The following is a 56,435-nucleotide window of genomic DNA, read 5'->3' on the forward strand; positions in this document are numbered from 1 at the left end:
AGCAGGTCCGCGACATATTCGATGGCGGGCCGCGTCAGCCAGCCTTCCTGTTCCTGCGCGCGCCACAGCAGCGGGATGACCGCCGATTGCTGGCGCCCCTCGGGGAACTTGGTCATCTGCGCTTGCGCCCACGCCAGGTTCTTCGGCGTGAACTCGAACGAGTCGGGCTGGGTCAGGGACAGGCGGCGCAGCATCAGATCTCACTCAACTTATCGAAACTCACAACGTTAGCCGTGCTACCGCCATCGGGAACCATTCGCGCGGCATGAGCGATTTTCATGAAATGGCGGAAGTCCCTCTCGGATTTGACGGGGATCACAAGATGATACCCGTTTTCAAATTCCTTTACGGTGTATTCCGTGCCATTCTGATGGCGAAAGCGAAGGCTCACCGGTCCACCTCGCCGAACACGATGTCCATCGTCGCGATGATCGCCGACACGTCGGCCAGCATGTGCCCCTTGGCCATCCAGTCCATCGACTGCATGTGCAGGAAGCCCGGCGCGCGCAGCTTGGCGCGATAGGGTTTGTTGGTGCCGTCGCTGACCATATAGACGCCGAATTCGCCCTTGGGGGCCTCGACGGCGGCATAAACCTCGCCCTTGGGCACCTTGAAGCCTTCGGTATACAGCTTGAAGTGGTGGATCAGGCTTTCCATGTCGCGCTTCATCTCGGCGCGGGGCGGGGGCGTCAGCTTGCCGCGGGCCAGCACGTCGCCCGCGGGTTCGGCCTTCAGCATGGCGATGGCCTGGCGGATGATGCGGGTGGACTGGCGCATCTCCTCCATCCGGCACAGATAGCGGTCAAAGCAGTCGCCGTTCGTGCCGACGGGGACGTCGAACTCGAACTCGTCATAGCATTCATAGGGCTGGCTGCGGCGCAGATCCCAGGCAAGGCCAGACCCGCGCGCCATCACGCCCGAATAGCCCCAGTCCAGCACGTCCTGTTCCCGGGCGACGCCGATATCGACCGTGCGCTGCTTGAAGACGCGGTTTTCGGTGATCAGCGTGTCCAGGTCGCGGACGACGCGGGGGAAGTTCACCGCCCAGTCGTCGATGTCGTCCAACAGCGCGGGCGGCAGATCCTGATGCACCCCGCCGGGCCGGAAATAGGCCGCGTGCAGCCGCGCCCCGCTGGCCCGTTCGTAAAAGATCATCAGCTTTTCGCGTTCCTCGAACCCCCACAGCGGCGGGGTCAGCGCGCCGACGTCCATCGCGCCGGTCGTGACGTTCAGCAGGTGGTTCAGGACGCGGCCGATTTCCGAATACAGCACCCGGATCAGGCTGGCACGGCGCGGGACGACCGTGCCGGTCAGCCGCTCGATGGCCAGGCACCACGCATGTTCCTGGTTCATCGGCGCGACGTAATCCAGCCGGTCCAGATAGGGCAGGTTCTGCAGATAGGTGCGCGATTCCATCAGCTTTTCGGTGCCGCGGTGCAGCAGGCCGATGTGGGGGTCGACCCGCTCGACGATCTCGCCGTCCAGTTCCAGCACCATCCGCAGCACGCCATGCGCCGCCGGGTGCTGAGGCCCGAAGTTGATGTTGAAGTTGCGGATCTTCTGCTCGCCCGTCAGCACCTCGTGGGTGCCGTCGTCATAGGCGTTGCTGCGGATGTCGCCGTCCATCGGACCCTATCCCTGCTGTGCGACGCGGGCGGCGCGGGCGGCCGGCCGGTCGGCGAATGTCGCGCGCCCCATCGCGGCGCGGCGGTGAAGGCCCGGGCCGGACGCGCCGGTGTTCCGGTGTCCTGTGGCGGCGGCGTCCTGCGTCATTTCTTGCCGTCCGCCGTGACGCCGGTGGTCGCCGGGGCCTTTTCGTCGCCCGGCAGGATGTATTTCGCACCCTCCCACGGGGACAGGAAATCGAACTGGCGGTATTCCTGGACCAGGTTCACCGGCTCGTAGACGACGCGCTTTTCGCTGTCGTCCCAGCGCACCTCGACATAGCCGGTGGTGGGAAAATCCTTGCGCAGCGGAAAGCCGCGGAAGCCATAGTCGGTCAGGATGCGGCGCAGGTCCGGGTGGCCCGAGAACAGGATGCCGAACATGTCGAACACCTCGCGTTCGAACCAGTTGGCCGAGGGCATGATCGCGGTCAGCGACGGCACCAGGTCATCCTCGCGCACGGCGGCGCGCAGGCGGATGCGCTGGTTGGTGTACATCGACAGGAACTGCCACACCATGTCGAACCGCGCCGGGCGCTGCGGGTAATCGACGGCGGTGATGTCCACCAGCATGTTGAACCGGCAGGTCGGCTCGTCGCGCAGGAACTCGACCACGGCGGCGATCGCCGAGGCGTGGATGGTCACGTTCAGCTCGCCGAACGCCACCTCGGTCGCGATGACGTCGTTGGGGCGGCGCAGGGCGATCATCTCGCCCAGTTCGGCCAGCGCCGGCAGGTCCACATGGGTCAGGGTTGCCATGACGTCACCTTGCCAGCGTGCCGGTGCGGCGGATGCGCCGCTGCAGTTGCAGGATGCCATACAGCAGCGCCTCGGCCGTGGGCGGGCAGCCGGGGACATAGATGTCCACGGGCACGACCCGGTCGCAGCCGCGCACGACGGAATAGCTGTAATGGTAATAGCCGCCGCCGTTGGCGCACGACCCCATGCTGATGACATAGCGCGGCTCGGGCATCTGGTCATAGACCTTGCGCAGCGCGGGGGCCATCTTGTTGGTCAGCGTGCCCGCGACGATCATCAGGTCCGACTGGCGCGGGCTGGCGCGCGGCGCGGTCCCGAACCGTTCCAGGTCATAGCGCGGCATCGACGCCTGCATCATCTCGACCGCGCAGCAGGCCAGGCCAAAGGTCATCCAGTGCAGCGAGCCGTTGCGCGCCCAGTTGATGACATCCTCGGTCGTGGTCAGCAGGAAGCCCTTGTCCTGCAGCTCGCGGTTAAGCAGCTGCGTGATCCCGTCGCCCTCGGCGCCCGCGGTGTTCGGGCCGGTCTGCACGCCTTCAGGAAAGATCAGGCCCGACTGCACGCCGGTCGGGTGGCCGCCCTCATGGGCAGGCCCCGCGCCGCCGACCCGGGTCGTCGTCTCGGTCTCGGTCACGCCCATTCCAGCGCCCCTTTCCGCCATTCATAGGCAAAGCCCGCCGTCAGCACGGCCAGGAACACCATCATCGACCAGAACGCCACGTCGCTCAGCGCCTGGAAGCTGACCGCCCAGGGGAACAGGAACGCCACCTCGAGGTCGAAGATGATGAACAGGATCGACACCAGATAGAACCGCACGTCGAACTTCATGCGGGCGTCGTCGAACGCGTTGAACCCGCATTCATAGGCGCTGACCTTTTCGGGGTCGGGGTTGCGGACGGCGATCACGGCGGCGGCCAGCACAAGGATGATCGCCAGCGCCGACGCCATCCCCATGAAGACCAGGATCGGCAGGTATTCGGACAGCAGATAGTCCACGAGGCAGGCTCCCTGACGTCGTCCCGGTCGCGCGGGGACGAGTGGCTTGGCTGGTTTCGTTTAGCCCCGGCGCGGGCGGGGGTCAATGCGACGAGGCGGCGCGCCGGGGTCTTCGCGGGCACGGGCGCGCGGGCCCTCCCCCGGTGATCCGGTGTGGGTGCCGGATCGCCCAGGCCGCGGCTTGCAGCGGTCACGTTTCGGATCATCTGTCGGCGGATCATGGAACCGGCCCGCCCAAGGGCGCAGCCGCCACGCGACAACCTCTTTCACGGGTCGCTGCCGTCATTCGTGAGATACGCGGGTGACTTCGGCCCAAGCGCGTTGGTGCAGCGGCTGGCCGACGCCTGCCGGACCGGGGCCGGATCGCGCCGGCGCATGGACCCGCCGGGGCCGCCGGGCGTCAGGCGGCGGACACCCGTGCCGCCTGCCGCGCCCGGCGCGGCTTGGCAGCCACCTCGGGGGTCGCCTCGGCCGGCGGGTGCCGGCGCGCCACCGTGGCCAGCATCGGGCCAAGATAGCGGCCGGTGTGGCTTTCGGCGACCTGCGCCACATCGTCGGGCGTGCCCTCGGCCACGATGCGGCCGCCGCCGTCGCCGCCCTCGGGGCCGATGTCGATGATCCAGTCGGCGGTCTTGATGACGTCCAGGTTATGCTCGATCACCACGACCGTGTTCCCCTGATCCACCAGCCGCTGCAGCACCTCCAGCAGCTTGCGGGTGTCGTCGAAATGCAGGCCCGTGGTCGGTTCGTCCAGGATATACAGCGTCTTGCCGGTGGAAGCGCGGGAAAGCTCCTTGGCCAGCTTCACCCGCTGCGCCTCGCCGCCGGAAAGCGTCGTCGCCTGCTGGCCGACCTTGACGTAGCCGAGGCCCACCTGCACCAGCGCATCCATCTTGGACCGGATCGAGGGCACCGCCTTGAAGAACTCCTGCGCGTCCTCGATGGTCATGTCCAGCACGTCGGCGATGGACTTGCCCTTGAACTCGACCTCCAGCGTTTCGCGGTTATAGCGTTTGCCCTTGCAGGTCTCGCAGGTGACATAGACATCGGGCAGGAAGTGCATCTCGATCTTGATGACGCCGTCGCCCTGACAGGCCTCGCAGCGGCCGCCCTTGACGTTGAAGCTGAAGCGGCCGGGGCCATATCCGCGCGCCTTTGATTCCGGCAGGCGGGCGAACCAGTCGCGGATGTGGGTATAAGCGCCGGTATAGGTCGCGGGGTTCGACCGGGGCGTGCGCCCGATGGGCCGCTGGTCGATGTCGATGACCTTGTCCAGATGCTCCAGCCCCTTGACCGCGCGGGCGGGTGCCGGGGTCTGGCGCGCGCCGTTCAGCCGCATCGAGGCCGTCTTGAACAGCGTCTCGATGGTCAGCGTGGACTTGCCGCCGCCGGACACGCCCGTCACGCAGACGAAGCGGCCCAGCGGGAAATCGACGGTCACATCTTTCAGGTTGTTGCCGGTCGCGCCCTCGACCCGGACGACCTTGCCGTTGCCCTTGCGGCGTTCGTCGGGCACCGGGATTTCCCGCGCGCCGGACAGATACTGCCCGGTCAGGCTGTCGGGGTTGGCCTCGATCTCGGCGGGCGTTCCCTTGGCCACGACCTCGCCGCCGTGGACACCCGCCCCCGGCCCCATGTCGAAGACATAGTCGGCGTGGCGGATCGCGTCCTCGTCATGTTCCACCACGATGACGCTGTTGCCCTGGTCGCGCAGCCCTTTCAGCGCGTCCAGCAGCCGGTCGTTGTCGCGCTGGTGCAGGCCGATGCTGGGTTCGTCCAGCACATACAGAACGCCGGTCAGCCCGCTGCCGATCTGGCTGGCCAGCCGGATGCGCTGGCTTTCGCCGCCCGACAGCGTGCCCGCCGCGCGCGACAGCGTCAGATAATCCAGCCCCACGTTGACGAGGAACCCCAGCCGCTCGCGGATTTCCTTGAGGATCGGCACGGCGATCTCGCCCTTTTGCCGCGACAGCTGCGGCGGCACCTGGGCCACGGCGTCCAGCGCCTCGCGGATCGACAGCTCGGTCAGCTGCCCGATGTGGCGGCCGGCGACCTTGACGGCCAGCGCCTCGGGCTTCAGGCGATAGCCCGCGCAGACGTGGCAGGGGCGGCTGTTCTGATACCGCTCCATGTCCTCGCGCGACCAGGCGCTGTCGGTTTCCTTATAGCGGCGGTCGAGGTTCGGGATCACCCCCTCGAACGTGCGGCTGACCTCATAGACGCGGCCCGCGTCGTCAAAGCGGAACCGGATTTCCTCGGCGCCCGACCCGTGCATGAACATGCGGCGGATGTCCTCGGGCAGGTCGCGCCACGGGGTCTTGCGGTCAAAGCCGTAGTGCTTGGCCAGCGCGTTGATGGTCTGGGTCAGATAGGCCGACTTGGACTTGGCCCAGGGTGCGATGGCCCCTTGCGCAACGGACAGGCCGGTGTCCGGCACCACCAGCCGCTCGTCAAAGAACAGCTCGGCCCCCAGCCCGTCGCAGGCCGGGCAGGCCCCCAAGGGCGCGTTGAACGAAAACAGCCGCGGTTCGATTTCCGGGATGGTGAAGCCGCTCACCGGGCAGGCGAAATGCTCGCTGAAGGTGATGCGTTCGGCCTCCCCCTCGGCCGGCGCGGTTTCCAGGATGGCGATGCCGTCGGCCAGATCCAGCGCGGTGCGGAAGCTGTCGGCCAGCCGCGTCTCCAGCCCCTCGCGCACGACGATGCGGTCCACCACCACGTCGATGTCGTGGCGGAACTTCTTGTCCAGCGCGGGCGGCGTGTCCAGTTCGTGGAACGCCCCGTCGATCTTGACGCGCTGAAAGCCCTTCTTCCGCAGGTCCAGCAGTTCCTTTTCATAGGCGCCCTTGCGGTCGCGGACGATGGGGGCCAGCAGATAGGCGCGCGTCCCCTCGGGCAGCGCCATCACGCGGTCCACCATGTCCTGCACCTGCTGCGCCTCGATCGGCAGCCCGGTCGCGGGCGAATAGGGCGTGCCCGAACGCGCGAACAGCAGCCGCAGATAGTCATAGATCTCCGTCACCGTCCCCACTGTGGAGCGGGGGTTCTTGGACGTCGTCTTCTGCTCGATGGAAATCGCGGGCGACAGGCCGCTGATGTGGTCCACGTCCGGCTTGCCCATCATGTCCAGGAACTGCCGGGCATAGGCCGACAGGCTTTCGACATAGCGCCGCTGCCCCTCGGCATAGATCGTGTCGAAGGCCAGCGAGGATTTCCCCGATCCCGACAGGCCGGTGATGACCACAAGACTGTCGCGCGGGATGTCCATGTCCACGGATTTCAGGTTGTGTTCGCGCGCGCCGCGGACTTCGATGAACTTGTGTTCCATGAACCGGCCTTTCGGGGACAAGCGCATCAGATAGGCAGGCTTGCGGCGAACGCAAGCGGACGGGCGGAACGTAACACGAACGCCAGCCGCCGCCAAGCGCATCGGACGGGCGGGCCGCACGCCGCCGTTGACCCGTTGCTGCGCCGCGCTATCGTCGTCTGACCCTGCAGGAGGCTTGCGATGCGCCGGATGCTTTTGACCACCGCCCTGTTGACCCTGCCCGCCGCGGGCGCGCAGGCCGAATACGTGCTGAACGTGCTGCACATCAACGACTTCCACAGCCGGATCGAGCCGATCAACAAATACGATTCGACCTGCGACGCGGAAACGCTGGCCGCGAACGAATGTTTCGGCGGGGTGGCCCGCATGGCCGCCGCCATCAAGGCCAAGCGCGACGAGATCGCGGCCGCGGGCGGCAACGTGATCGTGCTGGACGCGGGCGACCAGTATCAGGGCAGCCTGTTCTATACGACCTACAAGGGCAAGGAAGTGGCCGAGTTCATGTCGGCCATCGGCTTTGACGCGATGGCAGTGGGCAACCACGAGTTCGACGACGGCCCCGAGGGGCTGGTCACGCTGCTGGACGGGGTTAAGTTTCCGGTGATCTCGGGCAACCTCGACCTGTCGCGGTCGAACGTGCTCAAGGGCAAGGTCGGGGACAGCGTCACGCTGCAGGTCGGCGGCGAAAGGATCGGGATCGTCAGCGCGCTGGCGATGGACACGCCGGAGACCGCCTCGCCCGGGCCGAACGTGATCTTTCAGGACGACATCGACAGCCTGACCGCCGACGCGCAGGCGCTGACCGACGCGGGCGTGACCAAGATCATCGCCCTGACCCATTCCGGCTATCTGCGCGACCAGGACTTTGCGGCGCAGGTGCCGGGTCTGGACGCGGTGATCGGCGGGCACAGCCACACCCTGCTGGGCGACATGGAGGAAGCGGCCGGCCCCTATCCGACGATGGTCAAGGGCGCGGCGGGGACGGATGTGCCGGTCGCAACCGCCTATGCCTATTCCAAGTATCTGGGCCATCTGACGCTGACCTTCGACGACGCGGGGGTGCTGACCGGGGCCGCCGGCGCGCCCATCCTGCTGGACGCCAGCATCACCCCCGACCCCGCGATCGAGGCGCGGGTGGCCGAGATGCGCGCGCCCATACAGGCGCTGATGGAAAAGCTGGTGGCCGACACCGCAGCCCCCATCGACGGCGACCGGACCAGCTGCCGCGCCCGGGAATGCGAGATGGGCAACGTCGTGGCCGACGCCATGCTGGCGCGCACCGCCGGACAGGGCGTGACCATCGCCATCCAGAACGGCGGGGGCCTGCGCGCCTCCATCGACGCGGGGCCGGTCACGATGGGCGAGATCATCAGCGTCCTGCCGTTCCAGAACACGCTGTCCACCTTTCAGGCGACGGGCGCCACGCTGGTCGCCGCGCTGGAAAACGGCGCCAGCCAGTATGAAGAGGGCGCGGGCCGCTTCGCGCAGGTGGCCGGGCTGAAATACACGCTGGACCCCAAGGCCGCGCCCGGCAGCCGGATCAGCGAGGTGCAGGTGCGCGCGGGCGACGGCTGGGCGCCCATCGACCCCGCCGCGACCTATGGCGTCGTCACCAACAACTATGTCCGCACCGGCGGCGACGGCTTCGCGATGTTCCAGACCGAGGCGCAGAACGCCTATGACTTCGGCCCCGACCTTGCCGATGTGCTGGCGGAATACCTGATCGCGCAGGGGCCGGGGTTCGCGCCCGCGCTGGACGGGCGCATCACCGTGAAATGACGGAAGGGAGCGAAAGCATGGCCAATCAGGATTACACCGGCAGCTGCCAGTGCGGCGCGGTGGCCTTTACCGTGCAGGCCGATCTGGACCGGACGGTCACCTGCAACTGTTCGCGCTGCCGCAGGCTGGGGTCGGTGCTGACCTTCGTGCCGCGCGACGCGCTGCGGTTCACGGCGGACGGTCCGACGACGGAATACCGGTTCAACCGGCAGGCGATCGCGCATCATTTCTGCCCGACCTGCGGCATCCAGACCCACGCCTTCGGCGAGATGCCCGACAGCGGCCCGATGGCCGCCGTCAACGTCAACTGCCTGGATGGGGTGGACGCCCGCGCCCTGCCCTCGCAGGCAGTCGACGGGGCGTCCCACTGACGGATCAGTGCACCAGCGGCCGGCCGTTGACGGCATGGCGGACGGCCAGCTTGCGCGCCATCCGGCCCGACGCCAGCGGGCGCGCGGGTTCGGCCGCGTGGCCGCCGTCGCGCAGTTCGGGGAACAGCGCCAGGATCTCGTCCCGCGCCGCCGTGCCGACTGCCTTCAGCGCCTCGGGGCCGGTATAAAGCGATTCCGCCTCGGCCCCGTTCGAGAACACGACCTCGTGCCGGTCGAACATGAAGCGGACATAGTCCACCCGGTCCATGTCCCGCGCGATGTCGATGCCGTCCAGCTGCAGCAGCTGCTTGGCGGCGACGAGGATTTCATCGGTGCCGAACATCCGCTGCGCGATCCGGGACCGCACCAGGATGCGGTGCTGCGGCGAGACCACCAGATCGGACGCCGGCAACCCGTCGCCCAGCGCACCCGCGCGGATGCGGATCGGGCGCAGCTTGGGGTTCCGCGCCAGCCCGGCCGCACTGACGCTGCGCGCGCCGACCCAGCGGACCGGCTGGGCGCCGCGGTCGCGGGTCATCACCAGATCGCCCGCGACCAGCGTTTCCACCGCCACCTCGCCCGCCGGGGTCAGGATCAGCGTTCCGGCGGCGAAGCAGTAGACGTCGTCGGCGTCCAGCGGCAGCGGAACGTCGGGTTGATATTCGATATCGTCGACGACCGTGTTCAGGGTGTCGTTGACCGCGTCAAGGACCGGGTCGAGGACCGGACCCAGCACTTGCGCCTCTCCAAGTTGGGAAAGCGGCAAGTTGATGGGCTCGGCCAGCGGAACCCCAAGGACCGCGCCGGTCACGGTCACGCCGACGTTGTTGCCGCTCAACGGCACATCGCTGACAAAATATGTGTTCCCGTCGTCGCCATCGATGAAATAGCCGTCGACCGGGTTCAGCTGGACGTAGACGCCCGCCAAGGGCGGAAGGCCGACAGGCGTCGCCGTTGTCGCAAACGTCCCCGCCCCGACATAGGTGCCGGCGAAACCGACGGTCGTCCCGTCCGTGGTCACGGGCCGGATCGCGTCGCCGCGGTTCAGCGTCGTTGCCCCCGTGTCGTCCACGTCATAGAGGTCGAAGGACTGCGACGGTTGCAGATTGTTCAGGATCTGCGTCCCGCCAAGGTCGATGACCCCGGCATCCGCGTCCACGGACAGGAAACCGGGGGACAACAGGGTAACGTAAGGCATGACATGCTCCGGGCAAAATGATGACGCGGCCAGCGATGGCTGGCCGCGCAGGGATCGGAATGGTCAGGGAAACGAAGGCTCGTGGGCCGCCAGACAGGGCGAGGCACGCGAGATCGCATCAACATTCATTCGAACGTCCTGACAGAATGCCTGCGCGCAGGCGGTTCGAGGGTTCGCTGGAAGTGTTCCAAACCAGGCGGATTATCGCCGCCCGGACGGATTTGTCTAATTAACCTTGGTTAATCACAGGCGAGTTGCACAGGCGGAACACAACCGGCGGCAGACCACCGCGCCGTGCCCCGGACGTTCAGCCGCCGGTATGGCTCATGTGGCGCGACATCTGACCCGCGACCCCGCGCGTGTAATCGAAGTCGTGGCCCTTGGGCTTGCGCGAGATCGCCGCGCGGATGGCGTCGTGCAGCATGGCGTCGCCCAACCCCGCGCGCAGCGGCGCGCGCAGGTCGGCGCGGTCCTCCTGCCCCAGGCACATGAACAGCTCGCCCGTGCAGGTCAGCCGCACGCGGTTGCAGCTTTCGCAGAAATTATGCGTCAGGGGCGTGATAAAGCCGATCTTCTGCCCCGTTTCCTCGATGCGGACATAGCGGGCGGGGCCGCCGGTGCGTTCGGCCAGCGACGTCAGCGTCAGCCGTTGCGCCAGCCGCGCGCGCAGGTCCGACAGCGCCCAATACTGGCCCAGCCGCTGCTCCTCGCCCATGTCGCCCATCGGCATGACCTCGATGAAGGTCAGGTCGTGCCCCTCGGCCGCGCACCAGTCCAGCAGGGCGAACAGCTCGTCCTCGTTGAAGCCCTTCAGCGCGACGGTGTTGATCTTGACGCGCAGCCCGGCGTCCTTTGCGGCGCGCAGGCCGTCCAGCACCTGCGGCAGGCGGCCCCAGCGGGTGATGGCGGCGAACTTGTCGGGGTCCAGCGTGTCCAGCGAGACGTTGATCCGGCGCACGCCCAGATCGGCCAGCGGCGCGGCAAAGCGGGCCAGCTGGCTGCCGTTGGTGGTCAGCGTCAGCTCGTCCAGGCCGTTGCCCAGCCGTTCCGACATCGCCTGAAAGAACGACAGGATGTTGCGGCGCACCAGCGGCTCGCCCCCGGTGATGCGCAGCTTGCGCACGCCAAGGTCCACGAAGGCGCCGCACAGGCGCTCCAGCTCCTCAAGCGTCAGCAGGTCGGCCTTGGGCAGGAACTGCATGTGTTCCGCCATGCAATAGGTGCAGCGGAAATCGCAGCGGTCCGTCACCGACACCCGCAGATAGGTGATCGCGCGTGCAAAGGGGTCGATCAGGGGCGTCTGCATCCGTTGAACATAGGGGCGCAGCAGGACCGGCACAAGCGCGGCGGGTTCTTGCCGCGCGGCCGCGAACGGGCGTGGACAGGGGCGCGCGCGGGGGACTAGCGTCGGCGCGTGCGGACACGGCCGGTCCGCGATGGCAAAGCCAGGAACCCCCACGATGACCCACACAGCACGCCTTGCCCTGATCCTGCCGCTGCTGGCGCTGACCGCCTGCGGCGAGAACGCGATGTCCCCGATGGGCGCCCCGCGCACCCCCGGCGCGACCGTCACCGCGACCACCCCCGCGGCCGCCGCCGCGGCCGAGGCTGCGACCGGCGTCGCGCAGGGCACGGCCACGGCGGCGCCGGGCCGGCTGGGAACCACCATCGCCTCGCTGGGGGACGCGACGCAGCCGGGGATGTGGATCAGGACGCCGCTGGTGCGGACCGCGGGCAAGGGCCGCCTCACCAACCCCGCCACGGGCAAAAGCGTCAACGTGGACCTGATCCCCTTGTCCGGCCCGGCCTCGGCGGGCAGCCAGGTCTCGCTGCCCGCGCTGCAGGGGCTGGGCGCGGATTTGACCGACCTGCCCGAGGTCGAGGTCTATTCCATCTGAGTTCCAGTGGCGGCGGCGGTCAGGCAGGGGTCAAGCCTTTGACCGGGACAACCTGCCGCCGTCATTCCCGCCGGTCGTAGCCCCCGCCGGTGTCGGCGTCGTGTTCCTGCCGCGCGGGGGACCGCCGCCCCATCCCGGCCCGCATCCGCGCGGGCAGGCGCAGGGCGCGGAACGCCGCGTTCACGCCCGCCTCGGCCAGCCACCCGACGGCCGCGCCCGCGACGACATCCGCCAGATGGTGCTTGGCGCGCGGCACCTGGATCAGCCCGATGACCAGCGCACCCGCCGCCAGCGGCAGTGCGGCCCCGGGCGCCACCCGCGCCACGGCGCGCGCGCCGGCCACCGCGTCGGCGGTGTGGCCGGAGGGAAACGAGTTATAGTCATGCTCGTCCGGGCCATCGACGCCGGTCCGGTATTCGCCCTCGTCCAGCAGCTTGGCGGGCCGGGTCCGCACCACCCGCGACTTGATGGCGGCCTTGATCCGCGTGGCCACCCAGACCGAGGCCAGCGCCCGCGCGCCCCCCTCGGCCAGCGGCGCGTGGCGCAGCGCCAGCCCCGTCGCCAGCGCCAGCGCCGACAGCGCATAGGCGGGCGGCTGGTCCGAAATCTCGCTGGCCGCGCCCATTGCCTGCACGCCGGGATGGTCGCGCAGCTGCCCGGCCCGGGCGGACAAGGCGACGTCGGCGTCTTCGATCTGATCGACGATGTTGATGCTCATGCCGGGGCAACGCGCGCGGCGTCAGGCGGTTTCGCCCAGGGCCGCACTGTCATCCGGCACCCCGCGCCGATACGCGCAAAGGACCGCCGCCTATTCCACCGTCACCGATTTCGCCAGGTTGCGCGGCTGGTCCACGTCGGTGCCCTTGGCGACCGCCGTGTAATAGGCGAGGTATTGCACCGGCACGGCATACAGGATCGGCTCGAACAGGCCGCCGCCCGACGGCATCGTGATCGTCGCGCGGGTGCCGTCGGACGCCGCCGCCAGCCCCTCGCTGTCGGAAATCAGCAGCACCTGCCCGTGGCGGGCCATGACTTCCTGCATGTTGCTGACGGTCTTGTCGAACAGCGCGTCGCGGGGCGCCAGCACGACCACCGGCACGTTGCGGTCGATCAGCGCGATGGGGCCGTGCTTCAGCTCGCCCGAGGCATAGCCCTCGGCGTGGATATAGCTCAGCTCCTTCAGCTTCAGCGCGCCTTCCAGCGCCACCGGATACAGCGGCCCGCGGCCCAGGAACAGCACGTCCTGCGCCTCGGCCAGCCAGCCCGCCAGCTCGCGGCAGTCGTCGGCCACCGCCAGCGCCTGGTTCAGCAGGCCGGGGATCGCGTTCAGGTCGGCCAGATGCGCCGCCAGCGCACCCGCGTCCAGCCGTCCGCGGTCGGCGGCGGCCTTGATCGCCAGAACCGCCAGCACCGCAAGCTGGCAGGTGAACGCCTTGGACGACGCCACGCAGACCTCGATCCCCGCCAGCGTCGGCAGGGCGATGTCCGCCTCGCGCGCGATGGCCGAGGTGCCGACGTTGACCACCCCGATGGTGCGGGCGACCTTGCCCTGCGCATAGTGCAGCGCGGCCAGCGTGTCGGCCGTCTCGCCCGACTGGCTGACAAAGATCGCCCAGCTTTGCGGCGACAGCGGCGGCTCGCGGTAACGGAACTCGGACGCGACATCCAGGTCGCAGGGCAGGCCCGCAAGGCTTTCGAACCAATAGCGCGCGACATGCGCGGCCAGATAGGCGGTGCCGCAGCCGACCAGCGTCAGCCGGTCCACGTCCGCGAAATCCAGCCCCTCGGGCAGCACGATCCGGTCGCCCTTGATATAGTGGTTCAGCGCGTCGCCCATCACGGCGGGCTGCTGGGCGATCTCTTTCGCCATGAAGTGGCGATAGCCGCCCTTGTCGATGGCGGTCGCGCCCACGTCGATGCGGGCCGTGTCGCGGTTGGCCAGCCGTCCGGCGGCGTCGTGGATCGTCGCGCCCGCGCGGGTCAGCACGACATGGTCTCCGTCTTCCAGATAGGTGATGCGGTCGGTGAACGGCGCCAGCGCGATGGCGTCGGATCCCAGGAACATCTCGCCGTCGCCGTGGCCCACAGCCAAGGGGCTGCCCTTGCGCGCGCCGATCATCAGGTCGCCCTGCTCCTCGAACAGGAAGGCCAGCGCAAAGGCCCCGTGCAGCCGCGACAGCGTGGCGCGCACGGCGTCCAGCGGCGCCATGCCCTGCGCCATGTGGTGCCCGGTCAGCAGGGCCACGGTCTCGGTGTCGGTCTCGGTCTGCGCGACGATGCCCTGCGCAGCCAGCTCGGCGCGCAATTCGCGAAAGTTCTCGATGATGCCGTTGTGGACGACGGCCACGCCCTCGTGGCGGTGGGGGTGGGCGTTCGCCTCGGTCGCGGCGCCGTGGGTGGCCCAGCGGGTGTGTCCGATCCCGGCCTGGCCTTCCAGCGGGTCGTGGACCAGAACGTCGGACAGGTTCATCAGCTTGCCCACGGCGCGGCGGCGGGCCAGCCGCCCGTCCCCGTCCACGGTGGCGATGCCCGCGCTGTCATAGCCGCGGTATTCCAGCCGCTTCAGCGCCTCGACCAGCTGCGGGCCGACCTGGTTGCGGCCAAGGATTCCGATGATCCCGCACATCTCAGCTTTTCCCCCTGGCGGCGCGCAGCGCCTGCATCATGCGGGCGGCAAGGCCCGGTTTCGTGACCTGCCGCGCCCGGCCCAGCGCCAGCGCCTCGTCGGGCACGTCGGCGGTGATGACCGACCCCGACCCGGTCATGGCCCGCGCGCCCACCCGCACCGGCGCGACCAGCATGGTGTCCGACCCGATGAAGGCGTCCGCGCCGATGGTCGTGCGGTGCTTGCCCACGCCGTCATAGTTGCAGGTGACGGTCCCCGCGCCGATGTTGGTGCGCTCACCCACCGTGGCGTCGCCCAGATAGGTCAGGTGGCCGACCTTGGCGCCCTCGGCCAGCACGCTGTTCTTGATCTCGACAAAGTTGCCGACATGCACGTCGCCGCCCAGTTCGGCGCCCGGCCGCAGGCGCGCGAACGGGCCGACCGTCGCGCCCCCGCTGACGTGGCAGCCCTCAAGATGGCAAAAGGGCAGGATCTCGGCCCCGCTTTCGACCGTGACGCCGGGACCGAAGACGACGTTCTGCCCGATCACCGCGTCGCGGCCGATCACCGTGTCCTGCGCGAACCAGACGGTCGCGGGGTCGGCCAGCGTGACGCCAGCGTCGGTCGCGGCGGCGCGGGCGCGGGACTGGAACGCGGCCTCGGCCGCGGCAAGCTCGGCGCGGGTGTTGATGCCCAGCGTTTCGGATTCGTCGCAGGTGACGACGGCGGCGCTGCGGCCGTCGGCGCGGGCAAGGCGCACCACGTCGGTCAGGTAATATTCCCCCGCCGCGTTGTCGTTACCCAGCCGCGCGACCAGATCGCGCAGCAGGCCCGCGTCGGCGGCCATGACGCCGGAATTGCACAGCGCGATGCGGCGCGTGGCCTCGTCGGCGTCCTTGTATTCGACGATGCCGTCCAGGCTCTCGCCCTTGACCACCAGCCGGCCATAGCGGCCGGGGTCGGCGGCCTCGAAGCCCAGCACGACGACATCCGCGGGATGCGCGGCCAGCGCCGCAAGCGTATCCGCCCCGATGAACGGCGTGTCGCCGTAAAGCACGACCACGCGCCCGTCGAACCCGTCCAGCAGCGGCAGCGCCTGCGCGACCGCGTGGCCGGTGCCCAGCTGCTCGGGCTGCAGCGCGACCCGGGCGTCGGGGTCCAGCCGCACCACCGCGCGCGCGACAGCCTCGGCCCCGTGGCCCGCGACGACGACGACCTGCGCGGGGTCCAGCGTCCGGCCGGCGGCCAGTGCGTGGCCGACCAGCGGCACGCCCGCCAGCCGGTGCAGAACCTTGGGCAGGTCGGACTGCATCCGGCTGCCCTGCCCGGCCGCCAGAACGATCAACGCGACCGAGGATTCCGTCATCACCGCCCCTTCGTGGTGTTCCCTAATCTTTCGCGGCGTTCTATCGACGCGCGGGACGGGGCGAAAGGCCCCGGCCGGTCACAGTGTTTGACGAAAGGTTACGGCGATGACGGGAACGGTGGTCCTGGATCTGGATGGCACGCTGGCCGACACCGCCGCCGACCTGATCGCGGCGGCGAACGCCTGCTTTGAATCGCGCGGGCTGGGGTGCCTGCTGGACCCGCGGGCCGATGCGGCCATCGCCTTTCACGGCGGGCGCGCGATGCTGCGGGCGGGATACGGCCGCATTCCCGCCGACGCCCTGCTGCCGCCCGACGCCGAAGAGGTCGATTTTCCCCGGCTGCTGTCGTTCTATGACGACGCGATCGCGACCCACACCCGGCTTTACGACGACGCCGAAAACGCGCTGGAGGCGATGGCCGCCGCCGGGTTGCGGCTGGCGATCTGCACCAACAAGCCCGCCGCGCTGGCCGAAAAGCTGCTGGCCGCGCTGGGCGTGCGCGACCATTTCGCGGCGATGGTGGGCGCCGACAGCCTGCCGCAGCGCAAGCCCGATCCCGCGCCCTATCGCGCCGCGGTGGAACGCGCCGGCGGCAGCGTGGCGCGGTCGTTCCTGGTGGGCGACACCGAGACCGACGTGAAAACCGCGCGCGCCGCCGGGGTGCGCGTGGCGCTGGTCGGGTTCGGCCCCGAGGGGGGGCGCATCGCGCGCCTGCAGCCCGACGCGATCCTGGACGGTTTTTCCGCCCTGCCCGCCTTGGCGCGGGACTGGCTGGCCTAGGCCACCAGCCGCGCGGCCTGCGCCAGATCCTCGGTCAGCTGCGCCCGCGCCTCGGCAGCGGCGCCCTTGTCGGGCAGGCGCAGGATATAGGACGGGTGCCAGCTGAGCATCACCGGCCCGGTAGCGGTCTCCTCGACCCGGCCGCGGCGGCGGCCGAGGCCGGTCTTGTCGCCGGTCAGCGCATAGGCGGCGGTGCCCCCCAGCGCCATGACCAGCCGCGGCTGGATAAAGCGGCGTTCCAGATCCAGCCACCAGCGGCAGGCGTCGGTTTCGGCCCGGTCGGGGGTCTGGTGCAGCCGCCGCTTGCCGCGCGGCGTGAACTTGAAATGCTTGACGGCGTTGGTCAGCCAGACCCGGTCGCGGGCCATCCCGGCGGCCGCCATCGCCTCGTCCAGCACGCCCCCCGCTGGACCGACGAAGGGGCGGCCCGCCAGATCCTCGTGATCACCGGGCTGCTCGCCCACGATCATCAGCGCGGCGTCGGCCGGCCCCTCGCCCCAGACGGTCTGCGTGGCGTGGCAGTAAAGGTCGCAGCGCGTGCAATGCGCCGCCGCGCGGCAGGCGTCGTCCAGGCTGTCGATGCGGTCGGGGGCCTTCGGCATGGCGGCACGATACCTTTCGCTGATCGCGGCGGCGCGCGCGGGTGCGGCGGTCGCCTGCGCCGAACGCATGACGGCGACCCGGCGTTCGGCATCGGCCAGCATGGCGGGGATTTCCCGCGCCTCGGGCAGGTTCTTCCAGTATTTGCGCGGCATTTCCGACCGCATCGCGGCCAGCTTGATCCGCGCGGGGTTGAAGATGTTGGTGAAATAGGTGGCCCACAGCGCCTCGGACGCGTCGGGGGGCAGGTCGGGGCGGGGCGCGCCGGGGCCGTGCGTCAGCACGCCGTCCCGGAAATCGGCGCGCTCGTCCGGGGTCAGGATCGTCCAGTCCATGTCGGCGAACCGGCGGGCAAAGAACGGCGCGTTGCGGGCAAGGATCAGGTGGTCGGGTTCGAACCACGCGGCAAAGCGGCGGCGCGGGCCGTCGCCGGGCAGTTCCCGAAAGCGGACGAACGCGCGCATCTTGTGGCTGTCGCGCCGCACGGATTTCGCCAGCGCCTCAAGCCGCGCGACCAGCGGATCGGCGGGGTTCGCCAGCAGCCCGCGTTCGCCCGACAGCCGCCACAATGCCGTGTAAAGCAGCGCAAAGCGTTCCGGGTCGCGGTGGCACAGCACCGCGTCGGCCAGATCGACAAAGGCGCGCGGCACCGTCACGGGCCCTGCGGGGGGCAGCGGGTCGGGGGCGAACAGCCCCTCGCCCGTCTGCCACGTCACGTCCTGCGGGCGCACGCGCGCGGCGGCCAGCCGGCGGGCGGCGTCGCGCCATGCCTCGCGCCAGCCGGTCGCGGGCAGCGCCACGACCTGCATCAGATCAGCTGCAGCTGTTCGGGCGGCGGCGCGAACCGCGCCCGCAGATCGGCGCTGTCGGTCAGCGCGCCGGGCGTCCATCCGGGCAGGCGGACGAAGGCGCGGGCCTTTTTCATGCTCGCCCCCATCCGCGCCAGATCGTCATAGCGCAGCGCGCCGTGGCGGCGCGCCGACAGGATGCGCGCGACGGTCTTCGTCCCAAATCCCGGCACGCGCAGCAGCGCCTCGCGCGGGGCGCGGTTCACGTCCAGCGGGAAATCGGCGCGGTTGGCCAGCGCCCAGGCCAGCTTGGGGTCGATGGCAAGGTCCAGGTCGCCGCCGGGCGTCACGCCCGCGATCTCGTCCACCGAAAACCCATAGAACCGCATCAGCCAGTCGGCCTGATACAGCCGGTGTTCACGCATCAGGGGCGGCTTGACCAGCGGCAGCGCAGCCGAGGCGTCGGGAATGGGCGAGAACGCCGAGTAATAGACCCGCTTCAGCCCGTATCCGGTATAAAGCCGCGACGCCGTGGACAGGATGGCCGCGTCGTTGGCCCGGTCGGCGCCCACGATCATCTGCGTGGACTGGCCGGCGGGCGCAAAGCTGGCCGGGCGCTTGCCGGTGTGGCTGCGATCGCGGCTGGCCTCGCGCGTCAGGTGGACGCGGCCCATCGCCTGGCGGATCGTCTCGGGGCGCTTTTCGGGGGCGAGTTCGCGGATGCTGGTATCCTGCGGCAGCTCGATGTTGATCGACAGGCGGTCGGCGTAAAGCCCCGCCTCGTCCAGCAGCTCGGGCGAGGCGTCGGGGATGGTCTTGAGGTGAATATAGCCCTTGAACCCGTGGTCCACCCGCAGCGTGCGAGCGATCCGCACCATGTCGGCCATCGTGGCGTCGGGCGACCGGATGATGCCCGACGACAAAAACAGCCCCTCGATATAGTTGCGGCGATAGAACTCCAGCGTCAGGGTGACGACCTCGTCCACCGTGAACCGCGCGCGTTCGACGTTGGAACTGACCCGGTTGACGCAATAGGCGCAGTCGAAGATGCAGAAGTTCGTCATCAGGATCTTCAGCAGGCTGACGCAGCGCCCGTCCGGCGTATAGGCGTGGCATATCCCCGCGCCCTCGGTGGACCCCAGCCCGCCCTTGCGCGCGTCGCGCCGTTCGGTCCCGCTGGACGCGCACGAGGCGTCGTATTTGGCGGCGTCCGACAGGATCGCAAGCTTGCGGGACAGGGTCATCTGGCTCATCCCCGCAATATAGTGTTCCCGCATTGTTCGGCAACCCTGCCGGCACCGTGATCGGGCCGCGCTTGACCCTGCCCGCCGCCGGGCAGACAAGCCATCCATGCGCCTGTCCGATTTCGACTTTCCCCTGCCCCAGCGGCTGATCGCGACCCGGCCCGCGCGCCCGCGCAGCGCCGCCCGGCTGCTGGTCGCGCAGGGTGACGCGATCACCGACGCCACTGTCGCGGACCTGCCGGCGTTCCTGCGGCCGGGCGACATGCTGGTGCTGAACGACACCCGCGTCATCCCGGCGCGGTTGACCGGCACCCGCACCCGCACGACCGCGCAGGGCGACGCCGTCGCGGGGATCGAGGTCACGCTGCTGGAACCCGCCCCCGACGGCTGGCGCGCGCTGGCCAAGCCCCTGCGCAAGCTGCGCGTAGCCGAGGTGATCCGCTTTGGCGACCATCTGTCGGCGACCGTGACCGCCATCGCGGACGGCGAGCTGACGCTGGCATTCGACGCGCAGGGCGCCGATTTCGACGCCGCGCTGGCGCAGGTGGGGGCGATGCCGCTGCCCCCCTATATCGCGGCGCTGCGGGCGCCCGACGAACAGGACCGCGACGATTACCAGGCCGTCTGGGCGCGCCATGCGGGCGCGGTCGCGGCGCCCACCGCCAGCCTGCATTTCGACGCGCCCCTGCTGGACCGCCTGCGCGACCGGGGCGTGCTCAGCGCGCATGTGACGCTGCATGTGGGCGCGGGGACGTTCCTGCCGGTCAAGACCGACGACGTCAGCCATCACCGGATGCACGCCGAACGCGGCATCGTCACGGCGCAGGCCGCCGCCGCGATCAACGCCGCGCGCGCAGCCGGCGGGCGCATCATTCCGGTCGGCACCACCGCGCTGCGGCTGATCGAGTCGGCGGCGGATGAGGCCGGCCGGGTCCGGCCGTTCGACGGGGCGACCGACATCTTCATCCGTCCGGGCCACCGGTTTCGCGCCACGGACGCGCTGATGACCAACTTTCACCTGCCGAAATCGACGCTGCTGATGCTGGTGTCGGCGCTGATGGGGTCCGACCGCATCCGCCGCATCTATGACCACGCCGTTCACGAAAACTACAGGTTCTTCAGCTATGGCGATGCGTCGCTGCTGATACCCGAGGGGGCGCCATGCTGACCGTCGTCCGCCAGACCTGGCCGCTGCTGCTGGGGGTCATGCTGCTGATGGTCGGCAACGGCATGCAGGGCACGCTGCTGGGGGTGCGCGGCGGGATCGAGGGGATATCCACCGGGGCGATGGCCTGGGTCATGGCGGGGTATTTCGGCGGCTTTCTGCTGGGCAGCATGGCGGTGCCGGGCATGATCCAGCGCGTGGGCCACGTGCGGGTGTTCGCGGCGCTGGGGTCGCTGATCTCGGCGGTGGTGATCCTGTATGCCGCGCTGCCCTATTGGCAGGCGTGGGCGGTGCTGCGGCTGGTGATCGGGTTTTCCTTCGCGGGGGTCTATATCACTGCGGAAAGCTGGATGAACGCATCGGCCGACAACGAAACCCGCGGCCGGGCCATGTCAGCCTATATGATCGTGCAGATGCTGGGGCTGGTCAGCGGGCAGGCGCTGCTGAACCTTGGCGACCCGGCGGGGTTCCTGCTGTTCATCGTGCCGTCGGTGCTGGTGTCGGTCGCGTTCACGCCGATCCTTTTGTCGCCGCAACCCGCGCCGCAGTTCGAATCGCTGCGGCCCATGTCGGTGGCGCGGCTGTTTCGGGTGTCGCCGCTGGGCTGCGTGGGCATCTTCCTGATCGGCGGCGTCTTCGCGGGCGTCTATGGCATGGCCCCCGTCTGGGGGTCGGCGGCGGGGCTGTCGGTGCGCGAGGTGTCGGCTTTTGTCGCCGCGATCTTCATCGGGGGGATGGCGATCCAATATCCGGTCGGCTGGCTCAGCGACCGGATGGACCGCCGTGTCGTGATCACGGCGCTGGCGGTGTTCGGCACGCTGGTCGTGATCGCGGTCATCGTGCTGGACCCCGGCATCTGGGGGCTGCTGGTGGCCGCGGCGCTGGTCGGGGGGGTGGCCAACCCGGTCTATGCGCTGCTGATCGCCTATACCAACGACTTCCTGCCCCCGTCCGAGATGGCGGGCGCGTCGGCGGGGTTGCTGTTCGTCAACGGTTTCGGTTCGGTGGCGGGGCCTTTCGTGACCGCCTGGCTGATGGGGGTCATGGGCAACAGCGGCTTCTGGGCCTATAACGGCGTCCTGCTGGCGGCGCTGGCGGCCTATGCGGGCTGGCGCATGACCCAGCGCGCCGCCCCCGCGGTCGAGGCGCAGGGCAGCTTTGCGGTGCTGTCGCCCGCCGCCTCGCCCGTGGCGGTCGAGGTGGTGATGGCCGACGCCGACAACACGGTCGAGCCGGTGCAGACGGCGGCCTGAGGACGGGGCGCGCCGGCGCTCTGGCGCCACACCCGGCTGGCGCTCCGCCCGTGCGGCGTCGGGCCATCTGGCGCCCGCCCCCTATGGCGCCCCGGCGTGCGATGGCCAAGACTGGACCTGTCGCAACGAAAGGCCGCGCCATGTCCCCGAACGATCCCACCCCGCGCCACCCGGCCGAGATGACCCCCGACCAGATCCTGACCTTCTGGCTGACCGAGGTCGGCCCCAAGGGCTGGTATGTCCGCGACGACGCCGTGGACGCCGCCACCACCCGCAGGTTCCGCGCCGCGTGGGACGACGCCGCGACGCTGGCGCCGCGATGGGCCGCCACGGCAGAAGGCGCGCTGGCGGCGCTGATCCTGACCGACCAGTTCCCGCGCAACATGTTCCGCGGCGATGACCCGCGGGCCTTCGCCACCGACCCGCTGGCGCTGCGGCTGGCGCAAGCCGCCATCGACGCGGGCCACGATCTGGCGACGCCCGAGCCGCAGCGCCAGTTCTTTTACCTGCCGTTCGAACACAGCGAGGATCTGGCCCACCAGCACCGCGCGGTCGAACTGTTCGCCGAACGCATGCCGGGCGAGAACCTGCGCCACGCCGAACTGCACCGCGACACCATCGCGGCGTTCGGCCGTTTTCCGTGGCGCAACGCGGCGCTGGGGCGCGCCTCCACGCCGGCGGAACAGGCGGTCATGGACGCGGGCGGCTATGGCGCGCTGGTGTCGGGCAAGCTGTCGCTTGCCGACCTTGCGCAAGCCGTGCCAAGACTTGGATGAAACAGCATCGCGAAGGAACGGTCATGGCGCAGGAATTCGACCTTGTGGTGATCGGCAGCGGCCCGGGCGGCTATGTCTGCGCGATCCGCGCGGCGCAACTGGGCCTGAAGGTCGCCTGCATCGAACGCGAGAACCTGGGCGGCATCTGCCTGAACTGGGGCTGCATCCCGACCAAGGCGCTGCTGCGGTCGGCCGAGGTGTTCCACCTGATGGAACGCGCCAAGGAGTTCGGGCTGAAGGCCGACGGCATCGGCTATGACCTGGACGCCGTTGTCCAGCGGTCGCGCAAGGTCGCCAAGCAGCTTGCCGGCGGCGTCGGCCACCTGCTGAAGAAAAACAAGGTCACCGTCATCATGGGCGAGGCGCGGCTGACCGGCCCGCGCAAGCTGACCGTCAAGACCGACAAGGGGTCCGAGGACATCACCGGCAAGACCGTCGTGCTGGCGACCGGGGCGCGCGCGCGCGAACTGCCGGGGCTTGAGGCGGACGGCGACCTGGTCTGGAGCTATCGCCACGCGCTGGTCCCGCCGCGGATGCCGAAAAAGCTGCTGGTGATCGGGTCGGGCGCCATCGGGATCGAGTTCGCGTCATTCTTCAACACGCTGGGCGCCGAGACGACCGTGGTCGAGGTCATGGACCGCGTCCTGCCGGTCGAGGACGCCGAGATCAGCGCGCTGGCGAAAAAGCAGTTCGTCAAGCAGGGCATGAAGATCATGGAGAAATCCACGGTCAAAAAGCTGGACCGCGCGAAAGGCAAGGTCACCGCCCATATCGAGGCGGACGGCAAGACCGCGACGCACGACTTTGACACGGTGATTTCCGCCGTGGGCATCGTCGGCAACGTCGAGGGGCTGGGGCTTGAGGAACTGGGGGTGAAGATCGACCGCACCCATGTCGTGACGGATGAATACTGCCGCACCGGCGTGGACGGGCTTTATGCCATCGGCGACGTGGCGGGCGCGCCCTGGCTTGCCCACAAGGCCAGCCACGAGGGCGTCATGGTCGCCGAACTGGTCGCGGGCGGGCATCCGCACCCGATCAAGCCGAACTCGATCCCCGGCTGCACCTATTGCCAGCCGCAGATCGCCAGCGTCGGCCTGACCGAGGCCCGCGCGAAAGAGGCCGGGCACGAGGTTCGCGTCGGCCGCTTCCCATTCATCGGGAACGGCAAGGCCATCGCGCTGGGGGAACCCGACGGCATGGTCAAGACCGTGTTCGACGCCAGGACGGGCGAGCTGCTGGGCGCGCATATGGTCGGGGCCGAGGTGACGGAACTGATCCAGGGCTATGTCGTCGGCCGGACGCTGGAAACGACGGAATCCGAGCTGATGGAGACGGTCTTCCCGCATCCGACGCTGTCCGAGATGATGCACGAATCGGTTCTGGACGCCTACGGCCGCGCCATCCATTTCTAAGCCGGAAAGGGGTCGTTGCCCGCAGGACATTCGGGGCGGGGCGACCTGCCGGCGGGTCAGGTCCACTCGGGGCGATACACCTCGACCCCAGGCGCGGGCAGCGTCGCCGCCCCACAGCATCCACGCGATATAGCCGGTTGAGGGGTCGGCCGCATCGCCCCAGCGCGCCCCGCGCCGCTGCGCGCCAAAGCGGACGCCAACGTCCGGGCGATCCACTTGCAAGCCGGAAAGGGGTCGTTGCCCCGCAGGACATTCCGGGCCGCCCGAACGGCCGGCGGGTCAGGACCACTCGGCGCGATGCGCCTCGACCCAGGCGCGGGCGGCGTCGCCGCCCCACAGCATCCACGCGATATAGCCGGTTGAGGGGTCGGCCGCATCGCCCCAGCGCGCCCCGCGCCGCTGCGCGCCAAAGCGGACGCCAACGTCCGGGCGATCCACTTGCAAGCCGGAAAGGGGTCGTTGCCCCGCAGGACATTCCGGGCCGCCCGAACGGCCGGCGGGTCAGGACCACTCGGCGCGATGCGCCTCGACCCAGGCGCGGGCGGCGTCGCCGCCCCACAGCATCCACGCGATATAGCCGGTTGAGGGGTCGGCCGCATCGCCCCAGCGCGCCCCGCGCCGCTGCGCGCCAAAGCGGACGCCAACGTCCGGGCGATCCACTTGCAAGCCGGAAAGGGGTCGTTGCCCCGCAGGACATTCCGGGCCGCCCGAACGGCCGGCGGGTCAGGACCACTCGGCGCGATGCGCCTCGACCCAGGCGCGGGCGGCGTCGCCGCCCCACAGCATCCACGCGATATAGCCGGTCGAGGGGTCGGCCGCATCGCCCCAGCGCGCCCCGCGCCGCTGCGCGCCAAAGCGGGCGAACCAGCCCGCCATGACCCGCATCTCGGCCGCGCTCAGCGGCGCGGCGTCGGCAAGGCCGCGGGCGCGGGCCAGTCCGACCTCNGCGAACCAGCCCGCCATGACCCGCATCTCGGCCGCGCTCAGCGGCGCGGCGTCGGCAAGGCCGCGGGCGCGGGCCAGTCCGACCTCGGTCCCGCCGCGGCCGTGGCGGGCGCGCAGGGCCAGCCCCTGGGCCGCGGCGGCGGCGACCTGGGGCGGCGGGGCGAATCGCCGGTCGGCGGGGCGGCCGATCCCCAGATCGTCCAGCGCCGCCGCCAGCCCGCGCGGCAGCGTGGCGGCCTGCCGTGACAACGCTTTACGCGGCCGGCATCCGCGCCTCGGCCATGCCGGCATACCAGCTGGACCCGGCGGGAATGGCGTTGTCGTCGAAATCATAGGCCGGGTGGTGGACCATCGCCGTGTCGCCGTTGCCGACAAAGATATAGGCGCCGGGACGTTCGTTCAGCATATAGCTGAAATCCTCGCCGCCCATCATCGGCGCGACCTCCATGTCCACGTCGCCGGCGATGGCGCGGGCGACGTCGGCGGCGTGGACGGTGGCGTCGGGGTGGTTGACCGTGACGGGATAGCCACGCTCATACGCGACCTGCGCGGTCGCGCCGAACGTCGCGGCGACGCCCTCGGCCACGCGGGTGACGCCCTGTTCCAGCTGGTCGCGCACCGCCGGATCAAGGCTGCGGCAGGTGCCTTTCAGCACGACCACATGCGGGATGACGTTCGACGCGGTCGAATCCGTCTCGATCACGCAGATCGAGATCACGCCGCTTTTCAGCGGATCGACGTTGCGCGACACGACGGACTGCATCGCCACGATGATCTGCGCGGCGACCAGCGCCGTGTCGATGCAGTCATGGGGCTTGGCGGCGTGGCCGCCCTTGCCGGTCACGGTGATCTGGAACTGGTCGGCGGCGGCCATCATCGCGCCCTCGCGGATGGCGAAGGTGCCGGTCGGGATGCCGGGCATGTTGTGCATCCCATAGAACTCCTGGATGCCCCAGCGGTCCACCAGCCCGTCCTGAACCATCGCCTGCCCGCCGGCGCCGCCCTCTTCGGCGGGCTGGAAGATCACGATGGCCGTGCCGTCGAAGTTGCGCGTCTCGGCCAGGTATTTGGCCGCCCCCAGCAGCATGGCGGTATGCCCGTCGTGGCCGCAGGCGTGCATGACGCCGGGCGTCCTGGAGGCATGCGCGGCGCCCGTCTGTTCGGTGATCGGCAGCGCGTCCATGTCGGCGCGCAGGCCGATGACACGGCCCCGCGTGTCGGTCTTGCCCCTGATGACGCCCACGACGCCGGTGCGGCCGACGCCCTCGACCACCTCGTCCACGCCGAACTCGCGCAGCAGCCCGGCCACGCGGCCGGCGGTGCGATGCACCTCATAGAGCAGTTCGGGGTTCTCGTGGAACTCGCGCCGCCAGGCGGTGATCTCGGGCAGCAGTTCGGCAAAGCGGTTCTTGACGGGCATCGCAGGTCTCCTTCCCGCGCAGCGTGGCCCCGTCGCGCCGCGAAGTCCAGTGGCCGCGCGCGCCCGTCAGCCGTGCGTCACCGGGTCGATCAGCACGCGGTGTCCGGGCGCGACCTGCCGATAGACCGAGCGCGGCGGCGCGTAGCCGATCGGATGGATCGGCGAGGGGATCGGCTTGAACTTCAGATCCTCGGTGATCTTCTTCTGGCGCGGGTCGGCGACGGGAACGGCGGCCATCAGCTGCCGGGTATAGCTGTGCTGCGGATTCTCGAACACCTGCGCGCGGGTGCCGATTTCGACGATCCGGCCCAGATACATCACCGCGACATGGTGGCTGACCCGTTCGACGACGGCCATGTCGTGGCTGATGAACAGCATCGAGATGCCCAGATCCTGCTGCAGCTCCATCAGCAGGTTCAAGACCTGCGCCTGCACCGACACGTCCAGCGCGCTGACCGCCTCGTCGGCGATGATCAGCTTGGGGTTCAGGGCCAGCGCGCGGGCGATGGCGATGCGCTGGCGCTGGCCGCCCGACATCTCGTGCGGATAGCGCCGCATGAAGCTGCGCGGCAGTTCCACCCGGTCGAACAGCGCGGCGATGCGGTCCTGGCGTTCGGATTTCGTGCCGATGCCATAGTTCAGCATCGGCTCCTCGATCTGGTCATACAGTTTCATCTGCGGATCGAGGCTGGCGAAGGGATCCTGGAAGATCATCTGCATGTCGGCGCGCGCGCGGCGCAGCGCCCGCGGCGACAGCGCCAGCACGTCGGTCCCGCCCAGATGCACGCTGCCCGAGGTCGGATCGACCAGCCGAAGGATCGACCGCCCGCAGGTCGATTTGCCGCAGCCGGATTCGCCGACCAGCGACAGGGTCTCGCCGCCGTTCAGGGTAAAGCTGACATCCTCGACCGCGTGGACTTGCGCCACGGTGCGGCGCATCAGCCCGCCCTTGACGGCAAAGCGGGTGCAGAGGTCGCGGACCGTCAGCAGCGGCCGGGGGTTTTCGACGATGATCGGGCGCGGTTCGGCCTGCCCGTCCGCGCCCCGCATCAGCCGCAGGGGTTCCGGCGCGGGCTTGCCCCGCATCTCGCCCAGACGCGGCACGGCGGCCAGCAGCGCCTTGGTGTAATCCTTGCGCGGGGTTTCAAAGATTTCGGTGACGGTGCCTTCCTCGACCTTGTCGCCACGGAACATGACCACGACGCGGTCGGCCATCTGCGCCACGACCGCCATGTCGTGGGTGATGAACAGCACCGCCATGTTCTTTTCACGCTTCAGCCGGTTGATCAGCGCCAGGATTTCCGCCTGGATCGTCACGTCCAGCGCCGTCGTCGGCTCGTCGCAGATCAGCAGCCGCGGTTCGCACGCCATCGCCATCGCGATCACCACGCGCTGGCGCATGCCGCCCGACAGCTCGTGCGGATACTGGTCAAGGCGGCGTTCGGGTTCGGGGATGCGCACCTCGCGCAACAACTCCAGCGCGCGGGCGCGGGCCTGCGCCTTGGTCATGCCGCGATGCACGATCAGCGATTCGGCCAGCTGGTCGCCCACGGTGAAGACCGGGTTCAGGCTGGTCATCGGTTCCTGAAAGATCATCCCGATCTGGTTGCCGCGCACGCCGCGCATCGCGGCGTCGGTCTGGCGGGCCAGATCGACCGGGCGGCCGTCGCCGCGGTCGAACAGCATCACGCCGCCGTCGATCTGCCCGCCGCCGTATTCGACCAGCCGCATCAGCGACAGCGAGGTGACCGACTTGCCCGACCCGGATTCGCCCACCACGCAGACGCATTCGCCGGGACGGATGGAAAAGCCGATGTCGTTGACGCCCGCGACCCGCCCTTCGCGGGTCTGGAACGTCACCCTCAGCCCGTCGATCGCGACAAGCGGCGCGTCGGCGCGGCGGTCGGTCTGATCCAGCATCTGACGCTCCATCACGTTCGCGGCCGCGGGGGTGCGGCGCGGGTCTGCGCCCGCAGGCTAGACCGATCGCGCCCGGTTGCAAGCCCGCCGCGCGGGCAGCGGGCGCCGTCACGACCGCCCCGCAGCGGTTTGACGCCACGGCATTTCCCCGGCCGCGGCGGGGCGGCGCGCGCCCGGCATCTTAGGGCTTGCAATCGGCACATCGCCGGTCTGAAACTGTCGGTCATCCTGCAGGGGGCATCCACCAAAAGGACGGGACCGCGCCACCCCATACGACCGTCGGCGCCGGTCGTCGCAGACCCCGCGGGTCACATTCCAACCGGGAGACTTCGATGAAACTCAAGACCCTGATGATGGGCGCCGCCGCGACGATCGCGCTGGCCAGCGCCGCACAGGCGGAACGCGGCAGCGACGGTCAGGTCAACATCCTGTATTCGCAGGCCGTGTCCACGATGAACGCGTATCTGTCGTCCGGCACCAAGGACGTCGAGGTCGGCAGCCTGGTTCTGGAACCGCTGGCCGGGTTCGACGAAAAGGGCGTTGTCATCCCGCGCCTGGTGTCCGAGATCCCGTCGGTCGAGAACGGCGGCATCTCCGAGGATCTGAGGACGATCACCTGGAAGATCACGCCCGACCTGAAATGGTCCGACGGCACCCCCTTTACCGCCGAGGACGTCAAGTTCACCGCCGAATACTGCATGCACCCCGAGGGGGGCTGCGCCCAGCTGGCGCGATACGAGGGCATCGAAAGCGTCGAGGCCGTGGACCCGCTGACCGTCAAGGTCACGTTCGCCGAACCCAAGCCCAACCCGTTCATGGCCTTCGTCGGCGCGACCTCGCCCATCCTGCAAAAGGCGCAGTTCGCCAACTGCCTGGGGCCGGCGGCCTCGACCTGCACCGACCAGAACTTTCGCCCGATCGGCACCGGGCCGTTCCGCGTCACCGACTTCAAGACGAACGACGTCGTGATGCTTGAGGCGAACCCCGAATACCGCGACCCGGCCAAGCCCGCCTTCGCGACCGCGATGGTCAAGGGCGGCGGCGACGCGACCGCCGCCACCCGCGCGGTGATGGAGACGGGCGAGTTCGACTATGCCTGGAACACCCAGGTCTCGCCCGAGGTGCAGGAACAGATGAAGGCGGCCGGCAAGGGCCAGTTCCTGTCGGCCTATGGCACGCTGGTCGAGCGGATCGAGATGAACATGACCGACCCGTCGTCGGACCTGCCGCCCGACGAGCGGGCCACCGCCAAGCACCCCCACCCCATCCTGTCCGACCCCAAGGTCCGGGCCGCGCTGTCGATGGCCATCGACCGCGTCGCGCTGAACGACATCGGCTATGGCGACGCCGGCCAGGCCACCTGCGACCTGGTGCCCGCGCCCGAACAGTTCGCCGCGGCCAACACCAGCTGCCTGACCCAGGACATCGAGGGCGCCAAGGCCCTGCTGGAGGAGGCGGGCTGGACCGTCGGCGGCAACGGCATCCGCGAAAAGGACGGCAAGCCGCTGCGGCTGCTGTTCCAAAGCTCGGTCAACCCGGTGCGGCAGGAGTTCCAGTCGATCATCAAGCAGTGGTGGTCGGAAATCGGCGTCGAGACCGAGCTGAAGACGGTCGACGGATCGGTGTTCTTCGGCGGCGACGCGGGGTCGCCCGACACGCTGCAAAAGTTCTATGCCGACGTCGAGATGTATGCCAACAACTTCGACGGCACCGACCCCGAACCCTATCTGGCGCAGTATACCTGCGACAAGGCCCCCAGCCCCGAGACCCAGTGGCAGGGCGAGAACGTGAACCGCTTCTGCGATCCGGCCTATGACGCGCTGGTGGTCGAGATGGGCAAGACCGCCGACATGGCCAAGCGCGGCGAGCTTGCGAAGAAGATGAACAACATGCTGACCGTGGACAGCAACACGGTCGTGCCGCTGATCTCGCGCGCCCGCTTCTCGGCCCATTCCAACCAGCTGGGCGGCGTCGTGCTGAACGTCTGGGACACCGAGCTGTGGAACGCCTCGGACTGGTTCCGGGTAAAGTGATCTGACCTGACCCCGACCGTCCCGGCCCTTGCGCCGGGGCGGTCCCCTTTTCCGGGACACTCCGATGCTGACCTATGCATTGCGCCGGCTGCTGCTGGCCATCCCCACGCTGCTGTTCATCTCGCTTGTCATCTTCCTGCTGCTGGAACTGTCGCCGGGCGATCCGCTGGGCGACGTGCCGATGACCGTCCCCCCCGAGGTCAAGGAACGCATGCGCGAGGCGCTGGGCCTGGGGCAGGCCTGGTACATCCGCTATGTGCTGTGGCTTAAGCAGTTCTTCTGGATCGAGCCGATGCACTGGTTCGACCAGGCGTTCGGCACCACTATCGTCGAGGGGCAGCAGCGCGTCATCAGCTTTCAGTCGCGCAGCCCGGTGTTCGACGTGATCGCGCAGCGCGTCCCGCAGACGCTGACCGTCGTCGGCTTCAGCTATCTGATCGGGGTGCTGATCGCGATCCCGATCGGGATCGTCTCGGCCTACAAGCAATATTCGTGGTTCGACCAGCTGGGCACCTTCGTGTCGATGGTCGGGTTTTCGATGCCGACGTTCTTCACCGGCGTCGTGCTGATCATCGTGTTCGCGGTGAACCTGGGCTGGTTCCCGTCGGTCTATGACACCACGCTGCGGGTGACGGACTGGGCCAGCTTCAAGGCGCAGGCGCGCCAGATGGTCATGCCGGTGACGGTGCTGGCGCTGTATAACGCGGCGCAGATCAGCCGCTTCATGCGGGCGTCGATGCTGGACAACCTGCGGCAGGATTACGTCCGCACCGCCCGCGCCAAGGGGCTGACCGAAAAGACCGTGGTGCTGAAACACGTGCTGCGCAACAGCCTGATCCCGGTCGTCACGGTGATCGCGCTGGGGCTGCCGGCGGTGTTCGGCGGCGCCATCATCACCGAACAGGTGTTCCAGGTGAACGGGCTGGGGCAGCTGCTGATTTCCGCCATCCACGCCAACGACATCCCGATGGTGCTGACGCTGACCTTCATCTTTGCCATCCTGATCGTGTTCTTCACCCTGATCGCCGATTTGCTGTATGGCGTCCTAGACCCCCGGATCCGCTATGACTGAGTCCACCGACGCCGCCCAGAACCGCGCGCAGCTGATCCGCGAGACGGCGTCGAACGCCGCCGCGCCGGGGGCCGAGATGCTGCCCCCCGCCGACCCCGTCGCCGCCGCGCCCCTGAACGAGACGCCCGCGACCCGCAGCCAGTGGGCGGACGTGTGGCGCCAGTTCAGCCATCACCGGGGCGCGATGGTGGCGCTGGTGCTGTTCGTGCTGATCGTCCTGTTCGTGGCGGTCGGCCCGTGGATCTGGACGGTGGACGCGACCTTCGTGGACATCCGCGCCCGCAACAAGGGACCGTCCGCCGCACATCCGCTGGGCACCGACCAGCTGGGCCGCGACATGCTGGCGCGGCTGATGGCGGGGGGGCGGGTGTCCATCGCCGTGGGGCTGACGGCGATGACCATCGCGGTGACGCTGGGCAGCCTGATCGGCATCCTGGCCGGGTATTTCCGGCGGCTGGACGCGCCCCTCAGCCGGTTGATCGAGCTGTTCCTGGCGCTGCCGCTGCTGCCGCTGCTGCTGCTGATGGTGACGCTGTTCCGCGAGCCGCTGTCCAAGTCGCTGGGGACGGGCACGGGCACGTTCCTGCTGATCGTGACCGCCATCGGCGCGACCAGCTGGATGCAGGCCGCCCGGATCGTGCGCGGCGACGTGCTGGGCCTGAAAGAGCGCGAGTTCATCCTGGCCGCCCGGTCCATCGGCACGCCCAACCGGCGCATGGTGATGCGCCACATCCTGCCCAACGTGCTGTCGCCGATCATGGTGGCCGCGACGCTGGGTATCGCCACGGCCATCATCACCGAATCGGCGCTGTCGTTCCTGGGGCTGGGCTTCCCGCCCGATTTCCCGACATGGGGGCGGCTGCTGTATGACGCGATTCCGCAGATGCAGATGTATCCGTGGCGGGTGGTGATGCCGGGGCTGCTGATCTCGCTGACGGTGCTGACCGTCAACTATATCGGCGACGGGCTGCGCGACGCGATGGACCCGCGGATCAGGGGGCGCTGAGGCCCCCGCGGCCGAGGCCACCGCCGCCGAGGCCCAGCCCCGCCAGCGCCGCATCCAGATGCGCGCGCGGCAGGATCACAAGGCACGGGCCGGTCAGTTCCAGCACGACCGGCCCGGCCGCCTCGTTCGAGGTGCCCACCCGCCCCGCCGAGTCCAGCGCCAGCCCGTCCAGCGGCCAGCGCAGCCCCCGGCTGGCGCCGGTGACGCGCCCCATCGGGAACAGCGACAGCCGCGTGCCGGGGGCCAGGTCCAGCGCCAGCCGGGGGGGCGCGGCCAGGATCACGTCGGCCCCGGCAAGCAGCAGGCAGGGCGGCACCCGCACCCGCACCAGCACGTTCAGCGCCGCCAGCAGGTGATCGGTGCGGTCGCCCGCAAAGCCGATCCCGATGACGAACGGGGCGGCCACGCGGGTCAGGCATTTCTCGAAATCGGTCGAATCCTGTTCGGCGATGCGGTGCAGCCGGTCGGGCGGGATCGCCGTCCGCGCCGCATCGGGCAGCGAATCCATGTCGCCGGCCACCGCCCGCGGCGTCAGCCCCAGCGCCAGCGCCTTGGCGGCCCCGCCGTCGGCGGCCATGACCACCGGCGCGCGGGCCAGCGCCACTGCCGCGTCATCCGCCGTGACCGCACCCCCGCCGATCAGCGTCACGCCCTGCGTCGTCCGCAGGACCGGCGTCATCCCTCGCCGCGGCCGACGCCGCGGAACACCCGGCGGAACGGCAGCACCCAGGCGAAGGCCAGCACGATATAGACCGGCACCTCGGCCCAGATCGGCATCCGGCCGAACTTGGCGTCCAGCCAGTTCATCAGCGTGACCGCGATGACGACCCAAAGCGGCAGCCAGATCAGCAGCAGCACCAGCGACCAGCGCTTGCGGGCTTTCAGGTCCATGAAGTCAGTCCGCAAAGGGATCGTGGACAAGGATCGTGTCGTCGCGTTCCGGGCTGGTGGACAGCAGCGCGACGGGGCACTGGATCAGCTCCTCGATGCGGCGGACGTATTTCACCGCCGCGGCGGGCAGGTCGGCCCACGACCGCGCGCCTTCGGTCGATTCCGTCCAGCCCTCGATCTCTTCATAGACGGGGACCGCGCGCGCCTGCAGGGCGGCGGCGGTCGGCAGATAGTCGTAGTGCTGCCCGTCCACCGTATAACCGGTGCAGATCTTCAGCGTCTCGAACCCGTCCAGCACGTCCAGCTTGGTCAGGGCGATACCGTTGACGCCGCTGATCGCGCAGGTCTGGCGCACCAGCGCCGCGTCGAACCAGCCGCAGCGGCGCTTGCGCCCGGTGACGGTGCCGAACTCGTGCCCGCGCTCGCCCAGCCGCTGGCCGATGCCGTCCTCCAGCTCGGTCGGGAACGGGCCGGACCCCACGCGGGTGGTATAGGCCTTGACGATCCCCAGCACATAGCCGATCGCCCCCGGCCCCATGCCGGTGCCGCTGGCGGCCATCCCGGCCATCGTGGTGGACGAGGTGACATAGGGATAGGTGCCGAAGTCGATGTCCAGCAGCGATCCCTGCGCGCCCTCGAACAGGATGCGCTTGCCCGCGCGGCGGGCGTCGGCCATGATCTTCCATACCGGCTGCGCATAGGGCAGCAGCTTGGGCGCGATCTCCAGCAGCCGCGCTTTCAGGTCCGCGCGGTCGATCGGGTCCGCGCCCAGCCCCTGCCGCAGCGGGTCGTGATGGGCCAGCAGGCGGTCCAGCCGGCTGTCCAGCGTCTCCTCGTCGCCCAGGTCGGCGACGCGGATCACCCGGCGGCCGACCTTGTCCTCATACGCCGGGCCGATGCCGCGGCCGGTGGTGCCGATCTTGGACGCGCCCGCGGCCTCTTCGCGCAGGCGGTCCAGATCCTGGTGCAGCGGCAGGATCAGCGGCGTGTTTTCCGCGATCATCAGGTTGTCGGTGGAAATCGCCACCCCCTGCCCGGCCAGCTTGTCGATTTCTGAAAACAGCGCCCAGGGGTCCAGCACGACGCCGTTGCCGATCACCGCCAGCTTGCCCGCCCGCACGATGCCCGACGGCAGCAGCGACAGCTTGAACACGGTATTGCCGATGACCAGCGTGTGGCCGGCGTTGTGGCCGCCCTGAAAGCGGGCGATCACGTCGGCGCGTTCAGACAGCCAGTCGACGATCTTGCCCTTGCCCTCGTCGCCCCATTGGGCGCCGACCACCACCACGTTCGCCATGCCTGGTCCCCTATGTCGATCCGGGCGCGGTATAGACCTGCGGGACGCCCGGGGAAAGCCGCTTGCGGCGCGGCCCGCGCGAGTGTTGCGCCGTTAACGCTAACGACCTATCCTTGTGCCAGCCGCCGCGAGAGCCAGCCATGACCCTGCACCCCGTCATCGACCGCGTCACCGACCGCATCCGCGAACGCTCGGCCCAAAGCCGGACGGCCTATCTGGCCAAGATCGCGCTGGCGGCCGAGGACGGGCCCCGCCGCGCGCATCTGTCCTGCGGCAACCAGGCCCACGCCTATGCCGCGATGGACGACAAGGCCGACATGGCGCAGACCGCCAAGCCCAACATCGGCATCGTCACCGCCTATAACGACATGCTGTCGGCCCATCAGCCGTATGAACGTTATCCCGACCTGATCCGCCGCGCCGCCCACGCGGCGGGCGCGACCGCGCAGGTCGCGGGCGGCGTGCCCGCCATGTGCGACGGCGTGACCCAGGGCCGCGCGGGGATGGAGCTGTCGCTGTTTTCCCGCGACGTGATCGCGCTGGCGGCGGGCGTCGCCATGTCGCACGACACCTTCGACGCCGCCGTCTGGCTGGGCATCTGCGACAAGATCGTGCCGGGGCTGGTCATCGCCGCGGCGACATTCGGCCATGTCCCGGCGGTGTTCCTGCCGGGCGGGCCGATGCCCTCGGGCCTGCCCAACGATGAAAAGGCCCGCGTCCGCCAGGACTTCGCCGCCGGCAAGATCGGGCGCGAGGCGCTGATGGCGGCCGAGATGGCGTCCTATCACGCGCCGGGCACCTGCACCTTTTACGGCACCGCGAACACCAACCAGATGCTGATGGAGTTCATGGGCCTGCACCTGCCCGGCGCGAGCTTCGTCAACCCCGACACGCCGGTGCGCGAGGCGCTGACCGTCGCAGGCGTCACCCGCGCCGCGCAGATCACGCGGCTGGGCAACGACTGGCGGCCGGTCAGCGCCATTCTGGACGAACGCGCCTTCGTCAACGGGCTGGTCGGGCTGATGGCGACGGGCGGGTCCACGAACCTGGTGATCCACCTGCCCGCGATGGCGCGGGCGGCGGGCGTCATCCTGGACCTGCAGGATTTCCACGACATCAGCCAGGCCGTGCCGCTGCTGGCGCGGGTCTATCCGAACGGGCTGGCCGACGTGAACCACTTCCACGCCGCCGGGGGCCTTGGGTTCCTGATCGCGCAACTGCTGGACACCGGGCTGCTGCACGAGGACGTGCGCACGGTGGCGGGCGACGGGCTGTCGCGTTACACGGCCGAGCCGCGGCTGACCGACGCCGGGCTGACCTGGGTGCCGGGCGCGCGCGAGACGCTGAACGACCGCATCCTGCGCCCCGCGCGCGACCCCTTCGCCCCCACGGGCGGGCTGCACATGCTGTCGGGCAATTTGGGCCGCGCGGTCATCAAGGCGTCAGCCGTCAAGCCCGACCTGCACGTGATCGAGGCCCCGGCCCGCATCTTCGACGATCAGGACAAGGTCAAGGCCGCGTTCAAGGCGGGCGAGTTCACGCAGGACACCATCGTCGTCGTCCGCTTCCAGGGTCCGCGCGCAAACGGGATGCCGGAACTGCACTCGCTGACGCCGACGCTGGCGGTGCTGCTGGACCGCGGCCTGCGCGTGGCGCTGGTCACCGACGGCCGCATGTCGGGCGCATCCGGCAAGGTGCCCGCCGCGATCCATGTCAGCCCCGAGGCCGCGACCGGCGGCCCGCTGGCGCGGCTGCGCGACGGCGATGTGCTGCGGCTGGACGCGGTGGCGGGCACACTGGACTGCCTCGCGCCCGATTTCGCGGCGCGCACCCCGGTCGCGCACGACCCCGCCCCCAGCGCCCAGGGCATGGGACGCGAGCTGTTCGCGGCCTTCCGCGCCCACGCGGCCCCGGTGGACCAGGGGGCGGGAATCGTCGTCTGACGCCCCCTCCCCCCTCACCGAACCCGCGCCCCGCCCCGTCTTTCACCGGGGGGCAAATATCCCGGGGTCCGGGGCAGCGCCCCGGTCCGGCCGCGCGGTCAGCGCGTCACTTCAGCCGGGTCCAGGTCTGCGACTTGCAGATCAGTCCGCCCGCGACGCAGCCCGACAGCTTCATCGTGCCGCCGCTGACCGACGCCTTGCCGTTATAGACCTTGTTGTCGGCGGGTCGCAGCACCTTGCCCTTGTATCCGCCGCCGCCGTCCGGCGTCATCCCGGTCACGATCTGCTTGCCCAGGTTCGGCGACTGATACTCGTCCTTGCCCTTGAAGGTCTTGACGATGGTGCCGCAGAACGCTGGGCCGCAGGGCTTGACGGCGACAAAGGCGAATGCGCCCTCGTCGGCCTGGGTCTGCCACAGGCCCTCGATCGGATCGGCGGCAAGGGCCGCCGTGGCGGCCAGCGCGAACGCGGCGGCCAGCGCAACAGTCTTCATGGGTGTCCTCCCTGATCTCCCACGCGCATCAGGGGCCGCGCGCCCGATTCCGGCAAGCGTGACGTGGGGTCCGCTGCCGGGCGGCGCCCCATCTTCCCCCGCCCGCGCCGCTGTGGCATGGCCCGGCGCAGGTTTCAGGAACGGAGTCGCCCGCATGATCCTTTACCCCGCCATCGACCTCAAGGACGGCGCCTGCGTCCGGCTGCTGCGCGGCGACATGGACGCGGCGACGGTGTTCGGCACCGATCCGGCGGCGCAGGCGCGCGCGTTCCAGGACGCGGGCGCGCAGTGGCTGCATCTGGTGGACCTGAACGGCGCCTTTGCCGGGCGGCCGGTCAACGCGGCGGCGGTGCAGGCGATCCTGGCCACCGTGACCATTCCCGTGCAGCTGGGCGGCGGCATCCGCGACCGCGCCACCATCGACGCCTGGCTTGAGGGCGGCGTCCGCCGCGTCATCCTGGGCACCGTCGCGGTCGAAAACCCCGCGCTGGTGGCCGAGGCCGCGGCCGCCCACCCCGGCCGCATCGCCGTCGGAATCGACGCGCGCGCGGGCCGCGTCGCCACCCGCGGCTGGGCCGAGGCGACCGAGATCGACGCGACGGACCTTGCCCGCCGGTTCCAGGACGCGGGCGTCGCCGCGATCATCTATACCGACATCGACCGCGACGGAGCGATGGGCGGCCCCAACATTGCCGCGACCGAGGCGCTGGCACGCGCCGTCACGATCCCGGTGATCGCGTCGGGGGGCGTCGCGGCGCTGGCGGACCTGACGGCGCTGCGCGACACCGGCGTCATCGCCGGGGCGATTTCCGGGCGCGCACTTTACGACGGCGCCATCGACCTTTCGCAGGCGCTGCGGGCGCTGGCCTGACCGCTGCCCGCCTGCCCGGCGGGGATATGCGGACCGGGGTCGCGACCAGCTTGCCATCCCCTTGCCCCGTGACTAGATAGGCGCGTCCTGCGAGAAAGGCCCGACCCCGTGGAAAACGTCGTTCTGACCGTGCATCTGATCCTCGCCGTGCTGCTGATCGGCGTGGTCCTGCTGCAGCGGTCCGAGGGCGGGGGGCTGGGCCTTGGCGGCGGCAGCGGTGGCGGCGGCGTGATGACCGGCCGCCAGGCGGCCAACGCGCTCAGCCGGGCCACATGGATGCTGGCCGCGGGGTTCATCGTGACCTCGCTGGCGCTGACCGTGATCGCGGCGCGCAATTCCGTCGGCGGATCGGTGATGGACCGCATCGGCGGCGCCCCCGTGTCCGAGGCTCCGGCGAACGGCCTGCCGCAGTTGCCCTCCTATGCGCCGCCGCCGCCGGCGGGCCAGCCCGTGCTGCCGGGCCAGCCGGTCCTGCCGCCCGGCGCAAGCGGCACCGCGCCCGCAGCACCGGCCGCCGATGCCGCGCCCGCCGCAGCACCGGCCGAGACGTCTCCGGCGCCGGCAACCGACACCCCCGCCGCGGAGGACATCCCGGCGACGGCCCCTGCCCCGGCGACGACGCCCGCTCGGGCAGCGGCCCCCGCGCCCGCCGCCCCGCCCGTCGAACCGGCGGCGGAACCCGCCGCGACCGGCGGCACCACCACCACGACCACCGTTCCGCTGAACACCCCGGCCCCGGCCGGCAACTGATCCACAATAAATTGGGGCGCGCCCGCCCCATCGACACCAGACATCGCGGTCCGTTGCGGGCTGGCGGAGAATCGGCTATATCCCGACTCCCGTGAAATGCCGGTCCTGGACCGCGTTGCCGCATCTGCAGAAACGATCACGGGGACCGCATGGCGCGTTACATCTTCATCACCGGCGGCGTCGTATCCTCGCTTGGCAAGGGGCTGGCCTCGGCCGCGCTGGGGGCGCTGCTGCAGGCCCGCGGCTTTACCGTCCGCCTGCGCAAGCTGGACCCCTATCTGAACGTCGATCCAGGCACGATGTCGCCGTTCGAACATGGCGAGGTCTTCGTCACCGACGACGGCGCGGAAACCGACCTGGATCTGGGCCACTATGAACGGTTCACCGGCGTCAGCGCGCGGCGCACCGATTCCATCAGCGCCGGCCGCGTCTATTCCAACGTGCTGGAAAAGGAACGCCGCGGCGAATATCTGGGCAAAACCATTCAGGTGATCCCGCACGTCACCAACGAAATCAAGGACTTCATTGCCGTCGGCGACACCGAGGTCGATTTCATGCTGTGCGAGATCGGCGGCACCGTCGGCGACATCGAGGGCCTGCCGTTCTTCGAGGCGATCCGCCAGTTCGCCCAGGACCGCCCGCGCGGCCAGTGCATCTTCATGCACCTGACGCTGCTGCCGTGGCTGGCGGCAAGCGGAGAGCTGAAGACCAAGCCGACCCAGCATTCCGTCAAGGAACTGCGGTCCATCGGCCTGCAGCCCGACGTGCTGGTCTGCCGGTCCGAACAGCCGATCCCCGACCGCGAACGCGCCAAGATCGCGCTGTTCTGCAACGTGCGCCCGGACGCGGTGATCCCGGCCTATGACCTCAAGTCGATCTACGAGGCGCCGATGGCCTATCACCGCGCGGGCCTTGACCGCGCGGTGCTGGACGCCTTCCAGATCAGCCCGGCGCCCCGCCCCGACCTGTCGCGGTGGGAAGACGTGATGGACCGCCTGACCAACGCCGAGGGCGAGGTCAGGATCGCCATCGTCGGGAAATACACCCAGCTCGAGGACGCCTATAAGTCGATCTCCGAGGCGCTGACCCACGGCGGCATGGCCAACCGCGTCCGCGTGCGCCCCGAATGGATCGCCGCCGAGGACATCGAGGCCCCCGACGGCACCCACCGGCTGGACGGCTATCACGGCATCCTCGTGCCCGGCGGCTTTGGCGAGCGCGGGACCGAGGGCATGATCTCGGCCGCCAAATACGCGCGCGAAAAGGGCGTGCCCTATCTGGGCATCTGCCTGGGCATGCAGATGGCCGTGGTCGAGGCGGCGCGCAACCTGGCCGGCATCCCCGACGCCGGATCCGAAGAGTTCGACCACGAGGCGGGGGTCAGCCGGTTCACGCCGGTCGTCTATCACCTCAAGGAATGGGTGCAGGGCAACCACCGGGTCGAACGCAAGCCGGGCGACGACAAGGGCGGCACCATGCGGCTGGGCGCCTATACCGCCATCCTCAAGCCCGGCTCGCGCGTCAGCCAGGTCTATGGCGGCGCGACCGAGATCGAGGACCGCCATCGCCACCGCTATGAGGTGGACGCCGCCTATCGCCAGCAGCTCGAGGACGCCGGGCTGGTGTTTTCCGGCATGTCGCCCGACGGCCGCCTGCCCGAGGTCGTCGAGGCGGCAGGCCACCCGTGGTTCATCGGCGTGCAGTCGCACCCCGAGCTGAAATCCAAGCCCTTCGCCCCCGCGCCGCTGTTCGCCGATTTCGTCCGCGCCGCGAAAGAGCAGGAGCGGATGGTGTGATCCGCGGGCCAGCGCCCTGCGCCGCTGCGGGCGGCCCGCCGGTCTCGTCCGCGGTCCGGCGGCCGGCCCGCCGTATCGGTGCTGTTCCCTTGCCGCTCTCCCTCGCCTGCCTGTGTCCTTGAGTGTGCCCCGGCCCCACCGCTAGGGTAAAAGAATGAAGATTCCGTCAATCCCGGCGCTGATGACCGCCCTGCTGATCGCGGCGCCCTGGCCGGCGCTCGGCGACGCGCCGCTGTTCATCGTCGATCCGGCGCAGATGCCGTTCGACCTGGGACCGGGGGCGCCCGCGAACGCCCCCTCGCGCGCGGGGAACCTGCCTTCGGCGGCGGGCAATTCGGCGGGCGCGCCCGGCAACGGGTCGGGCATCCGCGCCAACGCGCCCGACAACCCGGCGAACGGTCCCGATGGCGGTCGCGCGATCTGGGCGGGCGACGAGGCGGTGGGCTATTACACGACCAACGGCGGCACGCTGAACCTGTTCACGCGATCGGGGCGGCGCGTCGCCTATCGCCCGGCGCGGGGCACAAGGTCGCTGTTCGCGGCCGATGGGCGGTGGTGCGGCACCGTCGCCGACACCGGCGGCGGGCTGGCGTTCGGCGTGACGCAGGCCTGCGCGGGCCGGTTCTTTGACTGAAGGCGCAGCATTTGTTGATGGCCGGTTCAACCTGCGGTTAACCTGTCTGGGCTAGACCGGTGCGGCCAGATCATGGACGCACAATGCCTGACATCACGCCGATCGACGCCCCTCGCCCGTTTGCGCCGGGCCAGTTCTTTTATGCACGAATCGACCGCGGGGGGCAGTTCCAGGCCGGCAACCCCCTGCTGGCCGAGGTTTCGGGATGCCCGCCGGGCCGGTTGACCGGCGCGCATGTCCGCATGGTCCGCCACCCCGACATGCCGCGGGTCGTCCTTGCGCTGATGTGGAAGCGGCTGCGCGCGGGACAGCCGGCCGCGACCTATCTGCACAACATCGCGGCTGACGGGCGGTATTCCTGGTCCTTCACCCTCATCGTGCCGACGCCGGGGGGGTATCTGGCGCTTGGCACCCCGCCGCAGGGGCAGCTGTTCCCCGAAATTCGCGCGCTTTACGCCGAAATGCGCGCCGCCGAACGGGGGGGCCAGACGGATGCAGCCGTGGCCTCGCTGCTGGCGGGCCGGCTGGAAACCCGCGGCCTTGTCGATTTTCCGGGGCTGATGGCCGAGGCGGGCGCGGACGAGCTGGCCCATCGCGGGGCCGCATCGCCCGATCTGGACGGCATGCGGATGCTGCTGGGGTTGCGCCAGCAGCTGATCGGGCTGCGCCGGGAACAGGACCAGCTGCTGGCGACGTTCAGGATGCTGCACCTGATCCCGACGAACATGCGCATCCTCGCCTCGCGGCTGGAACCGTCGGGCGGCCCGGTCAGCGCCATCGCGGACAGCTATAAGCGCACGGCGGCCGAACTGATCGCGCGGCTGGATGGCACCGGCAAGGCGGGTTCGGGCACGGGATCGGGATCGGGCGCCGGATCGGCGCGGATGCTGGTCGGCCAGCTGGACCGGGCGATCCTGGCCCGGTCCTCGGCGCTGCTGCTGCGGGCCGCGATGCCGGGGCTTGCGCAGGCTGCGATGTTCGGGGGCACCGATGCGGCCGCGGAATGCGCCCGCGTGGCCGATTACTGCGCGCAGGCGCAGAACGCCAGGGCCGCCGACATGGCGGTGATCGACCGCCACCTGCGCGGCGTGCGGCGCGACGCCGAATCGTTCCAGCGCCTGATGGTCGGCCTCGATCAGGTCCGCATCCTGGGAGAGGTCGAAAGCGGCCGCCTGCGCGGGCGCGACGGTGGCCTGTCCGCCATCATGACGCAGCTTGAGGATTTTCACGCCCGCATCCGCGACCGGGTCGGCTCGCTGCTGAACGCGACCGCGCGGATCGATCTCAGCCTGTCGTGATCCGGCACTTTGCCAGGGCGCGTCGGGGGTTCCTGTGGCGCGATGCGTCGCGGGCGCTGCGCTGCGGCGCGGCGATGCCCCCCTCAGCCGCGCCCCGGCCAGCGGGTGCGGCCGCCGGGCTGGCTGCCGGGGCCGCCCTTGACCGGTGCCTTGCCCGGCTTGCCGGAGTTGCGCGCGCCGGTCCCGGCCGCCTGTTCGAAACGGCGCGCCGGGCTGGACTGGTTCTTGTCCCCCGCCTTGCCACTGGCGGAAACGACCTTGCCGACAGGACCGCCCTTGTCGCCGGCGGGGCCGGGCTTGCCGCCAGCGGGGCCGCCCTTTCCGTCCTGCCGCGCATCGGCCTGCCCTGCCGTGCCCGCCTTGCCCGCGCCGTCCGCCGCGCCCTCGCGCGCCTTGGCGGCCAGATCCTTGGCGATGGCGAATGCGCCCTTGATGCGGTCGGCGTCGGTGGCCCATTCGCGGCGCACCACCAGCTTGTTGTCGGCGATCCGCGCCTGTCCGCGTTCGTCCGCGATAAAGGCGACCAGCCCCGCCGGGTTCGGGAACTTGTCCATGTGGAAACCCACCGTCGCCCCCTTGGGACCGGCCGTCAGCGTGGCGATGTTGGCGCGCTTGGCCATCGCCTTGATGCGGATGACCAGCAGCAGCGTGTTCACCTCGCGCGGGAGGGGACCGAAGCGGTCGATCAGCTCGGCCGCAAAGCCCTCCAACTCGACCTTGGTCGAAAGCTGCGCGAGGCGGCGATACAGCTCCAGCCGCACGTCAAGGTCGGGGATAAAGCTTTCCGGGATCGTCACCGGCACGCCCAGCGCCAGTTGCGGCGCCCAGTCGTCCTCGGGCGTGCCGTCCAGCTCGCCCGATTTCAGCTTGGCGATCGTCTCCTCCAGCATCGCCTGATACAGTTCGAACCCCACCTCCTTGATGTGGCCGGACTGCTCCTCTCCCAGCAGGTTGCCCGCGCCGCGCAGGTCGAGGTCCTGGCTGGCGAGGTTGAACCCCGCCCCCAGAGAATCGATCGAGCCGAGGAACTTCAGCCGCCTTATCGCTTGCGGGGTCAGCGGCACGCGCGGTTTCGTGGTCAGATAACAATAGGCCCGCGTCCGCGACCGCCCGACCCGGCCCCGGATCTGGTAAAGCTGCGCCAGCCCGAACATGTCGGACCGCCAGACGACCATCGTGTTCGCCGTCGGGATATCCAGCCCCGATTCCACGATGGACGTGGCCAGCAGCACGTCATGGCTGCCGTCGTAGAAGGCGTTCATCCGCTGGTCCAGATCGCCCGCCGCCAGCTGGCCGTGCGCGACGATGGTCGAGACCTCGGGCACGTGTTCGCGCAGCCAGTCCTCGACCTCGGGCAGGTCCGACAGGCGCGGGACCACGAAAAAGCTTTGCCCGCCGCGGTATTTCTCGCGCAGCAACGCCTCGCGGATGGTGACGCTGTCGAACTCGGACACATAGGTGCGGATCGCCAGGCGGTCGACCGGCGGCGTGCCGATGATGGACAGGTCGCGCACGCCCGTCAGCGACAGTTGCAGCGTGCGCGGGATCGGCGTGGCGGTCAGGGTCAGGACGTGGATGTCCGACCGCAGTTCCTTCAGCCGTTCCTTGTGGGCGACGCCGAAATGCTGTTCCTCGTCGATGACCAGCAGGCCCAGATCCTTGAAGCGGACCTGCTTGGCCAGCACCGCATGGGTGCCGACGACGATATCGACGCTGCCGTCCGACAGCCCGGCGCGGGTGGCGGCGGCGTCCTTGGCGGTGACAAAACGCGACAGCGGGCGCACGTTGATCGCGGTGCCGCGAAAGCGCTCGGCGAACCCGCGGTAATGCTGGCGCGCCAGCAGCGTCGTGGGCGCGACCACCGCCACCTGCTTGCCCTGGCTTGCCGCGACAAAGGCCGCCCGCATGGCGACCTCGGTCTTGCCGAAGCCCACGTCGCCCACCACCAGCCGGTCCATCGGGCGGCCTGCGGCCAGATCCTCGGCCACGTCGGCGATGGCCGCGGCCTGGTCGTCGGTCTCCGTCCAGGGAAAGCGGGCGGCAAAGGCCTCCCACTCATGATGCTCGGGTTCCAGCACCGGGGCCGACCGCAGCAGCCGTTCGGCCGCGACGCGCATCAGGCGGTCGGCGATCAGGCGGATGCGTTCCTTCAGCCGCGCCTTGCGGGCCTGCCACGCCCCGCCGCCCAGCTTGTCCAGCAAGCCTTCCTCGTGGCCGTAACGGGTCAGCAGCTCGATGTTTTCGACCGGCAGGAACAGCCGGTCGCCGCCCGCGTATTCCAGCGCCACGCAGTCGTGCGGCACCCCCAGCGCGCGGATCGTCTCAAGCCCGGTATAGCGGCCGATGCCGTGTTCGACGTGAACGACCAGATCGCCCGGCGTCAGGCTTTGCGTATCCTTAAGGAAGTTCTGCGCCCGCCGCCGCTTTTTCGCGCCCCGGATCAGCCGGTCGCCCAGCACGTCCTGTTCGGAGATCACCGCCAGCGGCCCGGTCGCCTGACCGTCGCTGACGAACCCCTCGTCCAGCGGCCAGACCGCCAGCCCCAGCGCGCCCCGCGCCTCCGGAAGGGCGCGGATGTCGTCGATGGCGACGCCGCCGCCCAGCCCCTCGTCGGCCAGAAGGCCGGTCAGCCGCTCGCGCGCGCCGTCGGAAAAGCTGGCGACGACGACGCGGCGGGTCTTTTGCAGGTCGCGGATGTGGTCGGCCAGCGCGCCGAACAGATCGGTCTTTTCGGCCTGCCGCTCGGGCGCAAAGTTGCGCCCCACCCGGCCGCCCGCGTCCAGCACCCCCGGCCCCGGCGGTTGCGCCAGCACCGACAGGCGGATGACGCGGTGCGCGCCCAGCCAGCGGTTCCATTCACCCTCGTCGGCGAACAGCGCCAGCGGAGCGACCGGGCGATAGACGCTGTCGCCCCCGCCCCTGCGACCCATCGCCTCGCGCCGGGCGTCGAACTGTTCGGTGATCGTGTGCCAGCGCGATGCGCGGTGCTGTTCCAGATGGTCGTCCAGCACGACGGATGCGCCGGGCAGGTAATCGAACAGGCTGTCCAGCCGGTCGTGGAACCACGGCAGCCAGTGTTCCATGCCGGCGGTCTTCTGCCCGGCGCTGACCGATTCATACAGCGGATCGTTGGCCCCGCCGCCGTATTCCGCGCGATAGTTCTGGCGGAACCGCGCGATGGCGTCGTCGTCCAGGATCACCTCGGACATCGGCGCGATCTCGACCCGGTCCAGCGCGCCCAGGCTGCGCTGGCTGTCGGCGTCAAAGCGGCGGATGCCGTCCAGCACGTCCCCGAACAGGTCCAGCCTGACCGGCCCGCCGGGACCGGGGGGATAGATGTCGATGATGCCGCCGCGCACCGCATAGTCGCCCGGCTCGGTCACGGTGGGCGACTGGGCAAAGCCCACCCGCACCAGAAAGGCGCGCAGCCGCGCCTCGTCCAGCCGCTCGCCCTTGCGCGCGACAAAGGACGCGTCGCGCACCATGCCGGCGCCGGGCAGGCGCTGCACGGCGGCGTTGACCGTGGTCAGCAGGACGAACGGCGGCCTGATCGCGCCCGCCGCCAGCGCCGCCAGCACCTGCAGCCGCTGGGCCATGATCTCGCCCGACGGCGACACCCGGTCATAGGGCGTGGTGTCCCACGCGGGCAATTCCAGCACCGGCAGCGCGGGGGCAAAGAACGACAGCGCCGCGCGCATGGCCGCCATCCGCCGGTCGTCGCGGGCGATGTGGATGACGGGCGCGCCGCGCCCCGCCTCGCGCGCGATCAGGGCGGCGTCAAGGCCTTCGGGCGCGCCGGACAGGATCAGGGTTTCGGACATGGTTGTCAGGTAAAGCGGGGGCCGGCGGAGTCAAGCGCGCGCTTACAGCCCGTTGGGATGGCGCACCAGCCACAGCGTCCCCCACATCGCCGCGGCGGCCACCGCCGCAACCGACAGCACGCGGGTCGCGCGCAGATGCGCCACGATGCGGGCCGCCGCCTGCGCGGCCGCGGCACCGGGCGCGGCATCGCCCGCCTCGGCCGAGGCCAGCACCTCGCGCAGGCGGGCGGCCAGCCGCACGCGCAGCGCGCCGACCAGCCCAAGCGGCGCCAGCAACAGCACCAGCGCCTGCGCCGTCTCGCGCCCATAGGCAAAGCCCAGCACCGCCAGTGCCGACAGCGCAAAGGCGGCGACGGCGATCAGGACCACGCCGTCGCGGGGGGGAACCTGCCAGCGCGGCGTGACCAGCGACAGCCAGTCCAGCAGCAGCAGCGCGTCGTCGGCGCGGCCGGGCGCGGCGGCATCGGGGGATGCGCCGCGCGCGGCATGGATGCGGCGCACCAAATCCGCCGGAATCCCCAGCGCGCCGCGGCCCACCCAGGTCCACAGCACGCTGAGCGCCAGCCAGTACCACAGCGAGGCAAAGGACCGACCGCCCAGCATGTCGATCATGCCACCCATTCCCGTCACCTGCCGCCACCCTGCCCAACCTGCCGGAATGCCGACATTATCGGGGCTTTCCCCCGCGTGGAACCGCCAATCTGCGCGCGGGGTCGGTTGCGCCCCGCCCCGCGCCTGTGGCACCTGTGGGATCGACCGTCAGGAAAGCCCGCCATGCCCGCCACGCCGATCATCGCCCCCTTCCCCGCCACCCGCCTGCGCCGCCTGCGCCGCACACCCGCCCTGCGCGCGCTGACCGCCGAACACAGCCTGTCCGCCGCCAACCTGATCTGGCCGATCTTCGTCACCGAGGTGGCGGGCGCCGAGGGCGAGATCGCCTCGATGCCCGGCGTGGACCGCCTGACGCTCGACGGCGCGAAACGCGCGGCGGAACGGGCGATGGAACTGGGCATCCCCGCCATCTGCATCTTCCCGCATTCCGACCCCGACCTGAAGACCGAAGGGTGCGAGCGCGCCTGGGACGAGAACAACATCGGCAACCGCGCCATCCGGGCGATCAAGCAGGCCGCGCCCGATCTGGCGGTGATGACCGACATCGCGCTGGACCCCTACAACATCAACGGCCACGACGGGTTCGTCCGCGACGGCATCATCCTGAACGACGAAACCGTCGAGGCGCTGGTCCGCATGGCGCTGGCGCAGGCCGAGGCGGGGGCCGACATCCTCGGCCCCAGCGACATGATGGACGGCCGCATCGGCGCGCTGCGCGCGGCGCTGGAACGGGCGGGCCACAAGGACGTGGCGATCCTGTCCTATGCGGCCAAGTTCGCGTCGGATTTCTATGGTCCGTTCCGCGACGCGGTGGGTGCCTCGGGGCGGCTGGTGGGCGACAAGAAGACCTATCAGATCAACCCCGCCAACCGCGACGAGGCGCTGCGCTGCGTCGCCCGCGATCTCGCCGAGGGCGCCGACATGGTGATGGTCAAACCGGGGATGCCCTATCTGGACGTCTGCCGCGAGGTCAAGGACCGCTTCGGCGCGCCCACCTATGCCTATCAGGTCAGCGGCGAATACGCGATGATCGAGGGCGCGATCCGCCAGGGCTGGCTGAAACGCGACGTGGTGCTGGAAAGCCTGCTGTCGTTCCGCCGGGCAGGCTGCGACGGCATCCTGACCTATTACGCGCCGCAGGCCGCCGAGGCGCTGGCGCGGGGCTAGGCCCCGGCCCCCGCCCGCGTGTTCTTCCTTGCCGAAATATCCTCCGGGCTTCCGAGCGCCCGGAAAACGGTCCAGCGGACCGTTTTCAGCGAGGAAGGGACCGGCAGGTCCGAGGGGGTGGAAAACCCCCGGTGCGACGCCGCGCGCGGTCAGCCGCCGGCGATGATCCGCACATAGTTCTTGGTTTCGCGGTAAGGCGGAACACCGCGGTACTTCTGCACCGCGCCCGGCCCGGCGTTATAGGCCGCCAGCGCCAGCCGCCAGTCGCCGAAGGTATTGTACATCTGCTTGAGGTAACGCGCGCCGCCCTCAAGGTTCTGGATCGGGTCGCGAGGGTTCACGCCCAGCTTGGCCGCCGTGCCCGGCATCAGCTGCGCCAGCCCCGTCGCGCCCTTGTGCGACCGGGCGCTGGCGTTCCAGCCCGATTCCTGCTGGACCAGCCGCAGGAACAGATCCTCGGGGACGCCGTGCTTGCGCGCCATCGCGCGGGCGTGGGGCAGGTACTGGCTGCGCTGGTTGCCGCGATAGCGCGGGATCGCGCCCGACCCGCCGCCGTCCAGGCTGATCACGGTCACGGTCTTGACCTTGCCGTTGTCGGGCCGCAGCTTCTGCGACCGCTGGTATTGGGCGGCCAGCCGCGTGTCCATCAGCCGGGTCTGGCGCTGGAACTGGGACGTGCGCGACTTGGACGACGCGCCGTTCAGCACCAGCCCCTGCGCGGCGACGGGGGCGGCTATGCCCACGCCCGCCAGCACCAGCACCGCAGCCGCGGCCACGGAACGGAAACCGTCGATCACTGCACCCATGTCGCCCTCGCCCGTTATCGTTTTGCGGGGACGATACCGGCAAAACCGGCCCTGCGCCAAGGCCGGCGTGCCGGCTTCGATCCTTCGGCGAAAATCCGCCGGTCCCGGCGGCCCGCCGGGGGTTTCGCACCCCCGGACCCCCGCGGGATATTTCCGGCCAGAAGATGCCCGATCTCTTGGCCGGAAATATCCTCGGGGGGTCCGGGGGGCGGACAGCCCCCCGCCCGCGGCCGTTCCGCTTGCCGACCGGCTGGCGTCCGGGATACACCCTTGCCTCACAGCAGCATCAGGACGGAACACATGGCGGGCAGCGTCAACAAGGTCATTCTGGTCGGCAATCTGGGCCAGGATCCGGAAATCCGCACCTTTCAGAACGGCGGCAAGATCGCCAACCTGCGGATCGCCACATCCGAACAGTGGAAGGACCGCAACAGCGGCGAACGGCGCGAGCGGACCGAGTGGCACACCGTCGTCATCCATTCCGAACCGCTGGTCCGGGTGGCCGAGCAATATCTGAAAAAAGGCAGCAAGGTTTACATCGAGGGCCAGCTGGAAACCCGCAAGTGGCAGGACCAGTCCGGCGCCGACCGCTATTCGACCGAGGTCGCGCTGCGCCCGTTCCGCAGCGAGCTGCACATGCTGGACGGCCGTGGCGGGCCCGGCGGCGGCGGCGGTGGCGGTGGTCAGGGCGGCGGCCGCGGCAGCTATGACGAGGGTTACGGCGACTATGGCCGCGGCGGTGCCTCTGGTGGATCGCAGGGCGGCTCGCAGGGCGGCGGGTCGGGCCGCGGCGCCCCCGATTTCGACGACGAGATCCCGTTCTGATCCGCGCCGTTTGACGGTGGAGCGAACAGCGGGCGCCCCCCTCGGGCGCCCGCCTGCGTTTCAGCGCGACGCCGCCAGCACCGCCGCGATGTCGTCGCGCCCGACCGCGCCGGTGACGAAGGCGTCGCCGATCCCGCGCGCCAGGATCAGCCGCAGCCGCCCGTCCACGACCTTCTTGTCCTGCCCCATCGCCGCGATCAGCGCCGCGTCGTCGGGCAGCGCGCCCGCGATGTCGGCCAGCCGCGCGGGCATCCCCATCGCGGCCAGATGCGCGCCCACGCGCGAGGGGTCTTCCTGCGGGCACAGGCCCAGCCGCGCCGACAGATCGAACGCCAGCGCGCAGCCGATCGCCACCCCCTCGCCGTGCAGCAGCCGGTCGGAATAGCCGGTGGCCGATTCCAGCGCGTGCCCGAAGGTGTGGCCCAGGTTCAGCAGCGCGCGTTCGCCCTGCTCGGTCTCGTCGCGCGCGACGATCCCGGCCTTCATCGCGACGGAATGGGCGACGGCGTGCAACAGCGCGCACCCGTCGGTGCGCAGGCGGGGGCCGTTCGCCTCAAGCCAGGCAAAGAACCCGGCGTCGCCCAGCAGGCCGTATTTGACGACCTCGCCATAGCCCGCGCGGAAATCGCGGTCGGGCAGCGTCGCCAGCGCGTCGGTGTCGGCCAGCACCAGGCTGGGCTGGTGGAACGCGCCGATCAGGTTCTTGCCGTGGGCCGAGTTCACGCCCGTCTTGCCGCCGACGGAACTGTCGACCTGCGCCAGCAGCGTCGTCGGCATCTGCACGAACCGCACGCCGCGCCGCAGGATGGCGGCGGCGAACCCCGCCAGGTCGCCGATGACGCCGCCGCCCAGCGCGATGACGATGTCGCGCCGCTCGATCCGCTGGCCCAGCAGCCAGTCCACGGTGCGGCCCAGATGGTCCCAGCTTTTCGTGGCCTCGCCCGCCGGCAGCGCCAGCGCATCGGCCGCGATCCCGGCCGCGTCCAGCGCCGCCGTCAGCGCGGGCAGATGCACCGCCGCGACGGTCTCGTCGGTGACGATGGCGACGCGCGGGCGCGCCAGCAGGGGCGCCAGATGGGCGGGTGCGGCGGCGATCAGGCCGGGGCCGATGCGGACCTGATAGCTGCGCGCGCCCAGGTCGACGGGCACGATGCGGTGGGACGGGGTCATCGGTTGCTCTCGTCGACGGAAGATGGGGCGGGGCCGGATGGGGCGGCGGCGGGGGCGGACGGGGCGGGGGCGGAGGGCAGCGGATGGGGCGCGGTGGCCGCGATGCGCGCGCGCTCGGCCCCGTCGAACAGGTCGGGGCGGGATTGCGCCAGCAGGTCCAGCAGCCGCTGGCCCGTCGTCTCGACGCTGTCGCGGTCGCCCACGCGCAGGGTCAGGTCGGCCGTCGCATAGACCGGCGCGCGCTCGGCCAGCAGCCGTTCCAGCGTGCCGCGCGGGTCGGCGGTCTGCAGCAGCGGGCGCGTCGGCTTCATCCGCACCCGGTGCCACAGCGTCGGCAGCGAACAGTCCAGCCAGACCGAGACGCCGGCCGCCGCGACCAGCGCCCGGTTTTCCGCCCGCATCCACGCCCCGCCGCCGGTCGGGATGACGGCGGGCCCGGCGCGCAGCAGGCGGGCCAGCACCTCGGTCTCGCGCGCGCGAAAGAACGCCTCGCCGTCGCGGGCAAAGATCTCGGGGATGGTCATGGCGGCGGCGTGGGCGATCTCGGCGTCGGAATCGCGCACCGGCACGGACAGGCGGCGCGCCAGTTCCGCCCCGACGGCGGATTTCCCCGCCCCCATCATGCCGACCAGCACGATGCAGTGTTTCACCCGCAGCCCCCCTGCCTTGCGCGCCCCGCGATCACGCATCGCGCGGGGCCGCGCAGTCAATGGCGTGATCTTTCCCGAAACGCCACCTATAATCGCGCCAAACCGCGCAACGGCGGGACGATAACAAGAGGGGCACGGATCATGCGCTGGCTGCGGTTGATCATCTTCCTGGTTCTGGTCGCGGTGGCCGGGCTGTTCGGCTATGCCTATTTCGGCGACATGGACGCCCGGCCCCGGCAGATGCGGGTGCCGGTCGAACTGGATCTGGGCGGCGAAGCCCCGTCGGCCGCGCCGGCGGCGGCAGCGCCCGCGCCCGCCCCGGCGGCGGGCCCGGTCGCGTCCCCCGCCCCCGCCGCAAGCGATGATCCCGATGCCGCGCTGGATTGATCCCGCATCGGCGGGGCTGGTCGCCGCGCTGGCGCTGGCCTGCGCGGCACAGGCGCAGGCGCAGGTCGGCGGCGCGCCGCTGTCGTCGAACGACTGGCTGTCGGGCCGCGTGACGCAGCCGCCCGCCACACCCCCCGGCACAAGCTGGCGTCCGGGCCAGCCGGTGCCCCCGGATGCCCTGCGCCGCGCGCCGCAGCCTGCGGCCGATCCGCGCCCCGTGGCAAAGACGGGCGCCGTCGCCCCCGTGGGCGTCACGCGGCTGTCGGACGGAAATCCCGACGCCAAGGGGACGCTGTCGGCCACCGCCGCCGGCCTGCCGCCCGATCTTTGGGGCGATGCCACCGCCGATGCCGTCGCGCAGGCGCTGGCGGCCTATGACCCGCGCCTGCCCGCCACGCGGCAGGCGCTGCTGCGGCTGCTGACCGCGCAGCTTGCCCCACCCGCCGGCAGCGCCGACGGGGCCGAGGGGCAGCTGTTCCTTGCGCGCCTCGACCGGCTGATCGCGCTGGGGCAGTTGCCCGCCGCGCGCGCGCTGGCGCAGGCGGCGGGCGCGGGCAATGCCGACATCGTCCGGCGCAGCTTTGACGTGGCGCTGATCACCGGCGACGAGGGCGCGCTGTGCGAGACGATCGGGCACAGGCCCGGCCTGTCCCCCGGCTTCGGCGCGCGCATCTATTGCCTGGCGCAGGCGGGCGACTGGCCGGCGGCTGCGCTGACGCTGCACGGCGCGCAGGCGGGCGGGCTGATCCCCGACCCCACGGCGGCGCTGCTGCGCGATTTCCTCGACGACGGCGCGGTCGATGCCGCCGACGGCGCGGACATCGCGCCGCCCGCGCCCGCCGCCGTGACGCCGCTGGATTTCCGACTGCACGAGGCGATCGGCCAGCCGCTGGCCACCACCGACCTGGCCCTGGGGTTCGCCCACGCCGACCTGCGCCCGAATGGCGGCTGGAAGGCGCGGGTCGAGGCGGCCGAGCGTCTGGCCCGCGCCGGCGCGCTGGACCCCGCGACGCTGGCGCAGGCCTATGGCGAACAGGCGCCCGCCGCATCCGGCGGAGTGTGGGACCGGGCGCGGGCGTGGCAGGATCTGGACCGCGCGCTGGTCGCGGATGACGCCGCCGCCACGGGCGACGCGCTGACCCGCGCGGCCCGGCTGTTCGCCGATGCACGGCTGACGCCGACGCTGGCCGCGATGGTGGCGGCGCGGCTGCCGTCGGGGATGACACCCGAGGCGCAGGCCATCGCCGCGCGGCTGCGGCTGGTCGCGGGGCTGCCCGTGACCGGAAGCGACGGGTCGGACATGGACCGCTGGCTGTCGGCGCTGGCCCATTCGACGGACGCGCCCCCGCCCCCGCCGCCGGGCGCGCCGCCCGCGGCCGCCGCCTATGCCGCGGCGCTTGCGCCCCCGCAGGGAGACGCGCCCGCACCGTCCAGCCGCGGGCTGGAGATGATCGCCGCGCTGGCCGATGTCGATGCGGGGGTCGCGGGCGATCAGGCGCGCACCGCCGCCGGGCTGGCGCGGCTGGTCGCACTGGGGCAGGCCCCGCTGGCGCGGCAGGCGGCGGTCGAGCTGTTGTTACCGGACGCCGCCAGCCCCCGGCCATGAGCCCGCGCGCAGGGAAGGCGCGCAAGGGCGACGCGCGCGCGGGCGACCTGCGCCGCATCGGTGCGTTCCTTGACGCGCAGGCGGCGGAAAGCGGGGCGGCGCGCAACACGCTGCTGGCCTATGGGCGCGACCTGCGCGACCTTGCGGCCTTTGCGGCCGCGCGCGACATCGCCCTGGCGGCGATCACCCGCGACCAGATCGAGGCGTATCTGTCGCTGGCCGAGGCGGACGGCCTGTCCCTTGCCACCCGCGCCCGCCGCCTGTCGGCAATCCGCCAGTTCACCCGCTTTTCGCTGGACGAGGGCTGGCGCGACGACGACCCCGCAATCCGCATCGCAGGCCCCGGCCGCAGCCCCCGCCTGCCCCGCGTGCTGTCGCGGGACGAGATGACCCGCCTGCTGGACGCCGCCCGCGATTTCGGCGCGACGCCCGCCGAGTGCGCCCGCAACCGCGCCGCGATGGAGCTGATCTATGCCACCGGCCTGCGGGTCAGCGAACTGGTCGGGCTGCCTGTCGCCGCGTGTCGGGGGGCGCCGCAGATGATCCTGGTGCGCGGCAAGGGCGGGCGCGAGCGCATGGTGCCGCTGACCGGTCCCGCGCGGGCCGCCGTCGCGGACTGGCTGGCGCTGCGTGACAACGCGCCCGCCGACAGCGCGCTGGGGCGGCTTGTCGCGGGCGCGGGCGCGCGCTGGCTGTTTCCCGCCGCGGGCGCGGCCGGGCACACGACCCGGCAGGCGTTCCACGGCATGCTGGCGGCGCTTGCGGCGGCCACCGGCTTTGCGCCGGGCCGCGTCACGCCCCATGTCATCCGCCACGCCTTCGCGACGCATCTGCTGGAAGGGGGCGCCGACCTGCGCGCCATCCAGACCCTTCTGGGCCACGCCGACCTGGGCACGACCGAAATCTATACCCACGTGCAGGACGCGCGGATGCGCGATCTGGTGCTGCGCCACCATCCGCTGGCGGCGGACGCTCAGCGCGCGGGGGACGCCGCTGCACCGGCCCCGGCGGCACCGGACCCGCCACCGGACGGCCTGCGAGACTGACCCAGCCCCTTGGACACCCGCGCGATCAGCCCCAGTCCGGGCCACGCGTTCGACGCGGCCTGCAGGTGGGCCGCTGCCCGGCGCGGATCGCCCTTTCCCGCCCGCGACGCCGCCGCGACCCGCAGCAACGCGTGGCTGCGCGTGTCGGGCGCTGTGCGCTGGATCGCGCCGTCCAGCCAGCGCCAGCCCGCCCCGGCGTTGCCGGCGGCGAAACAGGCGTCGGCCATGCGCTTGCGCAGCATCGCGTCGTCGGGACGCACGGCGATCAGCCATTCCAGCAGCCGCATGGCGCGCGCCAGCCGGTTGTGCATGACAAGAACCGAGGCCGCGAAGCCCAGCAGCTCTGCGTCTCCCGGCGGGGGCGGCGCGCCGGGGGTGGCCAGCGCCTCCTCGGCCGCCGCCAGCGCGTCCGCGGCGGGGGCCAGCGCGCGGGGCAGCAGCGGCGACTGGTGCAGGCGGCGGCGGATGTCGTCCTGCTGGATCAGCTCGGCCCAGCCGACCTGCACGGTCCAGGGCGGCAGCAGCGCGGGCGGCCCGCCCTCGACCTGCGGCAGCGCAAGCCGGTGCGCGAGGTCGGCCGACATCATCAGCGCCGCCCCGGCAGGCCCGTCATCGCCCAGCAGCGCCCACGCCAGCCGGGGCATGACGCCGCTGTCGGACCGCCGCCCGACGAACAGTTCGGTGACAAGGTCGCAGGCGGGATCGCCGTCGCCGCCCGCCGGATCCCGCGCCGCCTCCAGCAGCCCGATCTGACGCGCGACGGTGCGGTCGCCCGGCCGCACGCGCGGGTTCTTCAGCAGCGCGGCGGCCAGGTCCGCCGCCGTCCGGGGCTGGCCCGCGCGCAGGGCGGCGGTCGCGACCTCTCCGGCGACAAAGGGAAAGCGGTGCAAGAACGCCGGCCGCCGGGCAAAGCCCGCGACCAGATCGGCGTCGCGGCCTGTCGCCGCGGCGTGGGCCGCGACATGGACGACCGACTGCGCCAGATCGCCGCGCGCCAGAAAGCTGTCGCCCCGCGTCAGCGCGCGGTCCATCAGCGCGTCATGCGCCGCGATCCGCGCGGGCCGCGCCAGCCCCGAGGGCAGCGCCACCACCCGCGCCCCCCCCATCACCTGCGCCGCCCGCGAAAACGCGCTGTAGGCGGGCGCGCCCACCTGCGCGCAGCGCGCCATCAGCAACAGCTCCATCACGTCCTGCTGCGCGGTCGTCAGCCCGTGGTCGGCCAGCAGCCCCGCGACGGCCACGATGCGCGGATGACCCTGCGCCAGATGCGGGATCGCCGCGGGCGTGTCGGAAAACGCCAGCACCGGGCCTTGCGTCGTCTCGACGAAGGCGCGGAAGAATTCGTCGGGCACATACTTGGACGGCCACGCGGCATAGGACCACGGATCGCCGTCCAGGATGTCGCCGCGCCGGACATGGATCGCGGCGGGCGGGCCTGCGGCGACGGTGGCGACCCGCGCCATCGCGGCGTCCAGCGCCCGCGTCAGGGGCGCGGCCAGCGGCAGCGCGGCGACCAGCGCCGCGGTGGCGCGGGCGACCTGCGGCGGGCGTTCGCCCTGAAACGCCACCATGTCGAACGCCGCGTCGCAGTGCCAGCGCGCGCCCTGCGCCAGCAGCCCGGCCATGCGGTCGGCCCGCATCCGCACGGCGGCGGCGGTCAGCGACTCGCGCCCGGCAAGGGCGGGGCGTTCGGGGACCAAATCCATGACGTCGGCGACAAAGCCGGGGGCGAAGATCTCGGCCGGGTCGGACAGGTCGGGATAGGGGCCGCCCGGCTGGCTGAGCCATGCGAACCGCGCCGCGTCGGCGCCGAACAGATGACGCAGGCGCAGGACGTTCAGGATGCCGATCAGCCGCGCGCCGACCCGGTCCTGGCGAAAGCCAAGGATCGGGGGGCCTGACGCCTTGCCGCCAGGCTTGCCCTGCCCTTCCGCGATGCCGTCCGCCATCTGCCCGCCGCCGTTGCCCCGGCCTGTCTAGGTGCGGCCGC

General features: G+C 70.6%; 48 protein-coding genes and 2 pseudogenes (1 of these 50 only partly in view). 23 read left to right on the top strand and 27 right to left on the bottom strand.

Translation table 11 applies throughout. The features are described from left to right. From nuoE to uvrA, 6 genes and pseudogenes are all read right to left on the bottom strand, one after another. A pseudogene (nuoE, locus tag EPA64_RS11715) lies at positions 1–194 on the bottom strand (NADH-quinone oxidoreductase subunit NuoE) (its annotated part extends 673 nt beyond the left edge of the window); the annotation flags it as partial. A 193-nt stretch (positions 195–387) separates the two neighbouring features. Beyond that, entirely contained in the window at positions 388–1,626 is a 1,239-nt protein-coding gene (locus EPA64_RS11720) for an NADH-quinone oxidoreductase subunit D (RefSeq protein WP_134726538.1), read from the bottom strand. Between the two features lie 143 nt (positions 1,627–1,769). Continuing rightward, positions 1,770–2,423 (bottom strand): NADH-quinone oxidoreductase subunit C, encoded by a 654-nt coding sequence (locus EPA64_RS11725; RefSeq protein WP_134726539.1) that lies wholly within the window; start codon positions 2,421–2,423, stop codon positions 1,770–1,772. Between the two features lie 4 nt (positions 2,424–2,427). Next, positions 2,428–3,063 (bottom strand): NuoB/complex I 20 kDa subunit family protein, encoded by a 636-nt coding sequence (locus tag EPA64_RS11730; RefSeq protein ID WP_425467030.1) that lies wholly within the window; start codon positions 3,061–3,063, stop codon positions 2,428–2,430. Continuing rightward, the gene (locus EPA64_RS11735) at positions 3,054–3,419 is read right to left on the bottom strand and encodes an NADH-quinone oxidoreductase subunit A (RefSeq protein WP_134726540.1); all 366 of its coding nucleotides are present in this window, start codon (positions 3,417–3,419) and stop codon (positions 3,054–3,056) included. The genes EPA64_RS11730 and EPA64_RS11735 overlap by 10 nt, the downstream gene beginning before the upstream one ends. Positions 3,420–3,819: 400 nt before the next feature. Further along, positions 3,820–6,747, bottom strand: a complete 2,928-nt coding sequence (uvrA, locus tag EPA64_RS11740; RefSeq protein ID WP_134726541.1) for an excinuclease ABC subunit UvrA — start codon at positions 6,745–6,747, stop codon at positions 3,820–3,822. 180 nt (positions 6,748–6,927) lie between these two features. Here uvrA and EPA64_RS11745 point away from each other — a divergent pair, with 180 nt between their 5' ends. Next, on the top strand, positions 6,928–8,526 hold the full coding sequence (locus tag EPA64_RS11745) for a bifunctional metallophosphatase/5'-nucleotidase (RefSeq protein WP_134726542.1): 1,599 nt from the start codon (positions 6,928–6,930) through the stop codon (positions 8,524–8,526). Between the two features lie 17 nt (positions 8,527–8,543). Further along, a complete protein-coding gene (locus EPA64_RS11750) occupies positions 8,544–8,897 on the top strand; it encodes a GFA family protein (RefSeq protein ID WP_134726543.1) in 354 nt (117 codons plus the stop codon). A gap of 4 nt (positions 8,898–8,901) precedes the next feature. On the opposite strand, the gene EPA64_RS11755 is transcribed toward EPA64_RS11750, so the two are convergent. Continuing rightward, positions 8,902–10,095, bottom strand: a complete 1,194-nt coding sequence (locus EPA64_RS11755) for a Hint domain-containing protein (RefSeq protein WP_134726544.1) — start codon at positions 10,093–10,095, stop codon at positions 8,902–8,904. A 307-nt stretch (positions 10,096–10,402) separates the two neighbouring features. Further along, the gene (gene moaA / locus EPA64_RS11760; RefSeq protein WP_134726545.1) at positions 10,403–11,401 is read right to left on the bottom strand and encodes a GTP 3',8-cyclase MoaA; all 999 of its coding nucleotides are present in this window, start codon (positions 11,399–11,401) and stop codon (positions 10,403–10,405) included. Between the two features lie 154 nt (positions 11,402–11,555). On the opposite strand from moaA, the gene EPA64_RS11765 reads away from it, so the two are divergent. Continuing rightward, entirely contained in the window at positions 11,556–11,993 is a 438-nt protein-coding gene (locus EPA64_RS11765; protein WP_134726546.1) for a hypothetical protein, read from the top strand. 61 nt (positions 11,994–12,054) lie between these two features. Here the strand turns inward: EPA64_RS11765 and EPA64_RS11770 are convergent, their stop codons facing one another. The 3 genes from EPA64_RS11770 to glmU all read right to left on the bottom strand — a co-directional run bounded on the left by EPA64_RS11770 (position 12,055) and on the right by glmU (position 15,964). After that, positions 12,055–12,711: a phosphatase PAP2 family protein gene (locus EPA64_RS11770; protein ID WP_134726547.1), complete on the bottom strand. Its 657-nt coding sequence runs from the start codon at positions 12,709–12,711 to the stop codon at positions 12,055–12,057. 90 nt (positions 12,712–12,801) lie between these two features. Then, positions 12,802–14,619 carry a glutamine--fructose-6-phosphate transaminase (isomerizing) gene (gene glmS, locus EPA64_RS11775; protein ID WP_134726548.1) on the bottom strand — a complete coding sequence of 606 codons (1,818 nt, stop codon included), beginning with the start codon at positions 14,617–14,619 and terminating at the stop codon, positions 12,802–12,804. Between the two features lies 1 nt (position 14,620). Continuing rightward, positions 14,621–15,964 carry a bifunctional UDP-N-acetylglucosamine diphosphorylase/glucosamine-1-phosphate N-acetyltransferase GlmU gene (glmU, locus tag EPA64_RS11780; protein ID WP_134726549.1) on the bottom strand — a complete coding sequence of 448 codons (1,344 nt, stop codon included), beginning with the start codon at positions 15,962–15,964 and terminating at the stop codon, positions 14,621–14,623. A gap of 106 nt (positions 15,965–16,070) precedes the next feature. Here glmU and EPA64_RS11785 point away from each other — a divergent pair, with 106 nt between their 5' ends. Continuing rightward, positions 16,071–16,745 carry an HAD-IA family hydrolase gene (locus EPA64_RS11785; protein WP_134726550.1) on the top strand — a complete coding sequence of 225 codons (675 nt, stop codon included), beginning with the start codon at positions 16,071–16,073 and terminating at the stop codon, positions 16,743–16,745. Here EPA64_RS11785 and EPA64_RS11790 read toward each other — a convergent pair. Together EPA64_RS11790 and EPA64_RS11795 are read right to left on the bottom strand one after the other, a co-directional pair. Next, complete coding sequence (locus tag EPA64_RS11790; RefSeq protein WP_134726551.1) at positions 16,742–18,154, bottom strand: UdgX family uracil-DNA binding protein; 1,413 nt, start codon at positions 18,152–18,154, stop codon at positions 16,742–16,744. The two genes, EPA64_RS11785 and EPA64_RS11790, sit on opposite strands and share 4 nt — an antisense overlap. Further along, complete coding sequence (locus EPA64_RS11795) at positions 18,154–19,377, bottom strand: putative DNA modification/repair radical SAM protein (protein WP_167626667.1); 1,224 nt, start codon at positions 19,375–19,377, stop codon at positions 18,154–18,156. Before EPA64_RS11795 ends, EPA64_RS11790 begins: the two co-directional genes overlap by 1 nt. Positions 19,378–19,483: 106 nt before the next feature. On the opposite strand from EPA64_RS11795, the gene queA reads away from it, so the two are divergent. The 4 genes from queA (at position 19,484) to lpdA (ending at position 23,986) form a co-directional block, all read left to right on the top strand. Further along, positions 19,484–20,545 (top strand): tRNA preQ1(34) S-adenosylmethionine ribosyltransferase-isomerase QueA, encoded by a 1,062-nt coding sequence (gene queA, locus EPA64_RS11800; RefSeq protein WP_134726553.1) that lies wholly within the window; start codon positions 19,484–19,486, stop codon positions 20,543–20,545. Then, positions 20,539–21,795: an MFS transporter gene (locus EPA64_RS11805; protein WP_134726554.1), complete on the top strand. Its 1,257-nt coding sequence runs from the start codon at positions 20,539–20,541 to the stop codon at positions 21,793–21,795. Before queA ends, EPA64_RS11805 begins: the two co-directional genes overlap by 7 nt. Positions 21,796–21,935: 140 nt before the next feature. Next, a complete protein-coding gene (locus EPA64_RS11810) occupies positions 21,936–22,571 on the top strand; it encodes a DUF924 family protein (RefSeq protein WP_246026734.1) in 636 nt (211 codons plus the stop codon). 23 nt (positions 22,572–22,594) lie between these two features. Then, positions 22,595–23,986 (top strand): dihydrolipoyl dehydrogenase, encoded by a 1,392-nt coding sequence (lpdA, locus tag EPA64_RS11815; protein WP_134726555.1) that lies wholly within the window; start codon positions 22,595–22,597, stop codon positions 23,984–23,986. Positions 23,987–24,265: 279 nt separating this feature from the next. On the opposite strand, the gene EPA64_RS16340 is transcribed toward lpdA, so the two are convergent. The 4 genes from EPA64_RS16340 to EPA64_RS11830 form a co-directional block, all read right to left on the bottom strand. Then, a complete protein-coding gene (locus tag EPA64_RS16340) occupies positions 24,266–24,424 on the bottom strand; it encodes a hypothetical protein (RefSeq protein WP_167626665.1) in 159 nt (52 codons plus the stop codon). Positions 24,425–24,487: 63 nt separating this feature from the next. Next, positions 24,488–24,646: a hypothetical protein gene (locus tag EPA64_RS16345; protein WP_167626665.1), complete on the bottom strand. Its 159-nt coding sequence runs from the start codon at positions 24,644–24,646 to the stop codon at positions 24,488–24,490. Positions 24,647–25,184: 538 nt separating this feature from the next. Continuing rightward, positions 25,185–26,351, bottom strand: coding sequence for a M20 aminoacylase family protein (locus EPA64_RS11825; RefSeq protein WP_134726556.1), 1,167 nt, complete (start codon positions 26,349–26,351; stop codon positions 25,185–25,187). Positions 26,352–26,417: 66 nt separating this feature from the next. Then, a complete protein-coding gene (locus EPA64_RS11830; protein ID WP_134726557.1) occupies positions 26,418–28,271 on the bottom strand; it encodes an ABC transporter ATP-binding protein in 1,854 nt (617 codons plus the stop codon). Positions 28,272–28,603: 332 nt separating this feature from the next. On the opposite strand from EPA64_RS11830, the gene EPA64_RS11835 reads away from it, so the two are divergent. The 4 genes and pseudogenes from EPA64_RS11835 to EPA64_RS11845 all read left to right on the top strand — a co-directional run bounded on the left by EPA64_RS11835 (position 28,604) and on the right by EPA64_RS11845 (position 32,382). Further along, positions 28,604–30,304 carry a peptide ABC transporter substrate-binding protein gene (locus EPA64_RS11835; protein WP_134726558.1) on the top strand — a complete coding sequence of 567 codons (1,701 nt, stop codon included), beginning with the start codon at positions 28,604–28,606 and terminating at the stop codon, positions 30,302–30,304. A gap of 64 nt (positions 30,305–30,368) precedes the next feature. After that, complete coding sequence (locus tag EPA64_RS11840; RefSeq protein WP_134726559.1) at positions 30,369–31,376, top strand: ABC transporter permease; 1,008 nt, start codon at positions 30,369–30,371, stop codon at positions 31,374–31,376. Between the two features lie 76 nt (positions 31,377–31,452). Further along, positions 31,453–31,746: pseudogene (locus EPA64_RS17100) on the top strand (ABC transporter permease); the annotation flags it as partial. Positions 31,747–31,770: 24 nt separating this feature from the next. Then, positions 31,771–32,382: an ABC transporter permease gene (locus EPA64_RS11845; protein WP_425467032.1), complete on the top strand. Its 612-nt coding sequence runs from the start codon at positions 31,771–31,773 to the stop codon at positions 32,380–32,382. Here EPA64_RS11845 and EPA64_RS11850 read toward each other — a convergent pair. Genes EPA64_RS11850 through EPA64_RS11860 form a run of 3 tightly spaced genes read right to left on the bottom strand, consistent with a single transcriptional unit; the run spans position 32,369 to position 34,570 of the window. After that, positions 32,369–33,061 carry a thiamine diphosphokinase gene (locus tag EPA64_RS11850; protein WP_134726561.1) on the bottom strand — a complete coding sequence of 231 codons (693 nt, stop codon included), beginning with the start codon at positions 33,059–33,061 and terminating at the stop codon, positions 32,369–32,371. The two genes, EPA64_RS11845 and EPA64_RS11850, sit on opposite strands and share 14 nt — an antisense overlap. Beyond that, positions 33,058–33,273 carry a DUF2842 domain-containing protein gene (locus EPA64_RS11855; protein ID WP_134726562.1) on the bottom strand — a complete coding sequence of 72 codons (216 nt, stop codon included), beginning with the start codon at positions 33,271–33,273 and terminating at the stop codon, positions 33,058–33,060. Before EPA64_RS11855 ends, EPA64_RS11850 begins: the two co-directional genes overlap by 4 nt. 4 nt (positions 33,274–33,277) lie before the next feature. Next, the gene (locus tag EPA64_RS11860) at positions 33,278–34,570 is read right to left on the bottom strand and encodes an adenylosuccinate synthase (RefSeq protein ID WP_134726563.1); all 1,293 of its coding nucleotides are present in this window, start codon (positions 34,568–34,570) and stop codon (positions 33,278–33,280) included. A gap of 140 nt (positions 34,571–34,710) precedes the next feature. On the opposite strand from EPA64_RS11860, the gene edd reads away from it, so the two are divergent. Further along, positions 34,711–36,513: a phosphogluconate dehydratase gene (gene edd, locus EPA64_RS11865; RefSeq protein ID WP_134726564.1), complete on the top strand. Its 1,803-nt coding sequence runs from the start codon at positions 34,711–34,713 to the stop codon at positions 36,511–36,513. A gap of 106 nt (positions 36,514–36,619) precedes the next feature. Here the strand turns inward: edd and EPA64_RS11870 are convergent, their stop codons facing one another. After that, positions 36,620–37,006 carry a DUF2147 domain-containing protein gene (locus tag EPA64_RS11870; protein ID WP_134726565.1) on the bottom strand — a complete coding sequence of 129 codons (387 nt, stop codon included), beginning with the start codon at positions 37,004–37,006 and terminating at the stop codon, positions 36,620–36,622. Between the two features lie 154 nt (positions 37,007–37,160). Here EPA64_RS11870 and hisA point away from each other — a divergent pair, with 154 nt between their 5' ends. The 5 genes from hisA to EPA64_RS11895 all read left to right on the top strand — a co-directional run bounded on the left by hisA (position 37,161) and on the right by EPA64_RS11895 (position 42,355). Further along, positions 37,161–37,877 carry a 1-(5-phosphoribosyl)-5-[(5-phosphoribosylamino)methylideneamino]imidazole-4-carboxamide isomerase gene (gene hisA, locus EPA64_RS11875; protein WP_134726566.1) on the top strand — a complete coding sequence of 239 codons (717 nt, stop codon included), beginning with the start codon at positions 37,161–37,163 and terminating at the stop codon, positions 37,875–37,877. A gap of 108 nt (positions 37,878–37,985) precedes the next feature. Then, positions 37,986–38,627: a preprotein translocase subunit SecG gene (gene secG / locus EPA64_RS11880; protein WP_134726567.1), complete on the top strand. Its 642-nt coding sequence runs from the start codon at positions 37,986–37,988 to the stop codon at positions 38,625–38,627. A 149-nt stretch (positions 38,628–38,776) separates the two neighbouring features. Then, a complete protein-coding gene (locus tag EPA64_RS11885; RefSeq protein ID WP_134726568.1) occupies positions 38,777–40,423 on the top strand; it encodes a CTP synthase in 1,647 nt (548 codons plus the stop codon). Between the two features lie 154 nt (positions 40,424–40,577). Further along, a complete protein-coding gene (locus tag EPA64_RS11890; RefSeq protein ID WP_134726569.1) occupies positions 40,578–41,057 on the top strand; it encodes a hypothetical protein in 480 nt (159 codons plus the stop codon). Between the two features lie 83 nt (positions 41,058–41,140). Beyond that, positions 41,141–42,355, top strand: a complete 1,215-nt coding sequence (locus EPA64_RS11895; RefSeq protein WP_134726570.1) for a hypothetical protein — start codon at positions 41,141–41,143, stop codon at positions 42,353–42,355. 83 nt (positions 42,356–42,438) lie between these two features. Here the strand turns inward: EPA64_RS11895 and mfd are convergent, their stop codons facing one another. Together mfd and EPA64_RS11905 are read right to left on the bottom strand one after the other, a co-directional pair. After that, positions 42,439–46,176: a transcription-repair coupling factor gene (gene mfd, locus EPA64_RS11900; protein WP_246026736.1), complete on the bottom strand. Its 3,738-nt coding sequence runs from the start codon at positions 46,174–46,176 to the stop codon at positions 42,439–42,441. A gap of 42 nt (positions 46,177–46,218) precedes the next feature. Further along, a complete protein-coding gene (locus EPA64_RS11905; protein WP_134726571.1) occupies positions 46,219–46,797 on the bottom strand; it encodes a hypothetical protein in 579 nt (192 codons plus the stop codon). A 153-nt stretch (positions 46,798–46,950) separates the two neighbouring features. On the opposite strand from EPA64_RS11905, the gene hemB reads away from it, so the two are divergent. Continuing rightward, positions 46,951–47,955, top strand: a complete 1,005-nt coding sequence (hemB, locus tag EPA64_RS11910; protein WP_134726572.1) for a porphobilinogen synthase — start codon at positions 46,951–46,953, stop codon at positions 47,953–47,955. 149 nt (positions 47,956–48,104) lie between these two features. Here the strand turns inward: hemB and EPA64_RS11915 are convergent, their stop codons facing one another. Beyond that, positions 48,105–48,761, bottom strand: coding sequence for a lytic transglycosylase domain-containing protein (locus tag EPA64_RS11915; RefSeq protein ID WP_134726573.1), 657 nt, complete (start codon positions 48,759–48,761; stop codon positions 48,105–48,107). A 300-nt stretch (positions 48,762–49,061) separates the two neighbouring features. On the opposite strand from EPA64_RS11915, the gene ssb reads away from it, so the two are divergent. Further along, a complete protein-coding gene (gene ssb, locus EPA64_RS11920; protein WP_134726574.1) occupies positions 49,062–49,586 on the top strand; it encodes a single-stranded DNA-binding protein in 525 nt (174 codons plus the stop codon). A gap of 60 nt (positions 49,587–49,646) precedes the next feature. Here the strand turns inward: ssb and aroB are convergent, their stop codons facing one another. After that, positions 49,647–50,756 (bottom strand): 3-dehydroquinate synthase, encoded by a 1,110-nt coding sequence (gene aroB, locus EPA64_RS11925; protein WP_134726575.1) that lies wholly within the window; start codon positions 50,754–50,756, stop codon positions 49,647–49,649. Beyond that, positions 50,753–51,445, bottom strand: coding sequence for a shikimate kinase (locus EPA64_RS11930; RefSeq protein WP_134726576.1), 693 nt, complete (start codon positions 51,443–51,445; stop codon positions 50,753–50,755). The genes aroB and EPA64_RS11930 overlap by 4 nt, the downstream gene beginning before the upstream one ends. Before the next feature lie 102 nt (positions 51,446–51,547). Between EPA64_RS11930 and EPA64_RS11935 the strand changes: the two genes are divergently transcribed. From EPA64_RS11935 to EPA64_RS11945, 3 genes are read left to right on the top strand one after another with little or no spacing between them, the layout of a single operon-like run. Beyond that, positions 51,548–51,793 carry a hypothetical protein gene (locus EPA64_RS11935; RefSeq protein ID WP_134726577.1) on the top strand — a complete coding sequence of 82 codons (246 nt, stop codon included), beginning with the start codon at positions 51,548–51,550 and terminating at the stop codon, positions 51,791–51,793. Next, a complete protein-coding gene (locus EPA64_RS11940; RefSeq protein ID WP_134726578.1) occupies positions 51,777–53,399 on the top strand; it encodes a hypothetical protein in 1,623 nt (540 codons plus the stop codon). Before EPA64_RS11935 ends, EPA64_RS11940 begins: the two co-directional genes overlap by 17 nt. Further along, on the top strand, positions 53,396–54,445 hold the full coding sequence (locus EPA64_RS11945) for a tyrosine recombinase (RefSeq protein ID WP_134726579.1): 1,050 nt from the start codon (positions 53,396–53,398) through the stop codon (positions 54,443–54,445). The genes EPA64_RS11940 and EPA64_RS11945 overlap by 4 nt, the downstream gene beginning before the upstream one ends. Here EPA64_RS11945 and EPA64_RS11950 read toward each other — a convergent pair. Beyond that, positions 54,373–56,394, bottom strand: coding sequence for a tetratricopeptide repeat protein (locus tag EPA64_RS11950; RefSeq protein ID WP_134726580.1), 2,022 nt, complete (start codon positions 56,392–56,394; stop codon positions 54,373–54,375). The genes EPA64_RS11945 and EPA64_RS11950 overlap by 73 nt on opposite strands. Positions 56,395–56,435 lie beyond the last annotated feature (41 nt).

The sequence above is a fragment of the Paracoccus luteus genome (genome assembly GCF_004522155.1).
Lineage (GTDB): Bacteria > Pseudomonadota > Alphaproteobacteria > Rhodobacterales > Rhodobacteraceae > Paracoccus > Paracoccus luteus.

Excerpts from the sequence above, each read along its gene's own strand:
- mfd (WP_246026736.1), bottom strand. The coding sequence starts at position 46,176 with ATGTCCGAAACCCTGATCCTGTCCGGCGCGCCCGAAGGCCTTGACGCC.
- lpdA (WP_134726555.1), top strand. The coding sequence starts at position 22,595 with ATGGCGCAGGAATTCGACCTTGTGGTGATCGGCAGCGGCCCGGGCGGC.
- EPA64_RS11935 (WP_134726577.1), top strand. The coding sequence starts at position 51,548 with ATGCGCTGGCTGCGGTTGATCATCTTCCTGGTTCTGGTCGCGGTGGCC.
- EPA64_RS11765 (WP_134726546.1), top strand. The coding sequence starts at position 11,556 with ATGACCCACACAGCACGCCTTGCCCTGATCCTGCCGCTGCTGGCGCTG.
- EPA64_RS11885 (WP_134726568.1), top strand. The coding sequence starts at position 38,777 with ATGGCGCGTTACATCTTCATCACCGGCGGCGTCGTATCCTCGCTTGGC.
- EPA64_RS11790 (WP_134726551.1), bottom strand. The coding sequence starts at position 18,154 with ATGCAGGTCGTGGCGCTGCCCGCGACCGGCTGGCGCGAGGCATGGCGC.
- hisA (WP_134726566.1), top strand. The coding sequence starts at position 37,161 with ATGATCCTTTACCCCGCCATCGACCTCAAGGACGGCGCCTGCGTCCGG.
- EPA64_RS11745 (WP_134726542.1), top strand. The coding sequence starts at position 6,928 with ATGCGCCGGATGCTTTTGACCACCGCCCTGTTGACCCTGCCCGCCGCG.
- EPA64_RS11785 (WP_134726550.1), top strand. The coding sequence starts at position 16,071 with ATGACGGGAACGGTGGTCCTGGATCTGGATGGCACGCTGGCCGACACC.
- EPA64_RS11755 (WP_134726544.1), bottom strand. The coding sequence starts at position 10,095 with ATGCCTTACGTTACCCTGTTGTCCCCCGGTTTCCTGTCCGTGGACGCG.
- EPA64_RS11840 (WP_134726559.1), top strand. The coding sequence starts at position 30,369 with ATGCTGACCTATGCATTGCGCCGGCTGCTGCTGGCCATCCCCACGCTG.
- EPA64_RS11830 (WP_134726557.1), bottom strand. The coding sequence starts at position 28,271 with ATGCTGGATCAGACCGACCGCCGCGCCGACGCGCCGCTTGTCGCGATC.
- EPA64_RS11835 (WP_134726558.1), top strand. The coding sequence starts at position 28,604 with ATGAAACTCAAGACCCTGATGATGGGCGCCGCCGCGACGATCGCGCTG.
- EPA64_RS11770 (WP_134726547.1), bottom strand. The coding sequence starts at position 12,711 with ATGAGCATCAACATCGTCGATCAGATCGAAGACGCCGACGTCGCCTTG.
- EPA64_RS11725 (WP_134726539.1), bottom strand. The coding sequence starts at position 2,423 with ATGGCAACCCTGACCCATGTGGACCTGCCGGCGCTGGCCGAACTGGGC.
- EPA64_RS11795 (WP_167626667.1), bottom strand. The coding sequence starts at position 19,377 with ATGACCCTGTCCCGCAAGCTTGCGATCCTGTCGGACGCCGCCAAATAC.
- EPA64_RS11845 (WP_425467032.1), top strand. The coding sequence starts at position 31,771 with ATGACCATCGCGGTGACGCTGGGCAGCCTGATCGGCATCCTGGCCGGG.
- EPA64_RS11940 (WP_134726578.1), top strand. The coding sequence starts at position 51,777 with ATGCCGCGCTGGATTGATCCCGCATCGGCGGGGCTGGTCGCCGCGCTG.
- edd (WP_134726564.1), top strand. The coding sequence starts at position 34,711 with ATGACCCTGCACCCCGTCATCGACCGCGTCACCGACCGCATCCGCGAA.
- EPA64_RS11855 (WP_134726562.1), bottom strand. The coding sequence starts at position 33,273 with ATGGACCTGAAAGCCCGCAAGCGCTGGTCGCTGGTGCTGCTGCTGATC.
- EPA64_RS11915 (WP_134726573.1), bottom strand. The coding sequence starts at position 48,761 with ATGGGTGCAGTGATCGACGGTTTCCGTTCCGTGGCCGCGGCTGCGGTG.
- glmU (WP_134726549.1), bottom strand. The coding sequence starts at position 15,964 with ATGACGGAATCCTCGGTCGCGTTGATCGTTCTGGCGGCCGGGCAGGGC.
- EPA64_RS11750 (WP_134726543.1), top strand. The coding sequence starts at position 8,544 with ATGGCCAATCAGGATTACACCGGCAGCTGCCAGTGCGGCGCGGTGGCC.
- EPA64_RS11945 (WP_134726579.1), top strand. The coding sequence starts at position 53,396 with ATGAGCCCGCGCGCAGGGAAGGCGCGCAAGGGCGACGCGCGCGCGGGC.
- EPA64_RS11825 (WP_134726556.1), bottom strand. The coding sequence starts at position 26,351 with ATGCCCGTCAAGAACCGCTTTGCCGAACTGCTGCCCGAGATCACCGCC.
- uvrA (WP_134726541.1), bottom strand. The coding sequence starts at position 6,747 with ATGGAACACAAGTTCATCGAAGTCCGCGGCGCGCGCGAACACAACCTG.
- moaA (WP_134726545.1), bottom strand. The coding sequence starts at position 11,401 with ATGCAGACGCCCCTGATCGACCCCTTTGCACGCGCGATCACCTATCTG.
- hemB (WP_134726572.1), top strand. The coding sequence starts at position 46,951 with ATGCCCGCCACGCCGATCATCGCCCCCTTCCCCGCCACCCGCCTGCGC.
- queA (WP_134726553.1), top strand. The coding sequence starts at position 19,484 with ATGCGCCTGTCCGATTTCGACTTTCCCCTGCCCCAGCGGCTGATCGCG.
- EPA64_RS11895 (WP_134726570.1), top strand. The coding sequence starts at position 41,141 with ATGCCTGACATCACGCCGATCGACGCCCCTCGCCCGTTTGCGCCGGGC.
- EPA64_RS11860 (WP_134726563.1), bottom strand. The coding sequence starts at position 34,570 with ATGGCGAACGTGGTGGTGGTCGGCGCCCAATGGGGCGACGAGGGCAAG.
- aroB (WP_134726575.1), bottom strand. The coding sequence starts at position 50,756 with ATGACCCCGTCCCACCGCATCGTGCCCGTCGACCTGGGCGCGCGCAGC.
- EPA64_RS11890 (WP_134726569.1), top strand. The coding sequence starts at position 40,578 with ATGAAGATTCCGTCAATCCCGGCGCTGATGACCGCCCTGCTGATCGCG.
- EPA64_RS11870 (WP_134726565.1), bottom strand. The coding sequence starts at position 37,006 with ATGAAGACTGTTGCGCTGGCCGCCGCGTTCGCGCTGGCCGCCACGGCG.
- glmS (WP_134726548.1), bottom strand. The coding sequence starts at position 14,619 with ATGTGCGGGATCATCGGAATCCTTGGCCGCAACCAGGTCGGCCCGCAG.
- EPA64_RS11905 (WP_134726571.1), bottom strand. The coding sequence starts at position 46,797 with ATGGGTGGCATGATCGACATGCTGGGCGGTCGGTCCTTTGCCTCGCTG.
- EPA64_RS11850 (WP_134726561.1), bottom strand. The coding sequence starts at position 33,061 with ATGACGCCGGTCCTGCGGACGACGCAGGGCGTGACGCTGATCGGCGGG.
- EPA64_RS11930 (WP_134726576.1), bottom strand. The coding sequence starts at position 51,445 with ATGCGTGATCGCGGGGCGCGCAAGGCAGGGGGGCTGCGGGTGAAACAC.
- EPA64_RS11950 (WP_134726580.1), bottom strand. The coding sequence starts at position 56,394 with ATGGCGGACGGCATCGCGGAAGGGCAGGGCAAGCCTGGCGGCAAGGCG.
- EPA64_RS11720 (WP_134726538.1), bottom strand. The coding sequence starts at position 1,626 with ATGGACGGCGACATCCGCAGCAACGCCTATGACGACGGCACCCACGAG.
- ssb (WP_134726574.1), top strand. The coding sequence starts at position 49,062 with ATGGCGGGCAGCGTCAACAAGGTCATTCTGGTCGGCAATCTGGGCCAG.
- EPA64_RS11730 (WP_425467030.1), bottom strand. The coding sequence starts at position 3,063 with ATGGGCGTGACCGAGACCGAGACGACGACCCGGGTCGGCGGCGCGGGG.
- EPA64_RS11805 (WP_134726554.1), top strand. The coding sequence starts at position 20,539 with ATGCTGACCGTCGTCCGCCAGACCTGGCCGCTGCTGCTGGGGGTCATG.
- EPA64_RS11810 (WP_246026734.1), top strand. The coding sequence starts at position 21,936 with ATGTCCCCGAACGATCCCACCCCGCGCCACCCGGCCGAGATGACCCCC.